Origin of the sequence: Pseudomonas lundensis, from assembly GCF_015377145.2 — a bacterium.
Taxonomy (GTDB): domain Bacteria; phylum Pseudomonadota; class Gammaproteobacteria; order Pseudomonadales; family Pseudomonadaceae; genus Aquipseudomonas; species Aquipseudomonas lundensis.
Genome location: NZ_CP062158.2, coordinates 2,064,848 through 2,118,846, shown reverse-complemented (window position 1 = coordinate 2,118,846; position 53,999 = coordinate 2,064,848). Strand labels below are relative to the sequence as shown.

Sequence of the window (53,999 nt, the reverse complement as noted above, 5' to 3'; positions counted from 1 at the left end):
GCAGCTTTTTAATGGTGTCATCCGGCATGCCCAAAAATTGCTGATCAAATGTTTCGGCATTCTCGGCGCGAACGGACAGTAGCCCCCACGCCTGTTTGCCATCGGGACTAAACACCACATTCAACTGATTGGCTGCACAATCGTGGGGTTTGCACATCTGGCCGACGGTCCAGGTTTTACCGTCCATGACCACTTTTTCAACAGGAGCCGCAGTGCCCTGACCGGTTTTGACCCAATCCGGGTAAGCCAGCATGGCCGCATACGCTTGTTTATAGGGTGCTTGAGTGGTCAGCTCAGGTAGCCGACTTTCGGCAGCCACTCCCGTTGCGACACCCGCCACGACCCACCCCATCAACGCACGCTTTAAAAATCCTGTCATCGAAACGCTCCTTCTCTTTCTCAAAACTAACGGTCTGACAACTGCCACAGGTTTAGCGCAGTTTCAGCTCAAGCGCACGGCCGTGCCGGTGGCGAATACCACCAGCATGCCACCGCGACCTGACGGCATGCTGATTTCAAAATTCAGCCCCACAATTGCATCGGCGCGCAGCACGCCCGCACGCTCTCGGATTTCATCCGTCACTTCTGCCCGCGCTTCTTTCAATGCGCGCTCCAGCGTCTGAGAACGCCCACCGAAAAAATCCCGCATGCCGGTGAAGAAATCCCGCACGACGTTGATACCGTGTACCGACTCTGCACTGACGACCCCCAGGTACTCCGTGATCTGGCGCCCTTCGATGCTGTTGGTTGTGGTGATGATCATTAACCCTTCCTTATGCGAGGTGAGGTCTTGCACCTTCCCTTATTCAGGCACAGGTTACCTCAGACAAAGCAGGCTCGACCGACTTGATCATCAACGTCTGCGGTGCGCTGGTCTTATGAGCAGGCGGTGTTACTGTAGAGGCCAGCCGCGAAACAGCCGGCATCAACAATGAACAGATATCCAGCGCCACGACAATCGGGACTTCTTGTGGCCTAGATACACTCGGCAGGTATGCATGTAAAACTGCGTCAGGCAATTTTTTGACCCGCTCAAGGAAGTTCTCAATGGTCCAAAGACACGTCATCAATGCTTCAGTCAGCCCCAAAGGCAGCCTGGAGACGTTATCGCAACGTGAAGTGCAGCAACTGAGCGAAGTGGGCTCAGGCACCAGTTACACCCTGTTCCGCCAATGTGTGCTGGCCATCCTCAACACCGGCGCCCATGTCGACAATGCCAAAACCATCCTTGAAGCGTACAAAGACTTCGAAGTGCGTATTCATCAGCAAGACCGGGGGGTTCGCCTTGAGCTGCTGAACGCTCCGGCTGATGCCTTTGTGGATGGCGAAATGATCGCCAGCACGCGTGAAATGCTGTTCAGCGCCCTGCGCGACATCGTGTACACCCAAAGCGGACTCGACAGCCCGCGCATGGACCTGAGCACCTCGGCCGGGATTACCGACTACGTGTTCCACCTGCTGCGCAACGCGCGCACTTTACGCCCAGGTGTTGAACCCAAAATCGTGGTGTGCTGGGGCGGTCATTCGATCAACACCGAAGAGTACAAATACACCAAGAAAGTCGGCCATGAATTGGGCCTGCGGCTGCTGGACATCTGCACTGGCTGTGGTCCCGGCGTCATGAAAGGCCCAATGAAAGGGGCCACGATTTCCCACGCCAAGCAACGCTTGTCGGGCGGACGCTATCTGGGGCTGACCGAACCTGGGATCATTGCGGCCGAAGCGCCCAACCCGATCGTCAATGAACTGGTGATCTTGCCTGACATCGAAAAGCGCCTTGAAGCTTTTGTACGCGTAGGCCACGGCATCATCATCTTCCCGGGCGGCGCAGGCACGGCAGAAGAGTTCCTGTATTTGCTCGGGATTTTGATGCATCCCGACAACAGCGATGTGCCGTTTCCGGTCATTCTGACCGGCCCTAAAGAAGCTGAACCCTACCTGCAACAGCTCCACGAGTTTGTGGGCGCGACCCTGGGCGACGCGGCGCAAAAGCACTACCAGATCATCATCGATAACCCGGCCGAAGTGGCGCGCCAGATGACAGCCGGGCTTAAAGAGGTCAAACAGTTCCGTCGCGAACGCAATGACGCGTTCCACTTCAACTGGCTTTTAAAGATTGATGAGGGTTTTCAGCGCCCGTTCGATCCGACCCATGCCAACATGGCCAGCCTGCAATTGCGCAAGGACGTGCCACCCCATGAATTGGCTATCAATTTGCGACAGGCTTTTTCAGGCATTGTGGCCGGTAACGTGAAAGAAAAAGGCATTCATCTGATTGAGCAACATGGTCCTTACGAGATCCATGGCGATGCGGCTGTGATGAAGCCGCTGGACAAATTGCTGCAGGCCTTCGTCGAGCAACACCGCATGAAACTCCCCGGTGGTGCAGCGTATGTGCCCTGCTATCGCGTGGTGAGCTAACCACGCAGCGTCATGGCTGGCCGGGCTACAGGTGCGCACTGGGCGCCCCCATGGCTTGGCTGGCCTTAACGTTTTATTTCAACGGTGTGAACGTTTTAACCTTCTCGATCCACGCAGGGTCCAATCGCGTTTGCTCAGTGTCGATGCCCAACGCTTCAAGCCGCGCCTTGTGCAGGTCGATCTCGCGCACCATCTGGCTCAACGCGCTGGAGTTAGCATCCAGCTGATACATCTGGGTGATGCCCAGGTGATAAAAACGCAACAGCTTGAGCGCGCTGACATCCCCGGCCATGACACCCGCCGTCACGTGATGCATGACATTTGTGACCCGCATCAGGCTGCGCTTGAGTTGCCACCCATACACCGCAGCCGCCATCCAGGGCTGGGACCAGAACACGTAGCGCACCAGACCGACCGTGACGATCAGTGCCACGATCACTCCGGCCAGATTCAACCGGAAGTTATCACCGCCCGGCACGCCTGCCAGCATCACTGCCAAGCCAGAAATCACCAGCGCCAGCAAGGCAAACAGCAAGGCGATGTAAAGCGTGCTGCGCCGGGTTTGTTGACGATAAGCCTCGGGACTCATCGACTTCAGTTCAAACATCACGGTTTAAATACCCCTGCGTGGCTGGAAAAAAACAGGCGCGCATTATGGCATCTAAACCGAGTGAGCTGAGGTTTCACTCCCATTAATAACGCCAGTCAACCAGCAGATGTCTGGCTCATCAGGTTGAGGGCTTGTTCATATAGCGCTACGCGCTGGGCATGGCCGTTAAGTCCTCCATTGATAGCCCGTGTCACACGCTCAAAATCATCGCCATCTGCCAACGCATTGAGGTTACGGGTACTCCAATACCAGCCTGCCGACTCGACTGCCCAGCGCCACTGTTCAAGCAATTGAGGCGTGGTCAATAAACGCTCATCCCCGAACAGGCCCAGGCTGCATTGTTGATAGTTACTCTTGCCCGTCATCTGAATCAGCCCCCTGCCACGGTAACGCCAACCGTCTCCTGACGCTTCATCACCGTTACCCAGACGATTGCTGTACACCCGATTGGCAATGGCCTCGGGTTGGCGATGCAACTTCTGCGCATCACTGTTGGGCACTCGTCGTGAACGCCCCCCCTCCATGACGGTTATGTAGGCGCCAGCCGCATTTTTTTCGGCAAACCGTGAACCCCACGTCGCGGCCAAACCACCCGCACTGTAATTAAGGTTCTCGACCAACACTGTAAAGCCGCCACACTCATGCCCCACTTGGGACAAAAACGCCGCTATCCGGCGCGGGGTAGTGATCTGTCGCTGCTGCGCCACATGCTGTAAGGAAGGCAAGTAATCGTTCATGAACTGTGAACTTTTGGGGAACAACCCCATCATCAACTCTCGTGTCAACATCGTGTGCTCTTACCATTAATAAAAATAAAAGCTAAGCACTCTCTTTGTATGCGCGCACCCGTTCAAGAAGCAAAAAGACACTTCCTACTTACAATTTAACTTTAACCGACATTATTCACCCGACTTCAACCCTTTTAACCCACTGCGGCTCCCCACCCGTAACGGCGTACAACAATGTAAGTATTTCCTTCTGTAAATCCTGCGCATTACTTATAAAACACACACCATACTTAGGCTTAACCACACAGATTAACGACCGAACCATCCTTACAGGAACTCATTGAATGACCAGCCATCCTGGCGACAACATGTATATCAATATGCGATTTATCAATAAAACGGGCTACCGACTGGATTTGCTTTCTGCACACCACACGGCGAGACAGGGCGCTTTCCCTCCGGAGCTATCGGACAACAATCTTGACGTGCGCGTCGACCAAATTCAGTTCGTGACCACACCCAAATTACGGGGTGACATTCTGATTGACTATGATGTTAAAAAATCCATCTTTGAATCTCGCGCTGCTTACACGCTCGACAAGACGATCATTACTTTTGAAAGTAGTTTCTTATATGCCTATGAGAAAAGACTTAATCATCGCGCGCCCAAGGTGACATTCTATTGGACACACCACTGTGCATGTGCCGAGTATCCGGACTTCCCCTGCCGCTCACAACTCACCCACCATAACCCCTCCAGGCCCTACAGCTACACGGTCGACTTTTTTATCGGGTAACGGTCGTTAAAGTCCAAGGGGCATCTTGCGAAGCGGTTTTACCGACTTGAATGAAAAACTTGAATAGATCTCCTTGACCGCAGGTAAAGCTTGCAGAACTTCACGCGCAAACTCACCAAAAGATTCAAGGTCTTTAGCCACCACTTCAAGCAAGAAATCATAACGACCCGAAATGTTATGACAGGCCACGATCTCAGGAATATCCAGTAAGCACTGCTCGAACTTTCTGGCTGTTTCCTGAGAATGCGAAGCCATCATGACACTGACAAAGGCCGTGACGCCGTACCCCAGTTGCTTGGGCGAGATGATCGCCTGATAACCCGTAATCAGGCCCTGTTGTTCAAGGATTTTGACCCGCCGCCAACAAGGCGAGGTGGTCAACGACACCTGCTCCGCGAGTTCAGCCACCGTTAATCGCGCATTGTTTTGCAATGCAGCCAGCAGGGCTTTATCGGTTCTATCCAGAGCGTTGAGCATACTGTGCCTCTTGATCTCGATGTGGAGGGTATTTATTCCAATAGCACTCGATTTAACCCTTGGAATTGGTATTTATCGCTTCGAATTTGAGCATAGCATTGTAGGAAATATCGGAGCGTCCAGCATGAACGACAAAAAAAATGAGTTCGGCTTTTCTACCCGCGCGATCCACCACGGCTACAACGCCCTAGAGAATCAGGGTGCCCTGATTCCTCCCATTTACCTGACGTCCACGTTTGCTTTTCCGACTGCTGAATACGGCGCAGCGTGTTTCGCCGGAGAAGAAGACGGGCATTTTTATACACGCATTTCCAATCCCACCCTCGCGCTGCTCGAAGCACGCATGGCGACACTGGAAAACGGCGAAGCCGGTATTGCCTTCAGTTCTGGCATGGGCGCTATTGCCACGACCTTCTGGACCCTACTGCGCCCGGGGGATGAACTGATCGTAAGCCGCACCCTGTATGGCTGCACCTTTGCCCTGCTGCATCACGGCATCGGGGAGTTCGGCATCAAGGTCAAACATGTCGACATGACCGACATGCAAGCACTTGAAGCCGCCATCTCCCCCGCCACGCGCATGATCTACTTTGAAACCCCAGCCAACCCCAACATGCAACTCGTCGATATTGCAGCTGTTGCGCGCGTTGCCCACGCCCATCCTGACATCACGGTGGTGATCGACAACACCTACTGCACCCCTTACTTGCAGCGACCATTGGAGTCAGGCGCCGATGTGGTCGTGCACTCGGCCACTAAATACCTGAGTGGGCACAGCGATATCACGGCGGGCATTGTTGTCACCTCACAAGCGCTGGCCTCGCGCATTCGCTTGCAGGGCTTGAAGGACCTCACGGGGGCCGTGCTGTCGCCCCACGATGCGTACCTGCTCATGCGCGGGCTCAAGACCCTGGCTTTACGTATGGATCGCCATTGCAGCAGTGCTCAGGTGATTGCCCAGTATTTGGAGAATCACCCGGCCGTGAAGTCCGTGTCTTATCCAGGACTACCCTCTTTCGCACACTTTGAGTTGGCTAAATCCCAAATGCGCCAACCTGGCGGGATGATTGCTTTCGAGCTAAAGGGAGGACTGGAGGCCGGCCGGCATTTCATGAACGCTCTGCAACTGATCAGCCGGGCTGTCAGCCTGGGCGGTGCAGAATCTTTGGCGCAACACCCTGCAAGCATGACCCATTCGGCTTACACGCGGGAGGAGCGTGCTCGACACGACATCAGTGAGGGGCTGGTGCGTTTGGCGATTGGCCTGGAAGACGTGGAAGATCTGCTGGCTGATCTTGAACAAGCCCTCACGCACAGCGCCTGAATACCCTTGCGCAAACAGAAAAGGCCGCTGATTTCGCAGCGGCCTTTAAATGTAAAAGGGATCAACCCGGCGGAATGGTGGCAAGGATGCCGATCCCAATGGTCAACAGCAGAAATCCGCCCAAAAACCAACCCATCTTAGCCATATCAGTTCCTACCGTAAGTGTGTCGAAAACCAGAACGTGAGCATCAACGGACGGCATCCCTGCACCGTTTAAGGTTCGATGCCTGCTTGAGCGATCTGACTGGCTGCAATTTTCTGCCGATTGTGAGCTGCAATACAGGCGCAGTTGATTCATAAAAATACGGATCAGATGATGAGCTGTACTAATCGAGGGCCTTGGGCAATACCAGATGGCCCGGAGCAACGGCACGTTGGTAGTCGGCCACCACCTCTTGCGCAAGGCTGACAACCGCTTCATTGAGTTCAAGGCCAGCCCCGACGCGCCAACTGGCATAGACCGAAAAGCCGGGCCCAGCACACATCGGCAATTCAACCAGACTGCCATTACTCAATTCGCGGCTGACCAGCACCGGCGGCAGGACGCCAATGCCAAACCCGTCAGCCACCAGCTTGATAATGGCCGCCACCGAATTGATGCAACTGATGCGTGGCGCGCTCACGCCTTGCTGATGCAGGTAATTGAGCACGTCCTGATGCGGCCGGGACAGCCGCGAAAAGGTCAGGATCCGCTCTTGGCAAAGCGCTGCAAGCCCTTCATACGGGCGATCAAGCGGGGTTCCACTGGCCACCACCCACCGCAACGGATAGCACGCCAGGTGTCTGTTACGCACACCGTCGGCCCGTAATAAATCTGTCTGGAAAATCAGGTCCAACTGCCCCTTGAGTAACTGCTCATTCAGGTTGAGGGCCGTATCGGCAGTCAGCTCGACTTCAACCTGCGGGTATTCCCGGCTCAGGGCATTAATCAGCTCGCTTAACCAGCTGTGAATCACGGTGTCCATGACCCCAATGCGCAAGCGGCCTGAAAACGTGTCGGCCTGGCCCAGTGACTGGAGCAAGCGCTGCTGGGTCGCCAGCATCTCTTGCGCATAGCTCAGCACGTTGTGCCCCTCACGGGTCAGGCTGACACCCCGCGAGTCACGTTGAAACAACTGCACGCCGAGCTCAGCTTCCAGCACCGAGATACGGCTGGAGATGGCCGCTTGTGTACTGGATAGCTTTTCGGCAGTCAGTCGAAAGCTGCCGAGCCGTGCCACCCACACAAAGGTCAAAAGGAATCGCATATTCATGCAGGGTTGCCCGTCCACACCAAACAAGGCTGCCACTGTAAACCCTTGCAACAATCCCAAGCCACCCCGACCAGGCAAGCCGTTGACCAAACTTTTTTGTTCGGCCGTGACAACTTTTTTTGACTGGACGCAGTGAATAAAGCGCCCAAAGATATCGCTCAATGACGCTCTATCATCGGGCGCCAACAATAAAAAAACACGCTGAGTCCGGCAGCGAATCAATGTTGCGAAAGTGAGCCCGACCGCTTTCGCCTTGCGCGCACCCCAGCCTGCCCTGGCGTTGCGGCATCCAGCCAAGGGATTCACTCCCCATGCAAACCGTCGTCAACCTATGGCCCTTATTGGGCGTATTCGTCATCGTCGTGGGCTTCGTGCTGCGCTTCAATCCTCTACTGGTCGTGAGTTTGGCCGCGATCGTGACCGGCCTTGCAGCCAGCTTCTCCCTGGAGCACATCATCACGTTGATGGGCGAAGGGTTTCTGCAAACCCGCGCCTTGCAACTGATCCTGCTGCTGCCCCTCGCAGTGATCGGTTTGCTGGAGCGCCATGGCTTGCGTTTGCACGCGCAGAACTGGATCGCCAAGTTTCAACGGGCCACGGTCGGTCGCCTGCTGATCATGTACCTGTTCGTGCGGGAGACCACCGCGGCGGTGGGCTTGACCAGCCTGGGTGGCCACCCGCAGATGGTGCGCCCTTTGTTGGCCCCCATGGCCGAGGGCGCGGCTGAAAACAAGTTCGGCAAGTTGCCCGAAGCACTGCGTCATAAGGTGCTGGCCATGTGCGCGGCCACCGACAATGTCGGTTTGTTCTTTGGCGAAGATGTGTTCGTGGCTTTTGGCGCAATCGCCTTGATGCATACCTTTTTACTGGGCTCGGGTCTCGATGTAGAACCTTTACACATCGCATTCTGGGGAATTCCCACGGCTATCTGCGCCTTTATCGTGCATGCCCTGCGCCTGTATCGCTTCGACTTGCAGCTGACGCGCCAACTGACCTCGCCGCAATCGTCCATCACGCCTGGCTCGCGGGAGGCTGCACAATGATCATCTCCATTGAGTACTTCTACTGGCTGGCAGGCGTGTTGTTAATGGTCACCGCCGCTATGATCGCCTGCGACAAGACCCATCCAAAACGCTGGAGCAGCAGCCTGTTCTGGGCACTGTTTGCCATCGTTTTTCTGGTAGGCGACCGCTTGCCGCCGTTCGCTGTAGGCGTAGGCGTACTGGTCATGGCAGTGATCGCAGGTTTGGGCGGCGTAGGCCGCGGAACGCATGCCGAATTACACGTCAAGGCAGCACGCGCCAGCGCCGGGCGACTGGGACACAAGCTGTTCATCCCGGCCCTGTCAATTCCTCTGGTCACGGTTATCGGCTCTATGCTGCTCAAACACACGCAAATTGCTGGCGTGCCGCTGCTGGACCCCAAAAACACCACGTTCGTGTCCTTGGGACTGGGCTGTATTGTGGCCTTGATTCTGGCCTGCCTGCTGACTCGCGATACGCCCCTGCAAAGCCTGCGCGAATCACGCCGTCTGACCGAGGCACTGGGCTGGACCATGGTGCTGCCGCAAATGCTGGCCATGCTCGGCCTGCTGTTTAACGATGCGGGAGTGGGTACAGCCGTGGCGCACGTCGCAACGTCTTACATCAACATGGACTACCGCCTGATCGCGGTGATGGTGTATGTGCTGGGCATGGCGTTGTTTACCGTGATCATGGGCAACGGGTTTGCGGCGTTCCCGGTGATGACCGGTGGCGTGGGTGTTCCGGTGCTGGTGGGCATTTACGATGCCAACCCGGCCGTCATGGCCGCCATTGGCATGTTCTCAGGGTACTGCGGAACACTGATGACGCCGATGGCGGCCAACTTCAATATCGTGCCGGTGGCCCTGTTGGAGATTCCGGACAAATACGCGGTGATCAAAGCGCAAATGCCAACGGCACTGATGATGCTGCTGGTCAATATTGTCCTGCTTTATCTGCTGATGTGAGGTGCCCATGCGTACTGTGTTGCTGACAGGTTTCGAACCGTTCGATCAAGACACGCTCAACCCCTCATGGGAAGCCGTGAAAGCGCTCGATCAACGCCTGATAAAGGAAGACACCCGGATTGTCTCGCGGCAGTTGCCGTGCGTGTTTTCCCAAGCCCCGGCCCGTTTGCGCGAGCTGTTGGAGACCGTGCGGCCAGACATGGTCATTGCCGTAGGACTAGGGCCAGGACGCACCGATATTGCCATCGAGCGCGTGGCAATCAATCTCAACGATGCGCGCATTCCCGACAACCTGGGCGACCAGCCCATCGACACCCCAGTGGTCATGGAAGGCCCGGCAGCCTACTTCAGTACATTGCCGATCAAGGCCATGGTGAGGGCGTTAAGGGCTGAGGGCATTCCGGCGTCAGTGTCCCAGACGGCCGGAACCTTCGTCTGCAATCAGGTGTTCTATTGCCTGCAACACGCCCTGGCAGGTACTGGCATACGCAGCGGATTCATCCACGTGCCGTTTCTCCCGCAGCAGGTAGCGCTGGCGCCTCAGCCAGTGGCTTCCATGACCCTTGAAACACAGGTCCAGGGGTTGCGTGTGGCAATCATTACAGCGCTTGACACCTGGGTAGACATCCTCGATTCAGGGGGGCAGGTGAGCTGACGGCTGCGCAGGCAAGCCCTCGCGCGGTGGCCCATTTCGAAACCGCTTGAAACCTCAATCGAATGCCCCATTAAGCACTTCATAAATCAGACCACTGGCGATCGAAACCAAGATCAAGTCAGCTCCGGCTTGTTGCCATTCATACCCCTCATAGTGGGGCAATTGAGTTAACAACCTGCCGTCCAGCTTTTTCGCAATCCCCGGAGGCAGCGGTTTTCCCCGCGCGAGGTTTTTTTGGATCCCGGGCGGAAGTGACGGGCCAGGCTGCCAGTCATTGCGATGGCCTGCCAGAATCCCTAAAACACTGTCCCTGTCGATATGAGGCGAACGGCCCCACTCCCCCTCCTGTTGGCCCTTGCCTTTATTACCCTGATTCCCTTTAGAGTCCTGATTTTTGTGGCCCTGATCCGCCTTATTACCCTGCCCTTTGCCTCCTTGTGCATGACCTTTATCAGGCCCTTTGCCGTTACCGGGATCGCTGGATACAGGCAACGAAGTCAAAGCCAGGGAGCAACACATGGCCGTAGCCGCCAACACACGTAATGTGAACATGACCGTCCTCTCAAATAAGGGAGCACCTCTGGGTATTGTTGAAAGTAGCTGGTTCCTGGCTCATACGCCGAAGCGTTTCTCGTTCACCCACGCCGCGTCGACTCTCTTCGGTCGAACGCGCCTGACGTTCAGTTGCCGCCGACCGTTCACTCATGAGCGTGTTTGCTATCGCTCGGTGCCTGGAGGCGATCCTCAAGACTATAGTCGCGAACCACGTGGGCAATGCGCAGGTGATAGTCATCGAAAACCTGCCTGCGCCCCGCCAATTGTGCCGCCCGGTGCAGCTCAAGACCGCGCCACCGTGTGATAGCGTCCTCGTCACGCCAAAAGGACAGTGAGAGCACCTTGCCGGGCTCACTCAGGCTTTGAAAACGCTCTACCGAGATAAAGCCATCCAGCTCTGCCAGCACGGGTTTGAGTTCAGCGGCAAGGTCAAGATACCGCTGGTATTGCACCTCATGAGGCCATGCTTCAAAAATAACAGCGATCATTAGCGGGTTTCCTCATCAGGATAAAACGTGGGAATGCGGCCATTGTGGGAGGGCAAATAGCTCCACCGCAGCAGACGGGCAAACGGGACAGGATGACTATGCAGCCAGACCAAAATCGCCTCGCAGGCGATCGTCAATGCAAGTGCCCGACCCGGACATTCATGCCTTGCCGCCCCAAAGCTGAAGGTGCGACGCTGCGTCCGTCTGAGCAAGAAGCTATCGGGGTCCGGATTGACGTCAGGATCCCTGTTGGCTGAAGCGAGCAGCACCAGCACGGTATCCCCCTCTTCCAGCACCCTGCCGCCGACAGTGCAACGCTTAGCCACGAATCGCCGAGTGTTTTGCACGGGCGAGTCGTAGCGCGCTACCTCGGCCACCAAGTCCGCAACAATCATCGGCGTAGGCTGCACGCCTTCAATCAGGTGAGGTTCACGCTGAAGCGCTATGAGGGTATTGCCGATCAAGCCAGCGGTGGCCTCGCAGGTCTGTGACAACAGGCCAATAAGGTTGGCGATCAACGCATCGTGATCTCCCCAGGCAGCGGCTTCGCACCGGCTCAAGATATCGCTCAAGAAGCGGCTTTTTAGCTCGCCACTGCCAAGCAGCGTGGTGAATATTTCGCTTAGCCGGATCGCCCCCCGGTGGGCTGCACCGAGTTGAACTTCGTCACTTAGCGGCGACAGACAGCCAACAAAATCCCGAGTCCGCTTCGCGACTTCCTTTAGCTGGCTAAATGGAACGCCTGTCACGGCAGCCATAACGCAAACCGGTAGCGTAAACATCAACTCATCAAGGTTGTCGACCGGGTAATCGAGGGTCCCGACCACGCGCGCCACGATCTCTGCGATGTTTCTTGTCTCGATAGCGGCCAAGGCAGGCTCGATAGCCCTTCTGGGGCACAGGTGCCCAGCGCCCTCGTTCATACGCATCAAACGCCCGAACATCATACCTGCCGCCCCTTGCGCAATCGCGGCAGGCACCGGCTCACTTATTGGACGTACCCGACAGTCAGGATGTCCCAAAATGGCTTCGACAAATTGGGCATCACTTGCAATCCATAAACGAAGATCTGCATCAAAAAACAGCCCGCTTTGCCGCCTGAGGCCCGCGTAGTAAGGGTAAGGGTCGGCATGGGTGACGGCTTCAAAAGGTGTCATTGCGCGCGTCCTGTTGATTAAGACCGGCTACTATCGAACACCCTTCATGCCGATGATTCGCTCAGGAACGAAATATGGATGCTCATCACACTGACAGCGCGTTATCCCGAGTTGCTGGCGCTATTGCCGAACCTGCGCGCACGAAAATGCTGTGTTCGCTGATGGACGGCCACGCCCGCACCAGTACCGAAATGGCCGTCATCGCGGACGTGAGTGCATCCACTGCGAGCGCGCATTTGGCAAGATTGAAAGAGGACGGGCTGGTCAGGTTGCACACGCAGGGCAGGCATCGTTACTACAGCTTGGCGGATACCCACGTGGCCCACGCTATCGAGGCCCTCATGGTCATCGGCCAGAACGCAGACACACACTATGTTTCCACGACCCCAACCCGATTGCAGTTCGCGCGTACCTGTTATGACCACATGGCAGGAACACTGGCGGTCCATCTGCACGACCATTTCATGGCGGCCGGGTGGTTAACCGCACTGGTCTCTGGGCAGAGCCTCTATCAGCTTACGAACAGCGGCGAAAAAGCAATGATCGGCCTCGGTATCGAGCTCGAAAAAGTAAAGGCCCAACGACGTCGTTTCGCGTGCGCATGCCTGGACTGGAGCATGCGGCGTCCTCACCTTGCCGGGGCCCTCGGAGCAGCGTTTCTTCAGACGCTCTTAAACCGCAAATGGGTGACCCAAGACCTTGATAGTCGGGCACTCGCGTTAACGCCCAAGGGGCAAAAGGAGCTGTCTGGCCGATTCGGGATCAAGCTGGAACACAAAGAAGTGGAACGATCAGTCATACGGAATGTGGCACGACCTGGCGAGCCAGCACTACCGGCTCACGAATAACGAATCTCTTGACCTGGGGATCTATCAAAAAACGGGCAGTGCTTCGCAAACTATTATTCAGTTACCGTGCGAACCAGGAAAAAACTACTTTGACGATTTATCATGTGGACTTGATTTAGGCAGGGAGAGATTTTTAACTTAGTCAAGTTTCGTCCGCCTAACAAGCCAACAAATTCATAGGAGTCAGGCCATGGAAAAGCGTATTTCTGAATATACGGAAGCCGAATTTATCAGTTTCTTGCAGGAAATATTCACTGCTAACAAAAATGCTCCGGATGAGGTGCTCGATCCTATGCTTGACACGCTTGAGCAACTAACAGCCCATCCAGCGGGCTCTGATCTCATTTATTATCCTGAAGAAGGAGCTGATCACTCACCTGAAGGCATCACCCAAACGGTTAAAGAATGGCGTGCAGCCAATGGTTTGCCGGGGTTCGAAGAAGTATCGTCATAAATTATTGAAGTCTCGACTTGATCTCACACATACCGCATGTCTTACCATTCAACTTTCATATTGAACGTTGAACGTTGAACGTTGAACGTTGAACGTTGAACGGAGGAATTACCATCAGTACGCAGTGAAAAATTAGCCTCTCACAAACTGTTCAATCTCATCGGACATGCTAGTTCGGCCTGCCTTCCCTCTTTCAGTACATCATGCAGCACTGCCAATATAATCTCTTTATCAATAACTCCATGCATTCGCGCAACATGCCCTAGGCATATAATCGCCCCCCCTTGGCATTGGAACTCCTGCTTACACCAATCAACCACCGACATTTTTTTCTGAATCCATTCCGGATCATTCATATTGAATGTGGCACACATCAGGTTATCGAGATACCGTTTACTCATCGTCCGAGCCAAGCTTGCACTGTACTTATTTTTATCTGCAACGTTCGCAACTTTAATCTTTTAATACTCCCTGCTACTTTTAATTTTTGGTATTTACAAGCACACGTTAAAATCTCCGTGACAACCATACCAGCACCGCTTACAACCATGAAACACTTGATCGGGTTGGTCAGGCCTTTCTGTTGTGCCCATTCGGAGCGTTGCTCTTTGACTTTTCCCCACGCTTTGTACTGCGCGCTCCAGGCGATTTGGCCGGTGTGGTCGGTCAGTTCTTGTGGCGTGCCGAGTTGGTCGCACTGGTACCACGCCAGTACGTCAATCGGCAGCGCTTGCGGGGTGTGGGTCCACAGCGGGTCTTCATCAATGTCATAACCACCTTCGTAACTCGGTTGGTGGCGCAATGCTTGGGCTACGGGGACGAAAGTGCCGGGTTCGTAGAGGTAGTGGACGGTTTTGCCACTGGCGCCGTCGGCCTGCGCGGGGCTGCTTTCCCAAGCCAGGGTGTCGCCGTCCCAGCCGAACAAGGTGAAGCCGCACCCCAGTTCCCGTTGTTTGCGGGCCTGTTCGTTACGGTTCCACTGCGAGCCGGCTTCGCTTCGGTTTAGGTGGTGGGCGTTGGAGTGTTTGTACAGACGACGGCCCAGCGGGTCGTAGGCGTAGTCGACGCGCAGTTGGCTGTTTTCAAAGCGCACCAGGCGGTCGAACAGGTCCCAGTGCAGGCGGCTTTGCTGGCCGTTGTGCCAGCGGCGAATCTGGTTGCCGCGTTCGTCGTAGTCGTAGTGGCTGCCGGCGTATTCGCGCAGCAGGTTGTCCATCAGGGTGTTGCGCTTGGGGTCGTGGTCCAGTGGGCGTTGGACCTGTTGGTTTTTTTCATCCAGCAGGTTGCTGGCCGGGTCGAAGGCGAAGGTTTCGACGCCCAGGCGGCTGGTGGCGTTGAGCAGTCGGCCGACCGGGTCGTAGCGGTAAGACAGCGGCCCACGGCGGCTGTCGTGGATGTCGGTCAGTTGGCTGGCTGCGTCGTAGGTGTAGGTGCGTTTGAGCAGGGTGGTTTTGTCGTCGCTGCGGCCCAGCAGTTGTTCTTGCAGGCGCCCGGCCGGGTCCCATTGTTGGGTCTGCAGCAGGTAGTTGCCCTGGTGGCGGGCGACTTACACGCTACAAAAAAAATTATTTTCCTGTTCGGATTTCTGCCAATGCCTTTTCTAATATTTTCATGTCAGGTGGATTTTTTTTGGATGCTTTTGAATCCAACCATGCAGATTCTTTGCGTTTAATTAAGGCAATACCTTCATCCGCAAACTCACTTCTAAAATATTGGCGATCTATCAATTTGCCATCAGCGTCAAAAGGTTTAACTTTCAATAGCTCATTATCGGCAAAGAACCTTATAAGAGCTGTAAGCATCCGCCTCACAATAACTTGCGACTCAACATCAGGAACTATATTTCCGTTCTCATCCATTATTTTATAAGCCGCCACTATGGACTCTACAGTCCCCCACACTGAATAATTGTGGTTCATTTCAAGGTATCCTCACGATTTCAGAAACGCCATTCACTGGAATTAAATCTCGAGTTGTTCTATCACGTATAAATACCCCTCCCTCTGTGTGAATATTGATTTCCTTCTCTATTTGTTTCGTTTTATCGGCGGTCGGACTGGTCACCTCAAAGGTCTGCGCCTTACCATCCTCGATAACGACTGTATCAACACGACACCTTTCTTCTGAAATAGGATCCTTAACAGACTTCCCAGATGCGTCACGTAGATAACACTCACATTGGATTGTCGCGTCAGGGTACTTCTCCCTTATCCTTGCATTAAATTCTTGATGGCGACGATCCCCCTCAACTGCGTTTTTGATTCGCGCCAACCCCAGCGGATCAATCCACCCCGTTGGATTCGGCGCATACGCATAAAGGTTCAACCCACCCGCATAGCGGATCGGGTCTTTGCTGACAAATCGTCCGACCCGTGGATCATAGTACCTATACCGATTGTAGTGCAGCCCTGTTTCGTGATCGTGGTATTGCCCCTGAAACCTGATCGGGTTGGTCAGGCCTTGGCGTTGTGCCCATTCCGAGCGTTGTTCTTTGACTTCGCCCCACGCTTTGTACTGTGCGCTCCAGGCGATTTGGCCGGTGTGGTCGGTCAGTTCTTGTGGCGTGCCCAAGTGGTCGCACTGGTACCAGGCCAACACGTCAATCGGCAGCGCTTGCGGGGTGTGGGTCCATAGCGGGTCTTGGTCGATGTCGTAGGCGCCGGTGTAACTCGGTTGGGCCAACAGGCGCATCGGTTGGTGGCGCAGGGCCTGGGCCACGGGGACGAAGGTGCCGGGTTGGTAGAGGTAGTGGACGGTTTTGCCACTCGCGCCGTCGGCCTGCGCGGGGCTGCTTTCCCAGGCGAGGGTCTCGCCGTCCCAGCCGAATAACGTGAAGCCGCACCCCAGTTCGCGCTGTTTGCGCGCCTGTTCGTTGCGGTTCCACTGCGAACCGGCTTCGCTTCGGTTTAGGTGGTGGGCGTTGGAGTGTTTGTACAGACGACGGCCCAGCGGGTCGTAGGCGTAGTCGACGCGCAGTTGGCTGTTTTCAAAGCGCACCAGACGGTCGAACAGGTCCCAGTGCAGTCGGATGTGCTGGCCGTTGTGCCAGCGGCGGATCTGGTTGCCGCGTTCGTCGTAGTCGGAGTGGCTGCCGGCGTATTCGCGCAGCAGGTTGTCCATCAGGGTGTTGCGTTTGGGGTCGTGGTCCAGTGGGCGTTGGACCTGTTGGTTTTTTTCATCCAGCAGGTTGCTGGCCGGGTCGAAAGCGAAGGTTTCGACGCCCAGACGGCTGGTGGCGTTGAGCAGTCGGCCGACCGGGTCGTAGCGGTAGGACAGCGTCCCACGACGGCTGTCGTGGATGTCGGTCAGTTGGCTGGCTGCGTCGTACTGATAGGTGCGTTTGAGCAGGGTGGTTTTGTCGTCGCTGCGGCCTAAAAACTGTTCTTGCAGGCGCCCGGCCGGGTCCCATTGTTGGGTCTGGAGCAGGTGGTTGCCCTGGTGGCGGGCGACTTCGCGGTGCAGGTCGTCTGCGCTCGTAGCAATAGTTTATTGTTTCGGGATAAATCCTGGCGTCTTGTTAGATTCCTTACGAACTCCGCGACCTATAAATAATCGCCAATTTTTGCCGCTGCTAACTGCTTTTTCGGTCCAGTAGTAGTTATCTAAAATCTTGTAAGTGGTACCGTCGCTTGCTATGACTCCTTTCCGAGCGTACTTCTTAAATAATTTATTCAACTCTCGATTGACTATTTTTTCAACACTAGAACTGTCGGCGCTGTAGCGTGTTGCCCCAATAGCATACTCATCCTCCCCTCCGTAAGATACAGTAACGAAGCCCTTTCTTTGCTCACGCCTGAATGTTTCTCTTGTATGCAAAGCGATTACCCCCTCATCCTTTCTTTCACCAAAAAACCAATCACAAAAAGAAAAATCACTTTCGTTAAAGTCCTTTAGATTAAGATTATCTAAGCGCGCGAATTTTTTCTCTATCTTATGCCAAAAATACAAGCAAAACCCTGTATTTGCCATGAGCTCCGAATTAATGCTTACAAACTCTTCAAACATCAAAAAAATGATTTTATCCATTAACTATTTCCTTTGGCAGGTGCAATTATATGGCCGGAATTGCACGTCATCAGGAGCAAATTCTCCCTTGATTTTTGTTCTTAGATCATCAAGTGCCTGTTTCTCTCGAACAATCGGATTTGTTTGGTCTGCACGATTTTTACCGACATTGCCGTAGATGAGTTTTCCCTCTACATCCTCGTAAATTATATCTGGGCGACGACCTCCTTTATTACCTCCTGGCGTGAGGACTAACTGCTCTTTCTTGACCCCGCCCCCAGCAATGACTCTCCCCCCAGAAGCTTCAACCTCTTGGCCCCAAGCTTGAATAACTTGATTATGTGGACCCTCTCCATTGGTTTTAGGGCCTCGCTTAGCAAGCCCCAGCGGATCAATCCACTCCACCGGATTCGGCGCATACGCATACAGGTTCAGCCCGCCCGCATAGCTGATCGGGTCTTTGCTGATAAAGCGTCCGACCTGGGGATCATAGTACCGATGGCGGTTGTAGTGCAGCCCTGTTTCGTGATCGTGGTACTGCCCCTGAAACCTGATCGGGTTGGTCAGGCCTTGGCGTTGTGCCCATTCCGAGCGTTGTTCAGTGACTTCTCCCCAGGCTTTGTACTGAGCGCTCCAGGCGATTTGGCCGGTGTGGTCGGTGAGTTCTTGTGGCGTGCCGAGGTGGTCGCACTGGTACCAGGCCAGCACGTCAATCGGCAGCGCTTGCGGAGTGTGGGTCCACAGCGGGTCTTGGTCGATGTCATAGGCGCCGGTGTAGCTTGGTTGGGCCAGGCGGATCAGTTGTTGATGCAGCGCTTGAGCAAAGAGCGCGAAGCTGCCTGGTTCAAAGATTTAATGCACCGCGTACCCGACGGCGCCTTGGGTCTAGCCGGGCTGTTTCCACAGGCCAAGGTGTCACCGTTCAAGCCATGAAGGGTAAACCGCAGCCCCTTGAAAAGGATTACTGGGCTCAGCCATATAAATTATTTTCGTAAATACGCAGAAACCTTATCTACATTAACGGTCAATGCTTTAAATGACGCCTCTGAATCTCCTGATATTTTAACTGTAAAGTAACTATCTTCCACAAAAAACCCTATCGTTAAATCACACTTATTTCCCGACCCAAACTTAGTCAGAACTACATCACTTAAAGGAAAGGCTGAAAGCTCAACTTGTACAGCATTCAATCCTTCCCACTTCCCAGGCGGGACCAAAGGAAAATCCTTCATGCTAAATCGCAACTTAGCAATTGGGCCATTCCACCCAAAATTTACTTCCTGCAAGTCTACACCATCGAAACTCAAATCTTCGCCATAGAGCTCATTAATAAACTTACTACCACTCAGATAATTTTTAGCCAATTTCATCACTGCTCTCGCTAAAATGGATAATGTGCCGCTGTAACGGGTACCGATCCGGTTCGTGTATTCTCTGCTGGCCTCACATTTAAATGAGATTTCTGATCGCCAATACCACCTTCGCCAAATTTATGTCCTGCACTATGTTCTTGAATCACTACCTAACTTTCGTCTTCCCGGGTGAAAGTATATTCTCTTGTTTCCACACGCTTCCCATCGCATATTAATGGACAGCCTCCTCGTGTAGTCATTGGTACTTTAACAATACTATCTGATTGCTGAGATACAGAAACTCCTCCATCACGCTTTGCTCGCTTAAACGCGCCTTGTCGACCTGAAAGCACAAACGGGTCTACTCAGACCACCGGTTTCGGCGCATACGCATAAAGGTTCAACCCACCCGCATAGCTGATGGGGTCTTAGCTGATAAACCGTTCGCCCCGTGGATCATAGTGCCTATACCGATTATAGTGCAGCCATATTTCGTGATAATGCATGGCTATTTTATAATCGTTGCAGCATCTTATATGAGTCAAATGACTATGTAAGTGATGCAAGCGGACTTAAAAACTCCACAAGCCACAAAATCATATCTGCACATCTATATGCTAGATATTGACGCGAACATTTTTAATCTCTCCTTCAACTCATAAATAGACGCCTCTATCATAGAGCAATACTGAGAAATACTGAGTTCCTCAGTAAAGCATGTAGTGCTTGCCCAAGGTTTTATGACAATAAAACTTTGCTTATGCACATCAACGAATACCGCCTCATCACCATCAAAAGCCTCAACACCTAACGGCAAGCAAGAATTTCTTATATCTTCTCGAATAGCATTAGACAGGACGTTTTCCAAATTATCCATGGCGCACTCTATTGGCTCAAAATCATTCATTCTGACCACTAAATCCTCTAACGCCAACAAAAGACTCTTTGCAAGCATAAGCTGCTCGTAATCTCCAACATTTACTGAACCAAAAACAAATTCACAGCGCGAAAAAACGTATTGCCTGTCAGTTGAGAGCTCTACCTCCAATTTAATTATTGGTTCTTTCATTTCCCTGCCCCCTTACATTTACAAGTAATCGTCCTTGCTGCAAACCGTTTAGCAACTTCAGGTGGCACTGGAATCCCGCAATTCTGTATAGAGTCTCCATTCCAATGCACTTTTCCATCATTGCTATAGCCAAAACGATGAACTACGCCATGTTCATCTCGCGTATACCAATGCTTACCCTCTGCATCAGGTATCGCTTTTTTTGTACAAGTCATCTGCATTTTTGGGAAAAATTGAAGTTTTTGTTCCTCCGCCTCTAAAGGTTCCAGATGAAGGATCATGGTGCCCTGGATTTTCATATTTTGGTTTTGGGCCGTGGTATCGACCCTCTTTAGGGAGCTTGGCTAACCCATTTGTATCAACCCACCCCACCGGATTCGGCGCATACGCATAAAGATTCAGCCCACCCGCATAACTAATCGGATCCTTACTGACAAACCGTCCGACCCGTGGATCATAGTGCCTATACCGATTGTAGTGCAGCCCTGTTTCGTGATCGTGGTATTGCCCCTGAAACCTGATCGGGTTGGTCAGGCCTTGGCGTTGTGCCCAGTCCGAGCGTTGTTCTTTGACTTCTCCCCACGCGCTGTACTGCGCGCTCCAACGGGCCGTGCAAAATCACCGAGATGCCATCCCCACGAATTCTTTAATGGAAGTTAGTTTTTAAAGAACAATTCTTCACTTCAACTATTTGCGACCTTTTAATCAGGCCGCTGGCAATCAATGCGGTAATACAAATAGTCTCCGTCTCACGTAATTCGACCGAGTATCCATCGATAGATGGAAACCCCTTGCACAATGCACTACTGACGTCTTGACCCACCCATGTAATCTGCCTCCCCTAAAGATTGGCCCGGGAAAAGTTTAAGAACCACGCTGCCATCGATGATTGGGGCTTCAAGGCTGACGATGTACTCCATTAGTCGCATGATTTAATTTCGTATACTAAGTCACTACATTAGTGTAATTCACTGACTAATGAGGCGATTGACAATGATTCAGTGATTCTTGAATGGTCAATTGCTTTATGTTGTAAGCATGCATCTTCGTAAGCAATTTTCTCGCCATCCGAAATGGATGAAAGATAGTTATCGACCTCTAAAAAATCACAGCCCGCAGGAATATCAACAGAAAAAAGCGAGATTCCTTCTGTTTCTGAGCATATGCATCCTAGTATTTCAAGTTGTTTTATTATCTGTTTCTTAATGACGCCGTTTTCAGCAAAAACTCTGAGCGTGGAATGGCCTCCTTGGCGAACTATTTTTATGGCTACTTTGGCTCCATTTTTTTCAGTGGTCAAAATGCAGTCACCCTTACTGACACCGTAAATATAATAGGGTGCGTTGTCAATTTCGTATACACATGGTTCTTTTGATATGCCCCACAGTGATTCTGCTGAGACTGGTGGATAGTTGTCTTCATCTTGCTTTAGTTCGAAGATAATTTTTTGATAATGATTAGACATAATCTAACTTCTCATAGAAGTGGATAAAGTAGCCTATTTAAAAGCTTGTAGTTTGGTTTCAAAGAGTCGGACAAATCTCTGTTGCATCTACGACATAGAATTTGGGTGTTTTTTTTCATTATTATCGCCGCCTAAAGAGGCTGGGTGAATATGATCAAATTGCCGCTCGCTTAATGGAGGAGTTATACCCCGTTGACTTTTTTTGCCAGGTACCACGGAGGTGAGACATTTTTCACAAGTTTCAACTCCGAATACCTCTTGATTTTCCATGGCAACTTTTGTTTTGACTGATTTAGGAATTCTCGCCAACCCCAGCGGATCAACCCACCCCACCGGATTCGGCGCATACGCATAAAGATTCAGCCCACCCGCATAACTAATCGGATCCTTACTGACAAATCGTCCGACCCGTGGATCATAGTACCTATACCGATTGTAGTGCAGCCCTGTTTCGTGATCGTGGTATTGCCCCTGAAACCTGATCGGGTTGGTCAGGCCTTGGCGTTGTGCCCAGTCCGAGCGTTGTTCTTTGACTTCTCCCCACGCTTTGTACTGCGCGCTCCAGGCGATTTGGCCGGTGTGGTAGGTGAGTTCTTGTGGCGTGCCGAGGTGGTCGCACTGGTACCACGCCAGTACGTCAATCGGTAGCGCTTGCGGGGTGTGGGTCCACAGCGGGTCTTGGTCGATGTCGTAGGCACCGGTGTAACTCGGTTGGGCCAACAGGCGCATCGGTTGGTGGCGCATTGTCTGGGCAGGGCTACTTTCCCAGGCGAGGGTGTTGCCGTAGAGGGTCATAACTCAACGCTATTAACTTACGAAAAACTTTATGACTCTATCTCGAATTCATCGTCTCTAATTTTAAGTGCAATTTCCAAAGGCCCCAAATAAAAAAAACCCCATTCTACATCATCAAACTCACCTACGGACTTCAGTACAAAACCATTAGAACTCGCCACACGACAAATAAAGCTCAAATCACTTACAACCTCCCCAGACCACCCTCCTTTTAATAATCTATCAACATCACACCCTTTTGGAAAACATGCAAAATATGAACAGCGCTCATTCAAAATAATATTTATCACAGAGCTTGCTGAAGACAAAGTCAAAGCAGCTGCTCCGTAAAACTTTATACCACTTCCCCCCTCAACCACAAACTCTTTAAAGTCATTACCACACAACACCTCTAACCCTCTCAGCTTCAGCGCACCCCACAACCTCCTATAACGAGTTATACGAGTATCAGGCTGCCAAGCACTGGTACCTACCAATAACCAAACATCATAATCGGGCAATCTTTCTTGAAGCATCTTGTAGAGCCCCTTAAAAACTTGCAAGAGGGCGCTCTCCTCACGCACTTTTACCAACCAACTTATTACGGTTAGCTTACATTCACCTTCCTCGACCGACCGACCCAGATGGATTACATCATTATCTGAAAAAGCGTCTTTAGCAATTGTCACTGCAACCTTAGTAGTCATAGTGGAAACCTGATTCATCATTAAAGTGAGCACCTCTATTCTGTGGGTTTCCTGTGCCAAAATCGTGTCCGCCTGAATCATCTCTAACTCTTACTTTTTTAATCCCCCCGCCTGGCGCAGCGACTTCAAATTCATAAATTTTTCCTGGCTGTCGATTTCCACGTTTATCCACGTTATGAATTACCCTACTTGGCTGCTGACTTGTCGGAATTCCTGACTGGCGCTTAGCTTCATTAAACGCTCCCCGACGACCAGCCCCTTCAGGCGTCATATTCTTAGGAGCTGAATTTTTTACTTCACTATCACAAATACAACGCGCCAACCCCAGCGGATCAACCCACCCCATTGGATTCGGCGCATACGCATACAGGTTCAACCCACCCGCATAGCTGATCGGGTCTTTGCTGACAAATCGTCCGACTCGTGGATCATAGTACCTATACCGATTGTAGTGCAGCCCTGTTTCATGATCGTGGTATTGCCCCTGAAACCTGATCGGGTTGGTCAAGCCTTTCTGCCGCGCCCATTCCGAGCGTTGTTCTTTGACTTCTCCCCACGCTTTGTACTGCGCGCTCCAGGCGATTTGGCCGGTGGGGTCGGTCAGTTCTTGTGGCGTGCCGAGGTGGTCGCACTGGTACCAGGCCAACACGTCAATCGGCAGCGCTTGCGGGGTGTGGGTCCATAGCGGGTCCTGGTCGATGTCGTAGGCGCCGGTGTAACTCGGTTGGGCCAGTAGGCGCATCGGCTGGTGGCGCAGGGCCTGGGCCACGGGGACGAAGGTGCCGGGTTCGTAGAGGTAATGGACGGTTTTGCCGCTCGCGCCGTCGGCCTGCGCGGGGCTGCTTTCCCAGGCGAGGGTGTCGCCGTCCCAGCCGAATAACGTGAAGCCGCACCCCAGTTCCCGCTGTTTGCGGGCCTGTTCGTTACGGTTCCACTGCGAGCCGGCTTCGGTTCGGTTTAGGTGGTGGGCGTTGGAGTGTTTGTACAGACGACGGCCCAGCGGGTCGTAGGCGTAGTCGACGCGCAGTTGGCTGTTTTCAAAGCGCACCAGGCGGTCGAACAGGTCCCAGTGCAGGCGGCTTTGCTGGCCGTTGTGCCAGCGGCGGATCTGGTTGCCGCGTTCGTCGTAGTCGTAGTGGCTGCCGGCGTATTCGCGCAGCAGGTTGTCCATCAGGGTGTTGCGTTTGGGGTCGTGGTCCAGTGGGCGTTGGGCCTGTTGGTTTTTTTCATCCAGCAGGTTGCTGGCCGGGTCGAAAGCGAAGGTTTCGACGCCCAGACGGCTGGTGGCGTTGAGCAGTCGGCCGACCGGGTCGTAGCGGTAGGACAGCGTCCCACGACGGCTGTCGTGGATGTCGGTCAGTTGGCTGGCTGCGTCGTACTGATAGGTGCGTTTGAGCAGGGTGGTTTTGTCGTCGCTGCGGCCTAAAAACTGTTCTTGCAGGCGCCCGGCCGGGTCCCATTGTTGGGTCTGGAGCAGGTGGTTGCCCTGGTGGCGGGCGACTTCGCGGTGCAGGTCGTCTGCGCTCGTAGCAATAGTTTATTGTTTCGGGATAAATCCTGGCGTCTTGTTAGATTCCTTACGAACTCCGCGACCTATAAATAATCGCCAATTTTTGCCGCTGCTAACTGCTTTTTCGGTCCAGTAGTAGTTATCTAAAATCTTGTAAGTGGTACCGTCGCTTGCTATGACTCCTTTCCGAGCGTACTTCTTAAATAATTTATTCAACTCTCGATTGACTATTTTTTCAACACTAGAACTGTCGGCGCTGTAGCGTGTTGCCCCAATAGCATACTCATCCTCCCCTCCGTAAGATACAGTAACGAAGCCCTTTCTTTGCTCACGCCTGAATGTTTCTCTTGTATGCAAAGCGATTACCCCCTCATCCTTTCTTTCACCAAAAAACCAATCACAAAAAGAAAAATCACTTTCGTTAAAGTCCTTTAGATTAAGATTATCTAAGCGCGCGAATTTTTTCTCTATCTTATGCCAAAAATACAAGCAAAACCCTGTATTTGCCATGAGCTCCGAATTAATGCTTACAAACTCTTCAAACATCAAAAAAATGATTTTATCCATTAACTATTTCCTTTGGCAGGTGCAATTATATGGCCGGAATTGCACGTCATCAGGAGCAAATTCTCCCTTGATTTTTGTTCTTAGATCATCAAGTGCCTGTTTCTCTCGAACAATCGGATTTGTTTGGTCTGCACGATTTTTACCGACATTGCCGTAGATGAGTTTTCCCTCTACATCCTCGTAAATTATATCTGGGCGACGACCTCCTTTATTACCTCCTGGCGTGAGGACTAACTGCTCTTTCTTGACCCCGCCCCCAGCAATGACTCTCCCCCCAGAAGCTTCAACCTCTTGGCCCCAAGCTTGAATAACTTGATTATGTGGACCCTCTCCATTGGTTTTAGGGCCTCGCTTAGCAAGCCCCAGCGGATCAATCCACTCCACCGGATTCGGCGCATACGCATACAGGTTCAGCCCGCCCGCATAGCTGATCGGGTCTTTGCTGATAAAGCGTCCGACCTGGGGATCATAGTACCGATGGCGGTTGTAGTGCAGCCCTGTTTCGTGATCGTGGTACTGCCCCTGAAACCTGATCGGGTTGGTCAGGCCTTGGCGTTGTGCCCATTCCGAGCGTTGTTCAGTGACTTCTCCCCAGGCTTTGTACTGAGCGCTCCAGGCGATTTGGCCGGTGTGGTCGGTGAGTTCTTGTGGCGTGCCGAGGTGGTCGCACTGGTACCAGGCCAGCACGTCAATCGGCAGCGCTTGCGGAGTGTGGGTCCACAGCGGGTCTTGGTCGATGTCATAGGCGCCGGTGTAGCTTGGTTGGGCCAGGCGGATCAGTTGTTGATGCAGCGCTTGAGCAAAGAGCGCGAAGCTGCCTGGTTCAAAGATTTAATGCACCGCGTACCCGACGGCGCCTTGGGTCTAGCCGGGCTGTTTCCACAGGCCAAGGTGTCACCGTTCAAGCCATGAAGGGTAAACCGCAGCCCCTTGAAAAGGATTACTGGGCTCAGCCATATAAATTATTTTCGTAAATACGCAGAAACCTTATCTACATTAACGGTCAATGCTTTAAATGACGCCTCTGAATCTCCTGATATTTTAACTGTAAAGTAACTATCTTCCACAAAAAACCCTATCGTTAAATCACACTTATTTCCCGACCCAAACTTAGTCAGAACTACATCACTTAAAGGAAAGGCTGAAAGCTCAACTTGTACAGCATTCAATCCTTCCCACTTCCCAGGCGGGACCAAAGGAAAATCCTTCATGCTAAATCGCAACTTAGCAATTGGGCCATTCCACCCAAAATTTACTTCCTGCAAGTCTACACCATCGAAACTCAAATCTTCGCCATAGAGCTCATTAATAAACTTACTACCACTCAGATAATTTTTAGCCAATTTCATCACTGCTCTCGCTAAAATGGATAATGTGCCGCTGTAACGGGTACCGATCCGGTTCGTGTATTCTCTGCTGGCCTCACATTTAAATGAGATTTCTGATCGCCAATACCACCTTCGCCAAATTTATGTCCTGCACTATGTTCTTGAATCACTACCTAACTTTCGTCTTCCCGGGTGAAAGTATATTCTCTTGTTTCCACACGCTTCCCATCGCATATTAATGGACAGCCTCCTCGTGTAGTCATTGGTACTTTAACAATACTATCTGATTGCTGAGATACAGAAACTCCTCCATCACGCTTTGCTCGCTTAAACGCGCCTTGTCGACCTGAAAGCACAAACGGGTCTACTCAGACCACCGGTTTCGGCGCATACGCATAAAGGTTCAACCCACCCGCATAGCTGATGGGGTCTTAGCTGATAAACCGTTCGCCCCGTGGATCATAGTGCCTATACCGATTATAGTGCAGCCATATTTCGTGATAATGCATGGCTATTTTATAATCGTTGCAGCATCTTATATGAGTCAAATGACTATGTAAGTGATGCAAGCGGACTTAAAAACTCCACAAGCCACAAAATCATATCTGCACATCTATATGCTAGATATTGACGCGAACATTTTTAATCTCTCCTTCAACTCATAAATAGACGCCTCTATCATAGAGCAATACTGAGAAATACTGAGTTCCTCAGTAAAGCATGTAGTGCTTGCCCAAGGTTTTATGACAATAAAACTTTGCTTATGCACATCAACGAATACCGCCTCATCACCATCAAAAGCCTCAACACCTAACGGCAAGCAAGAATTTCTTATATCTTCTCGAATAGCATTAGACAGGACGTTTTCCAAATTATCCATGGCGCACTCTATTGGCTCAAAATCATTCATTCTGACCACTAAATCCTCTAACGCCAACAAAAGACTCTTTGCAAGCATAAGCTGCTCGTAATCTCCAACATTTACTGAACCAAAAACAAATTCACAGCGCGAAAAAACGTATTGCCTGTCAGTTGAGAGCTCTACCTCCAATTTAATTATTGGTTCTTTCATTTCCCTGCCCCCTTACATTTACAAGTAATCGTCCTTGCTGCAAACCGTTTAGCAACTTCAGGTGGCACTGGAATCCCGCAATTCTGTATAGAGTCTCCATTCCAATGCACTTTTCCATCATTGCTATAGCCAAAACGATGAACTACGCCATGTTCATCTCGCGTATACCAATGCTTACCCTCTGCATCAGGTATCGCTTTTTTTGTACAAGTCATCTGCATTTTTGGGAAAAATTGAAGTTTTTGTTCCTCCGCCTCTAAAGGTTCCAGATGAAGGATCATGGTGCCCTGGATTTTCATATTTTGGTTTTGGGCCGTGGTATCGACCCTCTTTAGGGAGCTTGGCTAACCCATTTGTATCAACCCACCCCACCGGATTCGGCGCATACGCATAAAGATTCAGCCCACCCGCATAACTAATCGGATCCTTACTGACAAACCGTCCGACCCGTGGATCATAGTGCCTATACCGATTGTAGTGCAGCCCTGTTTCGTGATCGTGGTATTGCCCCTGAAACCTGATCGGGTTGGTCAGGCCTTGGCGTTGTGCCCAGTCCGAGCGTTGTTCTTTGACTTCTCCCCACGCGCTGTACTGCGCGCTCCAACGGGCCGTGCAAAATCACCGAGATGCCATCCCCACGAATTCTTTAATGGAAGTTAGTTTTTAAAGAACAATTCTTCACTTCAACTATTTGCGACCTTTTAATCAGGCCGCTGGCAATCAATGCGGTAATACAAATAGTCTCCGTCTCACGTAATTCGACCGAGTATCCATCGATAGATGGAAACCCCTTGCACAATGCACTACTGACGTCTTGACCCACCCATGTAATCTGCCTCCCCTAAAGATTGGCCCGGGAAAAGTTTAAGAACCACGCTGCCATCGATGATTGGGGCTTCAAGGCTGACGATGTACTCCATTAGTCGCATGATTTAATTTCGTATACTAAGTCACTACATTAGTGTAATTCACTGACTAATGAGGCGATTGACAATGATTCAGTGATTCTTGAATGGTCAATTGCTTTATGTTGTAAGCATGCATCTTCGTAAGCAATTTTCTCGCCATCCGAAATGGATGAAAGATAGTTATCGACCTCTAAAAAATCACAGCCCGCAGGAATATCAACAGAAAAAAGCGAGATTCCTTCTGTTTCTGAGCATATGCATCCTAGTATTTCAAGTTGTTTTATTATCTGTTTCTTAATGACGCCGTTTTCAGCAAAAACTCTGAGCGTGGAATGGCCTCCTTGGCGAACTATTTTTATGGCTACTTTGGCTCCATTTTTTTCAGTGGTCAAAATGCAGTCACCCTTACTGACACCGTAAATATAATAGGGTGCGTTGTCAATTTCGTATACACATGGTTCTTTTGATATGCCCCACAGTGATTCTGCTGAGACTGGTGGATAGTTGTCTTCATCTTGCTTTAGTTCGAAGATAATTTTTTGATAATGATTAGACATAATCTAACTTCTCATAGAAGTGGATAAAGTAGCCTATTTAAAAGCTTGTAGTTTGGTTTCAAAGAGTCGGACAAATCTCTGTTGCATCTACGACATAGAATTTGGGTGTTTTTTTTCATTATTATCGCCGCCTAAAGAGGCTGGGTGAATATGATCAAATTGCCGCTCGCTTAATGGAGGAGTTATACCCCGTTGACTTTTTTTGCCAGGTACCACGGAGGTGAGACATTTTTCACAAGTTTCAACTCCGAATACCTCTTGATTTTCCATGGCAACTTTTGTTTTGACTGATTTAGGAATTCTCGCCAACCCCAGCGGATCAACCCACCCCACCGGATTCGGCGCATACGCATAAAGATTCAGCCCACCCGCATAACTAATCGGATCCTTACTGACAAATCGTCCGACCCGTGGATCATAGTACCTATACCGATTGTAGTGCAGCCCTGTTTCGTGATCGTGGTATTGCCCCTGAAACCTGATCGGGTTGGTCAGGCCTTGGCGTTGTGCCCAGTCCGAGCGTTGTTCTTTGACTTCTCCCCACGCTTTGTACTGCGCGCTCCAGGCGATTTGGCCGGTGTGGTAGGTGAGTTCTTGTGGCGTGCCGAGGTGGTCGCACTGGTACCACGCCAGTACGTCAATCGGTAGCGCTTGCGGGGTGTGGGTCCACAGCGGGTCTTGGTCGATGTCGTAGGCACCGGTGTAACTCGGTTGGGCCAACAGGCGCATCGGTTGGTGGCGCATTGTCTGGGCAGGGCTACTTTCCCAGGCGAGGGTGTTGCCGTAGAGGGTCATAACTCAACGCTATTAACTTACGAAAAACTTTATGACTCTATCTCGAATTCATCGTCTCTAATTTTAAGTGCAATTTCCAAAGGCCCCAAATAAAAAAAACCCCATTCTACATCATCAAACTCACCTACGGACTTCAGTACAAAACCATTAGAACTCGCCACACGACAAATAAAGCTCAAATCACTTACAACCTCCCCAGACCACCCTCCTTTTAATAATCTATCAACATCACACCCTTTTGGAAAACATGCAAAATATGAACAGCGCTCATTCAAAATAATATTTATCACAGAGCTTGCTGAAGACAAAGTCAAAGCAGCTGCTCCGTAAAACTTTATACCACTTCCCCCCTCAACCACAAACTCTTTAAAGTCATTACCACACAACACCTCTAACCCTCTCAGCTTCAGCGCACCCCACAACCTCCTATAACGAGTTATACGAGTATCAGGCTGCCAAGCACTGGTACCTACCAATAACCAAACATCATAATCGGGCAATCTTTCTTGAAGCATCTTGTAGAGCCCCTTAAAAACTTGCAAGAGGGCGCTCTCCTCACGCACTTTTACCAACCAACTTATTACGGTTAGCTTACATTCACCTTCCTCGACCGACCGACCCAGATGGATTACATCATTATCTGAAAAAGCGTCTTTAGCAATTGTCACTGCAACCTTAGTAGTCATAGTGGAAACCTGATTCATCATTAAAGTGAGCACCTCTATTCTGTGGGTTTCCTGTGCCAAAATCGTGTCCGCCTGAATCATCTCTAACTCTTACTTTTTTAATCCCCCCGCCTGGCGCAGCGACTTCAAATTCATAAATTTTTCCTGGCTGTCGATTTCCACGTTTATCCACGTTATGAATTACCCTACTTGGCTGCTGACTTGTCGGAATTCCTGACTGGCGCTTAGCTTCATTAAACGCTCCCCGACGACCAGCCCCTTCAGGCGTCATATTCTTAGGAGCTGAATTTTTTACTTCACTATCACAAATACAACGCGCCAACCCCAGCGGATCAACCCACCCCATTGGATTCGGCGCATACGCATACAGGTTCAACCCACCCGCATAGCTGATCGGGTCTTTGCTGACAAATCGTCCGACTCGTGGATCATAGTACCTATACCGATTGTAGTGCAGCCCTGTTTCATGATCGTGGTATTGCCCCTGAAACCTGATCGGGTTGGTCAAGCCTTTCTGCCGCGCCCATTCCGAGCGTTGTTCTTTGACTTCTCCCCACGCTTTGTACTGCGCGCTCCAGGCGATTTGGCCGGTGGGGTCGGTCAGTTCTTGTGGCGTGCCGAGGTGGTCGCACTGGTACCAGGCCAACACGTCAATCGGCAGCGCTTGCGGGGTGTGGGTCCATAGCGGGTCCTGGTCGATGTCGTAGGCGCCGGTGTAACTCGGTTGGGCCAGTAGGCGCATCGGCTGGTGGCGCAGGGCCTGGGCCACGGGGACGAAGGTGCCGGGTTCGTAGAGGTAATGGACGGTTTTGCCGCTCGCGCCGTCGGCCTGCGCGGGGCTGCTTTCCCAGGCGAGGGTGTCGCCGTCCCAGCCGAATAACGTGAAGCCGCACCCCAGTTCCCGCTGTTTGCGGGCCTGTTCGTTACGGTTCCACTGCGAGCCGGCTTCGGTTCGGTTTAGGTGGTGGGCGTTGGAGTGTTTGTACAGACGACGGCCCAGCGGGTCGTAGGCGTAGTCGACGCGCAGTTGGCTGTTTTCAAAGCGCACCAGGCGGTCGAACAGGTCCCAGTGCAGGCGGCTTTGCTGGCCGTTGTGCCAGCGGCGGATCTGGTTGCCGCGTTCGTCGTAGTCGTAGTGGCTGCCGGCGTATTCGCGCAGCAGGTTGTCCATCAGGGTGTTGCGTTTGGGGTCGTGGTCCAGTGGGCGTTGGGCCTGTTGGTTTTTTTCATCCAGCAGGTTGCTGGCCGGGTCGAAGGCGAAGGTTTCGACGCCCAGGCGGCTGGTGGCGTTGAGCAGTCGGCCGACCGGGTCGTAGCGGTAGGACAGCGGCCCACGGCGGCTGTCGTGGATGTCGGTCAGTTGGCTGGCTGCGTCGTACTGATAGGCGCGCTTGAGCAGGGTAGTTTTGTCGTCGCTGCGGCCTAAAAGCTGTTCTTGCAGGCGCCCGGCCGGGTCCCATTGTTGGGTCTGCAGCAGATGGTTACCTTGGTGGCGGGCGACTTCTCGGTGCAGGTCGTCGCGTTCGTAGCCGATCAGTTCGTGTTCGTCGAGGCGCAGGCCCAGCAGATGGCCGCTGCCGTAGGTCAGCCAGCTGACTGTGTGGCCGTCCGGGCGGGTGGTGGCGATGCGTTGGTTGAGCACGTCGTATTCGTGCTGCCACACGGCGACCACCGGGGTTTGCAGGCTCAGGTAGTGCTGGTGTTCGCGCAGCAGGTTGCCCGCCGGGTCGTGGAACCATTGCAGGCGGCTGTCGGCGTTGCTGGCCATGACCAAATTGCCGTTGCCGTCGTAGGCGAAGGTTTCGGTTTGGGTGGTGCCGCCCAGGCGTGCGGTGCGCTCGATGAGGCGGCCGGTGGGGTCGAACTCGACCTGGGTGGTGCGCTGGCCGTCGACGGTGCTGGCCAGGCGCCCGGTTGATTCGTCGTACGCGTACAGGGTGCTGCGTCCGTCAAAACCGGTCTCTTTGAGCAGGCGGCCGACCGGGTCGTAATGAAAAGTCGCCTGTTGCCGGTTTTCGTTTTCCAGCGCGAGCAGTTGCCCGAGGCGGTCCCAGCGGTAGCGCAGGGTCTGTTCGGCGGCGTCGATACGTTCGTCGATCAAACCGGCGGCGGTGTAGCGCCAGGTGGTGCAGCGGTTGAGGCCATCGGTGTGGGCCAGCAGTCGGCCTTCGGCGTCGCGGCTGAAGCGCTCTTCGGTGTTATCGGGGTGCTTGATATGGATCAGTTGCCCGGACTTGTATTCGTACTCGGTTTTGTTGCCCGCGGCATCGGTGAAGCAGACCATCTGGCCGAGGTCGTTGTACTCCCAAACGCTGGTTTTGCCGGAGCAGTCGGTGTACTCGATAAGTTGCCCGGCATCGTTGTAAGCGAGGGCTTTTTCGTTGCCGTTGGCGTCTTTGATGGCGCTCGGCAAGCCCGCTGCGGTGTAGGCGTATTCGGTGGTGTTGCCCAACGGGTCGACGGCTTCGATCAGGTTGCCCTGATCGTCGTAATCACGCAGCCACAGGCCACCTTCGGCGTCGCTGATTTTGATCAGTTGGTCGTGATCGTCGTAGGCGTAGTGCATGACGCTGTGGTCGGCGCGGGTATGTTCGAGCAGGTTGCTGCGATCGTCGTAGGCGTAGCGGTCGGTGCTGCCGTCGGGATGCACGTGGCGCACGATGTTTTTCGCGTCGTCACGGAACAGCCATTCCGAGCGCCCGTCGGCATGGCGGATGCGGTAGGTGTAGCCGAGGATGTCGTAGTAGTGCCAGGTCTCGTGGCCGTGGGCATCGGTGACGTAGGTCAGGCGGATGTTTTCGTCCCACTCCAGGCGCGTGTCGAAACTGCCGTCGTCGGCCCATTCACGGACTGCTTTGGCGTCGGGGCCGGTGCCTTGCCATTGCAGGTTCATGCCGCGATTCGTGCGGTCGGTGTAGCGGGTGATCAGGTGGTGCTGGTATTCGTACGTCCAGGCTGCGCCGTTTTCGTCCTGGGCGTTGATCAGGTCGCCGTGGGCATCGTAGTAATAAGCCGCCAGTTGGCGCACCGGCACGCTGTCGCGGATTTCCCACAGGCCTGTGAGGCGCCCGTGTTCGTCCATCATCGTACCCAGATGTAAATGGACGTTGTCGAGGTCGCCCTGGTAGGTGATGAGGTCGGACAACACCGGCTGGTCAGCGTGGCGGTATTCGTGGTGCAGCATGACGCCTGCGCCGTTGCGCAGTTCGATTTGCGCGAGCAGGAAGCAATCGCCGTGACGAACGTAGGTTTCCCTGCGTTCGAAGCCTCGGCAGAGGAGTAAGGAGTTTTCAGTGACGCGGACCAGCGTCAGGTTTTCAATGGCGTCGTAGTGCGCCTGGCCGACGGGTTTGAGTGCGTATTTATGCTCACGGCCGTCAGAATCGTGGAACACCAGCCCCTTGTCGTGCAGGTCAAAGCGGGTGGTGAATTCGGTGATCCAGCGCGCGCCCAGGGCGCCTTGGTCGTAGGCACTCAGGCGCGAGTAGTAGGTGCGTGTCCAGTCAATCGGGAACGGGCCGGGCAAGCTGAAATCCGTGTGGCCGAGCGACTCAGTGCCCATAGCAAAGTTGATGCTGTTACACGTGCCAACACACGGTCCATTTTTCACCGGGTTAGCCGTATTTTGGGCAGGCACCTCTTTTTTCCGGACTTCCAGCTCACCTTTTCCCTGTGTGTAGCGGGCTTTGCTCGTCGTCCCCGTTTTGATGCTACTGCTCAGTGCGTGCGGGTTGCGCAAACGCCATAACTGAACAGCTTTGTTGAGCACGAGCAAAAGCGATCCGATGGATCCCTTAAGGGCTGGATCGCTAAGTTTTCTGAGCTGGACGCGCAGCTCGGGCGCCATCGCTATCAAATGCTCAGTCTGCTCGTACACCCGCTTTTTGGCCTGAGCGGGCATCAGAAGTTTGGCCGCCGAGTTGGCCACGCTGGTGCCCGCAGCGACCTGAACATCCCGCAAAGCGCCATAGACATTCGTGAAGATATGAAACGGGTTGCGCTTGAGCTGCTCAGTGTTGATGGACGTGATGTGTTGCTGCGCGCTGGCAAGACGCCCCTTCACGTCCATGTCACCGTCTACCAGCGCCCTCATTCCTTTGGCGAGGTCCAACACAAGCTCTTCGCCCAACCCCCCTGCCTGCTCCAGCAAATCCGGTAGCTGGCTTTGGGCAATGGTCAGAAAGTGTTCAAACCGGCCCACAATCGTTGCATTCAGGTGCCCAACCATGACTTCAATCAATGCATCGCCGAGCACTATCTTGCCGGTATGGGCAAGCTCACTACGGGCCAAAGACAGGATTGAGCGCAAGCTCACGCGCGCAGCGGTGGTGCCTGGAAAAGGGGCAACACACACCAGATTGATGCCCAGACTGACCCAGTCGAGCGGGTCGCTGCCACCGTTTTTAATCAGACTCACAATGTCGCCAATGGCATCAGCAAGCGCCATGACATTGCCAACGACCGGAACCAAGCCTGCAACGTGTTGCAGTCGTTCAAGGGTAACCGCCCCGCCGCTGATGTCTTGCAGCCAGGCATCAATGGCGGAAACGTCGCGCCCGACATCTTCGATCTGAACTTCATTGAGCGGAACGATGGCAACTTGGGGCGCACGGGTGTGAGCAACGGCATTTCCAGGGGTCATGAAAGCCTCTCACCCGTCAGCAGGCTGACCAGCTCCAGATCAAAAACAAACGGCCGGTTCAAGGCCTCGCGGCCCTTGAAAGCCACGACCTGAACGTCCGCACCCGCAAGGGTGAGCGTGAAATGGGGCTGATCCGCCGGTGAAAACATCCTGACTCCTCATGCAGTGCTGCAGGCGTGCGTCGCCAAAAAAGAGGCGACGAAAACACATCATTCCGGGGTTGAACCTGCGCACCGACCCTCAAGGCGCCCGTGCGCAGAAACACTCAGCCAGCCTTAGCCAGCCACCGGCGAGCGCCAGTCATCGGAACCGGAAGTGCCCGACACTTCGTGGGTCCAGGTGATTTTTCGGTAGGTGAATTCCACGTCTTCCAGGTGCGTGAAGTGCGAATTCGACGGGTCCTGGCAGTTGTGCATGTAGTCCTTGATGTCGACGATGATGGCGTCTTCAAGTTTGGTGGTGAAGTAATGCTCTTGCGTGCCGGCAGCCGAGGTGCGGAACCACTGGATTTCGATTTCGGTCAGGCGCTCGCCCGAGGTCAGTGCGGCCAGCAGCAGCGGCGAGGACTTGTCGAACACCTTGGTGATCTTCACCGGCTTGTGAACACGCTGGCCGGTCGGTTGGCCCGATTGCGGATCGCGAGGGATGATCACTTCGTGGCTGAAACCCTGCACCATGACCTGATCTTCATGACCTTCCTGATACGTGTTGCCCACCGAATCCGCGGTGAATGCACCGGCTGTAATCAGACCCTGTTTGGTGCCGGTAATGGACATGTAAGCTGGCGTCGCCATTGATGCTCTCCTTGCTCAAAAATGAGGACTTGAAAGGCCCAAATGCCACTCAAGTGCTGAATGGAGTAACCAAAGTTCGTGCCAGCTTTTATCAAGTCATTTGAAAACAAGGAGTTGCGCAAAGTAAGGAATTTTGCTGGTTATTTTTTAAACAAAAACCGCTCAAAAGTGCGCAAGAAGTTGCGCAGTACTGTGCAACTTCTTGCGCACTCGTCTACAGCTCACGGTTTATATGGATCGTGGCCATGTATCCACACAGTTATCCACATTTGAGTGCGCAACTTCTTGCGCAGTTGGTGTTTTTTAGAGACGTTGCACGTCATGAGATTTCGAGTGTCAGTCGAGGACTCTATCTGCACCTCTGAAAGGTTTTATCCACACAAATCCCGACTGACGCAGTCCTGACTTAAGACGCAAAAACACGAACAGAAAACAACCCAAGAACAGTGGATTTCTACCTTGCCCACGTCATGGAAAACCACTTCAAACAAGCGTGGGTTTGACCAACGCGTATGAGCTTATTCCGACTGAAAAGCACCCAGTCGCTCAATTTACCCAGCGTGACTCGCAGCAAGGGCTGACTTTGCGGTAGTGTAATGTGATCCGGACATGATTAGTCGAAATACTCGCGGAGAAATCTCATGCGTAAAGTGCAAAGCTTCGTCGCAAAAGGAAAGCCCTTGTTTCCAGGTGGGGCAGCCATTTCATCAATATGCCTGGATGTATCACACCCTACACCCAGTAATTAAAGGTAGCTACCATGTCTATCACTGACTCAAAAACGATTGATATGTGGGGCATTCCGAAATCTTCACCTAACAAGGTGATCCTAGGTATCGCCGACCATTTAAGTTGGAGCAAAAACAAGGAAGGTGAGCACCTGTTGAAGCTTCAAGAAAAATTGAACACTTATATCTCTTTCATTGAGAGTGGTGAGATTTATAGCGCCATACCCTCGTCTAAAGGTGCGTCGCCAACGATACGACTTATTGGCAACTTCCCATTATCAACTCAGGGCGAGATGTTCATCGAGAGAGCCACCGCTATTTTGCAAGAAAGCGGAATTGAATTTGAATACACTTACAAGCTAATGGAGGAGTGAATAAAGTTATGCGCAATAGGGGCGTTCTTACAATTGAGCCATTAAAAAATGCACTGCCTGAATACACTGAAGATGAATTTCTGGCCATTCTAAAAGATATCTGTACCGCTCAGGGGACCGAAGCCTATCAGGACGACCTGCTTGAAAACTTTATCGAAGTAACTGGCCACCCGGAAGGTTCAGACCTTATTTACTATCCTGCAAACGGTGCTGATGACAGCCCTGAAGGCATTTTGGAAACAGTGAAGACCTGGCGCCAAGCCAATGGGCTACCAGGATTCAAAGCTTCATAACACCTCAGGTATGCAAGGCGATGATGACTGTTGCTCGTCTTGTGATAAGACCTATTGCGAGCTATCAATAAACGTCTTTCCCGCAGAATCGAAAATAGCTGATCTCGACCCACACACAGTTCAAGTTGAGACTGGCAATGCAGCAATTCATGCAACTTGCGAGGACTCAAACGCGGCTGGACTGCCCCAGCTTCCGTTCTGCTCATCCGGTGCGGGTGTATGTTGCGCAATGTAGTTCCGAATGTACTCCAGTACGCGATTCGCACCCTCGACCGATTCAGCGAGCTCAATCGGTCGCTTGCCATCCAGATAAGAATTGGGCTGTTCCATCCACTTGAACGCTGCCGCCTTGCTCCCACGCAACGGAATAGCTAAATCCAGCTTCCAATGCGCGAACTTCACAAGTTCTGTGTTCGGCGGGCGTGTGTGATCAGTGGTTGGCACAACCACGCCGATCAGCACACTGGTATGCGCTAGGTCAGAGTTTTTTTCGCACAGAGCTGGCCTTGTTTTCTATATTCAAGTTGCTATTACGGGCGGGCAAGCGAGGCGGCAGAGGGGGAGCCTCTGAGTCCACAAATGCTGGGTTATCGTGACCACTATTGGAGTTACGGGATGACAACCTCTTGGTGGGTAAGTTACGCGCAGGTGTAGGCGGAGCAAGAGGTGCTCGGTGTTGTGGAAGCACCGTAATTCCGTGTTCGCGTAAAGTCGCAACGGCTTTTCGCTCGAGAGGGAAGGTGAAATCCAGGTAAATGTCTGGGTTGTCAGTCGGAATAGCGATTCTGTTCCCGTGAAGATAGTCAGTACCCCTCGGCAGCCCCTCCAGGTCACTAGGGGTTTTCATCAGGCCCTCCATTGCTCTGCTTTGGCGTGTCACTAGAGGAATACGACGTGGTAACGGTGGCGCGGAGGTAAATGCTTCTGTTATCCATCGCGCGGCAAATGGCATGTGTCCATCAATATCTACTAGATTGACCGGATCGCCTTTGCAATACGCATAGGCATTAATACCGCCCTTGCCAAAAGGGCTCCAACTGTCGGGGCTGTTAAAACGCATCAAGGCAGGATTAAACGCTCGATAACCGTTCCCTAGCATATAGTGCCCTGTGACTGGGTCAGGCCTCTCGCCATTGAAACCTATCACGTTGAGTACGTCTCCATCTCTGGATCGATGCCCATAAGCGGTGTAAGCATAAGGTTGCCGCATACCTGAGGTGACAGCATGGAGTACAGAGCGTTCTAAATCAGTCGCCAGTAACTTTACGCCCTCGCCGTGTTGCAACTCAGCGAGCACCAAGCCCTGGTGTTCGAAAAAACTGTTTTTTTCACTGCCTTGAATCTCGGTAGCTATACGGGTGCCGTTGTAAAAACGTTGAGTGGAGTGAGCGTTCACCAAACGATCCAAGGGGTCGTACAGATAGAGGTTGGCGATAAATTTGCGTGGCGCGTTCATATACTTGGCTCAAGGGGAATAGTTGTCGACACATAAGAATCTGTTCGTTAGCCAGATATGTATAGCTAGCAGATCTATTAGGTACTGGGTGCCCGAGCAACTCTCCGAGTCCACCAAACCAACGTTGTTCAGGGAAATCCGAGTGAAACGAAGAGTAAGATAATTCTGACAGGGCTGGTACTGGTGGCCTTGAGTGCTACGGTTATGCCATCTTCTTTGTACATCCAGATCCCTCCATCTCACGTTACTGCCACAAAATCTATGTGTTCGAGCCCTATAGGGGGCAGTCCATTTTCTCGGCCTGAGCGGGCGTTAGCCCGCCATTGAATGTATGAGGCCGTATCCAGTTGTAGCGATGCATAAGATACTGGCTGATGTCCTTTTGCGCCTGCTGAACCGACATGTAACCCACCGAAGGTATCCACTCGGTTTTCAAACTCCGAAATACACGTTCCATCGGCGAATTGTCGTAGCAATTACCCCGGCGACTCATGCTCTGGCTGATGCGGTACCGCCACAGACGCTGACGGAAGTGGCGACTTCCATATTGCGACCCCTGATCCGAATGGAACAGCAATCCTTGAGGCTTCCCGCGTTGCTCATAGGCCATATCCAGCGCTTTGGTGACCAAGTCAGCATCCGGGTTTCCTGACAACGCCCAGCCCACTATCCGGCGAGCATAGAGATCCATAACCACAGCCAGGTAATGCCATTTACCTTGCGCCCAGATGTAGGTGATATCACCGCACCAAACCTTGTTTGGCTCGGGAACATCAAACTCACGATTCAGTGTGTTTGGAATATCAGGCCGCTCGACCGTTGCTTTTTTGTAGGCATGAGAGCCCGGTTGCTTGCTGATTAACCCTAGCTCCCGCATCAACCCACGCACCTTGAAGCGACCAATTTGCTCGCCATCTTCCTGCATCATCGACATGATACTGCGGCTGCCAGCAGCGCTTCGACTTTGGGTGAACAGTTCGTTAACGCGACTGCGTAAACGAATGCGCTCAACGCTCGGGGTCAACCTTCTGAGGCGATGAGCGTAGTAAGTCGAACGGGTGACTTCGAACACCTCGCACAAGCTTTCAACGGGTTCGTGGGCGCTTAGCTGATGAATCAGCGCGTACGCTCGAGATCTTCCGACATCAAGAGCGCGGTAGCCTTTTTTAGTATCGATTTCTCTCGTTCGAGACGAGCGATTCGAGCTTCCAGCTCCTGGATTTTTTGCTGCTCTGGGGTCAACGCTTTGCTCTGCGGGGTGACGCCTGTGCGTTCCTGCTGAAGCTGGCCAACCCAACGGCGCAGAGCCGACTCGCCAATGCCGAGTGAGCGACTGGCTTCGATGAAGCTGTAATTTTGCTTGAGTACGAGGTCAGCAGCCTCGCGTTTGAATTCAGCAGAAAAGATACGGAGTAGTTTGGTCATCTGACACCTCGATATGGCGAGCATTCTCGCTTAAATGGGTGTCCGGTTTCATTAGACCACTACACCCCCAACCTATACCCCAATGGCAAATACTGGCGGTACCGCAACCCCATCACCGGCCTGATGACCAGCATCAACCGCCCCCTTGAAGACGCGATCAAGCTGGCCAGGGCTGCAAACGCAAAGCTGGCTCCTGTAATGGCAGGTGACGGTGAACTGCTCATGATCCTGACAGGCGATCGCCCGCCCACAATACGCAACCTGGTGGAGCGCTTTGAGGCTGAATGGCTGAAAGATCGCGGCTATGCAGCTCGCACTTTGGCAGAGATCCAATTCAACCTGGAGCGTTACCGGCAGGACTTGGGGGATCAGCTGATAGGTCAGCTCGATGTGCTTACCGTCGCGGAGTACCTGGACGGGTTTAGCAATAACGCCTACACCAAGCACCGCAGTTTGTTGATCCAGATTTTTGCCTTCGCCGTGGCCAAGGTTTGGCTGAGCGCAATGTGGCCGAGCTGACGCTGATCAAAAAGAAAGCAGAGAAGAAGCGCCAACGTCACACACTGGCGGGCCTGATGACGATTGTGGACGCGGGCACCACGCCAATCTGGTTGAAGCGCGCTATCCGCCTGGCCCTGGCCAGCCTCCAGCGGCGTGACGATATCGTTTCGTGGCTCAAGTCTTTGGCGGACCTTGAGAACAACACGACCAAGGTTTCGCCCTGCAAGACCCAGAGCTATGACAACCCCATACACCTGCAGATCAAAATGGGCAAAGCCCTGCGAGAGGTTGTGAGCGAATGTTTGCGCTCCCCCGTGGCTTCGGCCTACCTGATCCATTACCGGCCCAAGGCGAGAAAGCGCGAGCAGATAGCGGCCAAGGATCACTGGACCTCGGTCACTCCCAACTATCTGAGCAACAAGTTCAGCAAGGCCCGGGACGCGGCACATGCGTATGACCATATTCCGGCCACCGAACGACCCACCTTTCACGAGATCCGCACTTTGGGCGCATGGCTATATGAGCAGCAGAACTTCCCGCAGGAATACATCCAGGCGCTGATGGGTCACGCGCACGCGAAGATGACCAAACACTATCAGGAGGGGCACACAGCGAAAGGTATCGAATACCTGGAGGTGCGGGCTGATTTGGCGTTCTGAGGTGGGGGTTTTGCAATAGTCTTGCAAATCCCAGACAACAAAAAAGGGCCCACCTTTCGGTGAGCCCTTCTAGACCGCCCAGCAGAGCGGATTTTGTTTGGTAGGCGCGATTGGACTCGAACCAACGACCCCCACCATGTCAAGGTGGTGCTCTAACCAACTGAGCTACGTGCCTGCTGTGGGGTCGCATTCTATAGATTTACGGAGGTGTGTCAACACCTTTTTTGCAGGTAACTCTATGAATTGTCGAATTTTTTATTTGAAGCGCAAAAATACGCGCCTCCGGGTAGCTGGCGGGGGGATTTCAACTCAGGTAGCATCGACTGCACTCGTAAAAAATATAAAACAGAGGTTGCAGAATGGCGAACACTCCTTATCCCCAGTCGTATTACGCGGCGTCGGCCAACCCGGCACCTGAACGCCCTGCCCTGCAAGGCGAGGTCGAAACGGATGTTTGTGTGATTGGTGCCGGGTATACCGGGTTATCGAGTGCGCTGTTTTTGCTGGAGAACGGTTTCAAGGTCACGGTGCTGGAGGCAGCCAAAGTGGGGTTTGGCGCTTCCGGTCGTAATGGCGGGCAAATCGTTAACAGTTATAGCCGCGATATTGATGTGATTGAGCGCTCAGTCGGCGCCAAGCAAGCCCAGTTGTTAGGTCAGATGGCATTTGAAGGCGGCAAAATTATTCGTGATCGCGTCGCCACGTATCAGATTCAATGCGACCTCAAAGACGGCGGGGTCTTCGCTGCGATTACCCGTAAGCAAATGGGTCATCTAGAAGCCCAGAAGAAACTCTGGGAGCGCTATGGCAATAATCAGCTGGAACTCCTGGATCAGCGCCGGATACGCGAAGTCGTCGCGTGCGATCAATATCAGGGCGGCTTACTCGACATGAGCGGTGGTCATATCCACCCGCTCAATCTGGCACTGGGTGAAGCAGCAGCGGTTGAATCACTGGGCGGCATTGTCTATGAGCAATCGCCTGCCGTGCGCATTGAGCGCGGCGCCAACCCGGTGGTGCATACCCCGCAAGGCAAAGTCAGGGCCAAGTTCATCATCGTTGCCGGTAATGCCTACCTGGGCAATCTGGTGCCAGAACTGGCTGCCAAGTCGATGCCGTGCGGCACTCAAGTCATTACCACAGAACCCCTTGCAGACGATGTGGCCAAGACGCTGTTGCCTCAGGATTACTGCGTCGAAGATTGCAATTATTTGCTGGACTACTATCGCTTGTCCGGTGACAAGCGCCTGATCTTCGGCGGCGGCGTGGTGTATGGGGCACGTGACCCGGCGAATATTGAAGCGATCATCCGGCCAAAAATGCTCAAGGCATTCCCGCAATTAAAAGACGTCAAGATTGACTACGCCTGGACCGGTAACTTCCTGCTGACGCTGTCCCGCCTCCCGCAGGTAGGACGCATCGGTGACAACATTTATTACTCGCAGGGCTGCAGCGGTCATGGCGTGACCTACACCCACCTTGCGGGAAAAGTGCTGGCCGAAGCCTTGCGCGGTCAGGCCGAGCGCTTCGATGCGTTCGCCGATCTGCCCCACTACCCGTTCCCGGGCGGTCAATTGCTACGCACTCCGCTGACAGCGCTAGGTGCCTGGTACTACAGCCTGCGCGACAAATTGGGCTTCTGATCGGACGCTTCATCGAAAACGGCGCTCTCGGCGCCGTTTTTTTATTCCTGACTACTGTTGCGCTTCCAGTGTTTGAATCGCTTTGGCGCTTGCCTGCTCTTGTCCGGCACGTGCCAGCGCCTCGGCAGCCTTTAGCCAACGCGCTTTGTCGACCTGGGCAGGCAACTGACCAGGTGAAAGTATCAGCACCGCCCAGCTCCCCTCCTCCTTCCAGGCCGACTCAAAGGCGTTGAAGCTCATCGGGCGCCGCCTTTCCATGCCGGCACGCAACAGTACAGTCTGTTTGTGACGGTCATACCCCACCACCATGGCGTAGCGAGGCGTGGACCAGACAACCCCATCGGCGATGCGGACCATGACCGGATAGCCCGCCGCCACCTGCGTCAGCACCGCTGACAGCGAGGGGACCAGCGGATATACCATCAACCCGTACTGCTCGGCCAATGCTTGCATATTGCCTTGCAAGGCCTGCTCTGCTTGCGGCAACTTCAGAGGCTTGGTCAACAGGCCAGGCGTGGTGCCGATCCGCTGTTCATTGAACATGCTGGCCAAGACGTGCGGCCCGCTTTGATGCGCATTGCCGCGGAAAAATGGCACGCCGTTGAGTTCAACCCGCTCTGGCAGCTGGCGAACCTCAGGTCGCTGAACGCTGGCACAACTCGCCACAGACAAGACCATAACCGCCGCCCAGACAATTCGCGCCACTCTCATACCCTTCATTCCCTGCATGCACCCTCGCCTTGAATGGTTCCAGACTGTCAGCCCGGCATGGGTACCGATCTTAAGGCGCGCGCGAGATCAGGTATAGCCTTAGTACCCAGTAGACCGCGTGATTTAGAGCCAATCAGTTGAACATCCACGACCTTTGGTCAATAGCTTGAAACACTCCAGCGGCTAGACTGTCACTTGTCATGTGTGTATGCCCCATTGAGGCAAAGGAGGCACTGATGAGCCCGGCATTAACTCTTTTTCTACTGTTCAGTGGCTGGTTGGCGGTCGCCGCCGCCATGCTGTGGGGTGTGATGCGTATCAGCCGTCGTCACCATCATCCGCAACCCCGCGTTGAGCCCAAAAAAGTACTGGGCGCCAAGCCCGCCATCAAAGCAGCAAGCGTCCATTAACAAAAAACCGCTCACCCTGTGAAAGTGAACGGTTTTTTTGCGCATCGTCAGCGATTACTTCTGCAACGCCACCTGGCGTTTTTCCCGGACTCTTCGAGCCAGTATGTTGAGTGTTTCGACCGTAGCCGAGAACGCCATAGCTGCATACACGTAGCCTTTAGGCACATGGGCGCCAAAGCCTTCTGCAATCAGCGTCATACCAATCATGATCAAGAAGGCCAGCGCCAGCATGACCACGGTCGGATTTTCGTTGATGAACTTGGCCAAAGGCTCCGATGCCAGCAACATCACCAACACCGCCACCACGACGGCAATGACCATGATCGGCAAATGCTCGGTCATCCCCACGGCGGTAATGATGCTGTCAATCGAGAACACCAGGTCCAGCATTAAAATCTGCCCGATCGCGGCAGCGAACCCCAATGACACGCCCGATGGCGTGCTCTGGGTCTCACCTTCGGCGTGCGGGCTCATGCTGTGATGGATCTCACTGGTGGCTTTCCACACCAGGAACAGGCCGCCCGCAATCAGGATCATGTCCTTCCACGAGAAGGCCTTGCCTAAAACCTCGAACACCGGCGCGGTCAGTTGCACGATGTAAGCAATGGTGCCCAGCAAGCCCAGGCGCAGGATCAACGCCATGCCGATACCGATTCGGCGGGCCTTGGTGCGGTATTGCTCAGGCAATTTGTTGGTGAGGATCGAGATGAAGATCAAATTATCGATCCCCAGCACGATCTCCATCACGATCAGCGTGGCCAGTGCGATCCAGGCAGTTGGGCTGGCAGCCAGTTGTAAAAGGTAATCCATAGGTGCGTTCGGACTCAGATGTAGGGCGAATTAAATGGCTTGCGAGGAATCTTTATTGTCTTTGGGTGCTGCGTCCGGCTCGGCGGGCTTATACCCGGTCGCCTCATTGAGCGCCTGTTCTGCGGCTTTATGCGTATCGTCGATGGCCTGCTTGGCGCTCTCGGCCGTTTTACTGAGCATCTGCTGCGCGGCTTTCTCGGCCTGATCGCAACCGCTCATCAATAAAACCGCTGTCGCAAGCAGTGTAGCAACGCCCCGTTTTCTCATCGTCATCTTGCCTTTCCTCTCTCAATCATTGGTCACGGCCAGCGCACGCGAATAACGCGAGAGTCTAGACAGACCAACAGTTCAGTAAAATTCGTTTTTTTAAGGCGTATACTTCGCTTTTTACGAAGTGTTACTGGGCTAATGCTGAATTATCGACAGCTGCACTACTTTTGGGTGGTTGCTAAAACCGGCAGCATTGTGCGCGCCTGCGAGCAACTCAACCTCACCCCCCAGACCATCAGCGGCCAAATCAGCCTGCTTGAGCAAACTTATGGCCTGCCTTTGTTTAGGCGGGTCGGCCGACAACTGGAATTGACCGAAACCGGCCGACAGGTACTGCCCTATGCTGAACAGATGTTTCAGCTGGGCAGTGAGTTGGAATGCATGCTGCGCATGTCACCCAAGGAGCAACAGATTTTGTTCCGCGTGGGGGTGGCGGATGTCGTGCCCAAATCGATTGTGTACCGGCTGATTGCGCCAACCATGGCGCTGGAGGCGCCGATCCGCATCACGTGTCGCGAAGACAAACTGGATCGTTTGCTCGCGGACCTGGCGATTCAGCGGCTGGATCTGGTGATTTCCGACAGCCCCATGCCTTCACACCTCGACATTAAAGGCTTGAGTCAGAAGCTGGGTGAATGTGGCATCAGTTTTTTTGCCACAGCCCTGCTGGCCAAAGACTATTCGCACAATTTCCCCCACTGCCTGCAGGGCGCCCCGCTGCTGATTCCGGGCCCCGAAACCGTGTTGCGCAGCCGGCTGTTGCGCTGGCTGGCTGAACAACACATTCAGCCGCGCATCGTCGGCGAATTTGACGACAGCGCCCTGATGCAAGCCTTCGGACAATCGGGTACGGGCGTGTTTATCGCCCCCAGCGTGATCGCGGATGAAGTGATCCGCCAGTTTGACGTGGAACTGATCGGCCAGACGCACGCCGTGACCGAATCGTTTTACGCCATCACCGTGGAACGCAAGATCAAGCACCCCGGTATCGTGGCGATTACCGAAGGTGCGCGACGCGAGCTGTTCACCGATCTTGGCGATTAGGGTCCGTACGCACTGTTTTCAACGCTGAATCAGCGATGCGCACATCCATTTCATACAGCGCCTAGGCGCAAATCTCGCGCTTTTTAGAGGTCATGAGCATCAAAGCGAGCAGGATCGACACCACAATAAAGCCCGCGGCCGCGAAACCAAGGCTGCCCAGGCCGTAGTGGTCGATAACCCGGCCGCCAACCATGGCGCCCAGCCCGATGCCCAGGTTCGCCCCTGCGATGTTCAGCGAAGCCGCAAAGGCCGGAGCGTGGGGCGCCACTTTCATCAGGCGCACATGGCTGACCAGAAACAGCGCAGCTTGCGTCACGCCCCAGACACCCATGGCCGCCGCCAGCCCCAGCGTGGAATGAATGCTCGGCACCAGCGCCACCATGCCGCCAATCATGAAGGCACAGAACACCATCGAGGCGATCAGCGGATGACGATCCACCATGCGACCACCCAACGAATTGCCAATCAGCCCGACCGCACCGAACCCCATGAGACACCAGCCCACCAACGTGCCATCAAAGCCTGCCAGGCGCTCGAGAATATCCGCCAGATAGGTGTAGGCGGTGAACATGCCGCTGAACACCAGGACCGACAAGACAACGTGACCGATCATCAATGGGCTGCGCAGCATGGCGAATTGAGAGCGCAACGTGACGGCGGCTTTAACCACCCGCGTTGAAGGCAGGTAAATCCACAACAGCAAAGCCTTGGCCAGCGCCACCACCGCAAGGATGCCGAACGCACTGCGCCATCCCCACGCATCCGATATCAACGTGCCTACCGGAATGCCGAACACCGTCGCGCACACAATACCGAAACCGATTTTAGCGATCGCACGCCCCGCATAGTCAGGGCCCACGATGTCTACCGCCGTTTCACTGGCCAGCGCCCAAAACACCGGCAAACCCAAGGCAGGCAACAGACGCGCAAATGCCATCACCCAAATAGTCGGCGCCAATGCGGCCACCGTGTTGGCAAAGGCGAACATCAACAAAATGCCTATAAACAGACGTTTACGCTCGAACCTGGCGAAATAGGCGGTCAAAAAAGGGCCGAGCGCCGCCACCGTAAAGGCGAACAACGTCACCAGCAGCCCGGCCTGGGGCACGCTGACATCAAGGTCCCGCGCAATAGAGGGCAGCAAGCCGACGATGATGAACTCGGTCGTGAGCACGGTAAAACCGGCCGCAGACAGCAGCAGGATGGGCAACAACATGGATAACTCCAGAGACGGCAAGGCCAGCGAAAGCCAAGTGGCCCGCTGATTTGAATAAGAGTGGATGGCGCAATGGTAACAGAATGATTCGCAACACGCGTCGGCCGAATCCACGGCCCTGACACGGGTTCAGCTGTGACAGATTGCCCTTGAGCAGGAAAGTTCCCGCAGCCCTATGATAAAGTCCGCGCCCCGCCATGGTTTTAGTCACACAGACGTATCCAATAGACACGGCTATTATCTGCTGCGCACTTTTCGCCCCCTGAGATCTGTGGGAAACATCTGACATTTTTGTTCGCACACGATCATTGATTGCGGCACCCACAACAACTAGAGAGTCCCCTATGACTGACGCTTCACCTTCCCTGCTGCACCGGCTCAAACGCACCAGCCTGGTGACCCAGATCGTGATCGGCCTGATTGCCGGGATTCTGCTGGCCTGGCTCGCCCCGTCGGCGGCGCTGACCGTAGGCTTTATCGGCAAGATTTTTGTCAGCGCCTTGAAAGCGGTAGCCCCCATTCTGGTATTTGTGCTGGTCATGGCTTCGATCGCCAACCACAAGCATGGTCAGGAAACCCACATCCGCCCCATTCTGGTGCTGTATCTGTTTGGCACGTTTGCAGCCGCGGTCGTCGCTGTGGTCGCCAGCATGCTGTTCCCGTCCAATCTGGTGCTGTCCACCCACGACGTGGCGATTTCTGCACCTGGCGGCATCAACGAAGTCTTGCAAAGCTTGTTGTTGAGTGTCGTAGACAACCCGGTCAGTGCCCTGATGAACGCCAACTTCATCGGTATCCTGGCGTGGGCCATTGGCATGGGGATTGCGATTCGTCATGCCGGCGAAACCACCCGCACCGTGCTCAATGACCTGTCCAACGGTGTCACCCTGATCGTGCGCGTGGTGATCCGTTTCGCACCGCTGGGCATCTTCGGGCTGGTGGCCTCAACCCTGGCTTCTTCGGGGTTTAATGCCCTGCTGGGCTATTTGCACCTGCTCGTCGTGCTGATCGGCTGCATGCTGTTTGTGGCGTTGGTGGTCAATCCGCTGATCGTGTTCTGGAAGCTGCGCCGCAACCCGTTCCCACTGGTGTTTCTGTGCCTGCGTGAAAGCGGTATCACTGCCTTTTTCACCCGCAGTTCGGCCGCCAATATCCCGGTCAACATGGCCTTGAGCGAGAAACTGGGCCTGCACGAAGACACCTATTCCGTGTCGATCCCGCTGGGCGCCACCATCAACATGGCCGGTGCGGCCATCACCATTACCGTGTTGAGCCTGGCCGCCGTGCACACACTGGGCATCCAAGTCGACCTGCCTACAGCCATATTGCTGAGTGTGGTAGCGGCTGTTTGCGCCTGTGGCGCATCGGGCGTAGCAGGCGGTTCGTTGTTGCTGATCCCGCTGGCGTGCAGCCTGTTTGGCATTCCCAGTGAAATTGCCATGCAGGTCGTCGCCGTGGGCTTCATCATCGGCATCCTGCAGGATTCGGCCGAAACCGCCCTCAACTCGTCCACCGATGTGCTGTTTACCGCCGCCGCCTGCATGGCGAAAGAAGACAAGGCCGTCTGACGCCACGCCTTTGCACACTCGTCAAGCGCTGCCCGCAGGCGGCGCTTGAACACTGTCGCTGCACATTTTAGTGCGCATTCATCGCTGAATCAGAACGCACCCATGTAATCGCGCTTGCCGATTTCAACGCCGTTATGGCGCAAAATCGCGTAGGTGGTGGTGACGTGGAAGAAAAACTGCGGCAAACCGTAAGTGAGCAAATAGGCCTGGCCGGTGAAACGCTTCTCTTTGGGCGTTCCCGGGCGGGTCACGATTTCAATCCCTTCCTTGCCATCCACCTGCTCCGGCTTGAGGGTGTCCACAAATGCCAGCACCTTGCTGATCAGCGCTTGCAGTTCGGCAAAGGTGGCTTCGTTGTCGTCATATTTGGGCAGTTCAACTTCGGCCAGACGTCCCGAAACGCCTTTGGCAAAATCCACTGCAATTTGCACCTGACGCACCAACGGGAACATGTCCGGCGCCAGACGCGCTTGCAGGAACACACTGGGGTCAATGTTCTTGGCCGTGGCGTGCGCTTCTGCTTTGGTCAGCACACCACTCATGGCGTTGAGCATTTGTTTGAACACGGGAATGGACGCTGCGTAGAGAGAGATAGTCATGAGGGTCTCGACAGTCGGTGGGCACAATGAATGAGCGCCGATTATAGACACGTCGCTGCGCTAAAGCGGCTTGTCTTTCCACAGCCATTGGTTTTAGGGGCTGTTCCCGTTGCATCGCCGCTGCTACGCGGCTTGCAATGGAACGGGGACAGCCCCTAGGCTAGCCGCCTTCCAACGCACAGGGAAAACGTGATGAACAGCGAACACGAGACCGACGTCGAAGCCCGTCTCAACAGCACGGAAATTCGCATCCTCGGCGCCTTGATCGAAAAACAGGCCACCCACCCCGACACGTACCCGCTGACGCTGAATGCGCTGGTGTTGGCTTGCAATCAAAAGACCAGCCGCGAGCCGGTAATGAACCTCAGCCCCGGCCAGGTCGGGCACAGCCTGCGGGCACTTGAGGGGCGAGGCTTTACGCGCTTGGTCATGGGCAGTCGCGCAGATCGCTGGGAGCACCGGGTCGATAAAGTGCTGGAGCTGGTGCCGGCGCAGGTGGTGTTGATGGGGTTGTTGTTCCTGCGTGGCCCGCAAACCCTCAATGAGCTGCTGACCCGCAGCGCGCGCATGCACGACTTTGAAGACACCGATCAAGTGCAGCATCTATTGGAACGCCTGATCGCCCGTGATCTGGCATTGTTGCTGCCCCGTCAGAGCGGTCAGCGTGAAGACCGCTACATGCATGCGCTGGGTGACCCGGACGACATGGACGCCATCCTGGCTGCGCGCCAGCAGCCATCTGAGCGAGGCAGCGCTTCAGGCCTGTCCGTGGAACGCTTTGAAGCACTGGAAGCTCGGGTTGCAGCACTGGAAGCGCGGCTGGCCGCACTCGAATAACCTGATCGCCGGGCACCATCAATCGCCCGGCTTTGCACTCAACCCCGAGCAAACGCCACGGCGGCCCGGAACTGCTCGGGGGTCGGGCGTACGCCGGTGTAGAGCACGAATTGCTCAAGGGCCTGGATGGCGATGACCTCAAGCCCGGTAATGACCTGCTTGCCCAAGGCGCGACCGCGAACAATCAGCGGCGTCTCTGACGGGATTGCCACCACATCGAAAATGACCGCTGCCTGATTGATCGCATCCTCTTCAAACGCCAGATCATCGGCTTCTGCCCCGCCGCTCATGCCGATGGGGGTGACATTGATCAGCATTTGAGGCCGGGCGGGCCCCAACTGCGCTTGCCATTCATAGCCACAATGCCGGGCCAAAGCCGAGCCGGACGCTTGATTGCGGGCCACGATCACACCGTGTTTGTAGCCACCGTCCCGCAGGGCAGATGCCACGGCTTTGGCCATGCCGCCACTGCCATGCAAGGCGAATGTTGTGTCTTGGCTGATGTTATGGCGCTCCAGCAACTGCGCGATAGCAATGTAGTCCGTGTTATAGGCCTTCAAATGGCCGTCGGTGTTGACCAGGGTGTTGATCGAGTCAATGGCCTTGGCCGATGCGTCCATCTCATCCACCAACGCAATGCACGCCTCTTTGAATGGCATTGAAACGCCACATCCGCGTATGCCCAATGCCCGTATGCCGGTCACCGCGCCCGGCAGATCCTGTGTAGTGAAGGCTTTGTAGTAGAAGTTAAGCCCCAATTGCTCATAGAGATGATTATGAAACCGCAGTCCAAAATTGCCGGGGCGGCCCGACAGTGAAATGCACAACCGGGTGTCTTTGTTCGGGTTCATCTGCATGTTCATCTCCTGAGAAAAGCGTTCAGATAGACGGCTGCGGCCGCTTCAAGGGGGATTGATCGTGTCCGGGCCGGCCACGCTGAAACGAGTCAGCCGCCGACGACCTTACACAACATTTACCAAGAGGCGCCGCAGTTTTTTTGAAAAACGCGGTCTGAGTGTTATCCCCGCACCCTTTTTGTGGCCTGTGTCAGGCTGAACTGCCGGGGCTGCTATTCGAGGAACGTCATGATGCGCAACATCCCTAAAGTCGCGTTGCTGATTAGTGCACTGGCCGTCGCGGGCCAGGCATCTGCCCACGGTGGCTGGGGCGCGGGACCGGCCGTGTTCGGTGCGGTGGTGGGTGGGGCGATCATCGGTTCAGTGATCGCCCATCACGATCGGAGCCCGGTCTATGTGCAACAACCGCTCTATGCTCAGCCGCAACCGGTCTATGTGCAGGCCCCGCCCGTGTACTATCAGCCGCAACCGGTCTACATGCCGGCGCCCCAGCCGGTTTACTACCAAGGCTATTACGGTCGACCACACCCTGTGCAATACGGACCGCCCCGGGGGTATTACGGGCCACCACGCTGGTAAAGGCTGGTCTGAATAGATGATGTGAATGTCGCAGGTGAAACACAAAATGTAACGTGTTTGCGGCATGATTGGACACGGATGCGCCCGGCAGCCTGTCAGGACTCGCCGGGCGCAGCGCGTTTCAATTGCCGCACACCTATAAAAACAAGGACGACCTTCATGCCGACTCAACACCCTCATCGCCGGGCTGACCTCTGCACCTCCAGCAAGGTTTACGAAGCCCTCACAGAACTCAAGCAGCTTGAAGGGCACCGCTCTGCCAAGCTGGTTTCACTGCTGGCCCAGCACCTGGTCGACAAAGGCATGCTCAATGAGCAAGAGGTCATGCATATGCTGGACCTGGTGGTGGATTAACCTGGCGCACGCACTAACCTAATCCCTGTCGATGGCGACTATCACGCGCAATGATTTTTTGTGCTGCGGCGCACGCCGTAAGGTGGCTTCATTGATTGAAGGAGGTGTGTATGTCCAAGGTTCATGTCATGTCGATGGTGGGCAGCGCAGTGCCTGCTCCACTGCGCGCTGACGGCTTGTTGGCCTGCTGGTATGTGGTGATCGACGGGGTGCCGGTCAGCGGCCCGTTTACTTCTCGGGCCGCCGCTCAAGTCAAAGCCACCAGCGAAACAGATAAAACAACGCCACACTGGACACGACACTGAGCAACACGTTGCGACTCCAGACCATCAGCCCGATCGCACACAACCCGGCCAGCAGGTACGGGTTGTCGAGGCTGAGATTCAGCGCTCGGTCCTTGACGAAAATAATCGGCCCGCAAATGGCCGTCAGCATCCCCGGCACAGCGAAGCCCAAAAACTCCTTCACACCTCTATTCAGACGGATAGGCAGCCGCGGCTCCAGAAACAGATAGCGGTTGAAAAACAAAATCAGCGCCATCCCGACAATAATCACCCACATCATTCGAAAAACACCCCTGCTCGCTTGCTCAAGTAACCGGCCGCCATCCCGGCCAGCCCCGCCAGCACGATCGCCGACTCCCACTGCCAATAACTGAACAGCACCACGCTCACCAGTGAAACGGCCACGCAAATGATCGTCGGGACATTGCGCACCACGGGCGTAATCAGGGCAATGAACGTCGCGGCAATCGAGAACTCCAGCCCCAACTGGTCCAGGCCCGGAATGCTTTTGCCGAGGACCACGCCCATCAGGGTGAACAGGTTCCAGCCGATGTACATGCACAGCCCGACACCCAACGCATACCAGCGGTTAAACGTCTGGCGATCCTGACTGCTGACCAATGCAAAAAACTCATCGGTGAGTAAAAAGCCCAGACCGAACCGCCATCTGGCGGGCAGCGGTGAAACCACGGGGCGCAAATGCATGGCGTACAGCAGGTGTTGAGACGTCAGCAATAAAGTCGTCAGCAGGATCGACAACACGCTGGCACCGCCCTTGATCATGCCAATGGCCACCAGTTGCGCGGCGCCGGCGAACACCAGCACCGACAGCCCCTGGCTTTGGGCGGGGGTCAGTTGGGCATCGATGGCGGTTGACCCCGCCAGCAGCCCCCACGGCGCACAGGCAAGCGTCAATGGCAGACAAGCAATCACACCGCGTATGAAGGCGGCTCTTGGAAGCGAATGGGGCATTTAAAACATCCTGATGGTCAGCAGCGGCAAAGGGTCGCAACAACGCCACGCAAAGTCTTGAACAATCTTGCTCAATGCGCGCCCGGACCGCTCAAACGACGTAGCGGTACGGCCACGACAGTTTGACGAAAGGTCAATCCTGGTCTTTAGTCAGCCGGAATCGTTATCCGTTATCTCCCGCCCACAGCTTCCACGAGGAACCATCATGAAAGACCTGAAATCCGCCAAGGAAACCAGAAAGGCCGATCTGCGGACACCTTCGGCGCTGAGCGATGAAGCTTGCATCAACATTGCAGCCGAAGTGAACGCGCTGCTGGCCGATACCTTCGCCATTTACATGAAAACCAAGAATTTCCATTGGCACATGTCGGGTCCGCACTTCCGCGATTTCCACCTGCTGCTGGATGAGCAATCCGATCAG

The 53,999-nt window shown here is 53.9% G+C and carries 63 protein-coding genes, 1 tRNA gene and 7 pseudogenes (2 of these 71 running past the window's edge); 23 read left to right on the top strand and 48 right to left on the bottom strand.

What is annotated here, in order from left to right; all coding sequences use genetic code 11:
• A protein-coding gene (locus tag IF654_RS10095; protein ID WP_053069987.1) for an Ivy family c-type lysozyme inhibitor crosses the window boundary here: on the bottom strand, positions 1-379 show its 5' portion. 38 nt of this gene lie to the left of the window's left edge; the window shows 379 of its 417 coding nt (coding positions 1-379); its start codon is at positions 377-379; the stop codon falls past the left edge of the window.
• A 63-nt stretch (positions 380-442) separates the two neighbouring features.
• Positions 443-763, bottom strand: coding sequence for a YbjQ family protein (locus IF654_RS10090; protein ID WP_047274926.1), 321 nt, complete (start codon positions 761-763; stop codon positions 443-445).
• Positions 764-1,047: 284 nt separating this feature from the next.
• Here IF654_RS10090 and ppnN point away from each other — a divergent pair, with 284 nt between their 5' ends.
• Positions 1,048-2,421 carry a nucleotide 5'-monophosphate nucleosidase PpnN gene (gene ppnN / locus IF654_RS10085; RefSeq protein WP_047274928.1) on the top strand — a complete coding sequence of 458 codons (1,374 nt, stop codon included), beginning with the start codon at positions 1,048-1,050 and terminating at the stop codon, positions 2,419-2,421.
• Positions 2,422-2,494: 73 nt separating this feature from the next.
• Here the strand turns inward: ppnN and IF654_RS10080 are convergent, their stop codons facing one another.
• Positions 2,495-3,028, bottom strand: coding sequence for a DUF3087 family protein (locus IF654_RS10080; protein ID WP_047280346.1), 534 nt, complete (start codon positions 3,026-3,028; stop codon positions 2,495-2,497).
• Positions 3,029-3,126: 98 nt separating this feature from the next.
• A complete protein-coding gene (locus IF654_RS10075) occupies positions 3,127-3,819 on the bottom strand; it encodes a glycoside hydrolase family 19 protein (RefSeq protein WP_047280347.1) in 693 nt (230 codons plus the stop codon).
• Positions 3,820-4,103: 284 nt separating this feature from the next.
• Here IF654_RS10075 and IF654_RS10070 point away from each other — a divergent pair, with 284 nt between their 5' ends.
• Positions 4,104-4,556: a hypothetical protein gene (locus tag IF654_RS10070; RefSeq protein ID WP_052892169.1), complete on the top strand. Its 453-nt coding sequence runs from the start codon at positions 4,104-4,106 to the stop codon at positions 4,554-4,556.
• A 6-nt stretch (positions 4,557-4,562) separates the two neighbouring features.
• On the opposite strand, the gene IF654_RS10065 is transcribed toward IF654_RS10070, so the two are convergent.
• Complete coding sequence (locus IF654_RS10065; RefSeq protein ID WP_047274935.1) at positions 4,563-5,033, bottom strand: Lrp/AsnC family transcriptional regulator; 471 nt, start codon at positions 5,031-5,033, stop codon at positions 4,563-4,565.
• 124 nt (positions 5,034-5,157) lie between these two features.
• Between IF654_RS10065 and IF654_RS10060 the strand changes: the two genes are divergently transcribed.
• On the top strand, positions 5,158-6,357 hold the full coding sequence (locus IF654_RS10060) for a methionine gamma-lyase (protein WP_094988147.1): 1,200 nt from the start codon (positions 5,158-5,160) through the stop codon (positions 6,355-6,357).
• Between the two features lie 326 nt (positions 6,358-6,683).
• Here IF654_RS10060 and IF654_RS10055 read toward each other — a convergent pair whose 3' ends face one another.
• Positions 6,684-7,610: a LysR family transcriptional regulator gene (locus tag IF654_RS10055; RefSeq protein ID WP_047274985.1), complete on the bottom strand. Its 927-nt coding sequence runs from the start codon at positions 7,608-7,610 to the stop codon at positions 6,684-6,686.
• A gap of 311 nt (positions 7,611-7,921) precedes the next feature.
• On the opposite strand from IF654_RS10055, the gene IF654_RS10050 reads away from it, so the two are divergent.
• The 3 genes from IF654_RS10050 to pcp are packed head-to-tail and all read left to right on the top strand — an operon-like array spanning position 7,922 to position 10,255.
• On the top strand, positions 7,922-8,653 hold the full coding sequence (locus IF654_RS10050) for a DUF969 domain-containing protein (protein ID WP_047274939.1): 732 nt from the start codon (positions 7,922-7,924) through the stop codon (positions 8,651-8,653).
• Entirely contained in the window at positions 8,650-9,600 is a 951-nt protein-coding gene (locus IF654_RS10045) for a DUF979 domain-containing protein (RefSeq protein WP_047280351.1), read from the top strand. The genes IF654_RS10050 and IF654_RS10045 overlap by 4 nt, the downstream gene beginning before the upstream one ends.
• 7 nt (positions 9,601-9,607) lie before the next feature.
• A complete protein-coding gene (pcp, locus tag IF654_RS10040) occupies positions 9,608-10,255 on the top strand; it encodes a pyroglutamyl-peptidase I (RefSeq protein WP_094988148.1) in 648 nt (215 codons plus the stop codon).
• A 54-nt stretch (positions 10,256-10,309) separates the two neighbouring features.
• Here the strand turns inward: pcp and IF654_RS10035 are convergent, their stop codons facing one another.
• The 3 genes from IF654_RS10035 to IF654_RS10025 form a co-directional block, all read right to left on the bottom strand.
• The gene (locus IF654_RS10035) at positions 10,310-10,807 is read right to left on the bottom strand and encodes an anti-virulence regulator CigR family protein (protein ID WP_047277267.1); all 498 of its coding nucleotides are present in this window, start codon (positions 10,805-10,807) and stop codon (positions 10,310-10,312) included.
• A 146-nt stretch (positions 10,808-10,953) separates the two neighbouring features.
• Entirely contained in the window at positions 10,954-11,298 is a 345-nt protein-coding gene (locus IF654_RS10030) for an antibiotic biosynthesis monooxygenase family protein (RefSeq protein WP_047274948.1), read from the bottom strand.
• Positions 11,298-12,455 carry a cytochrome P450 gene (locus tag IF654_RS10025; protein WP_141229996.1) on the bottom strand — a complete coding sequence of 386 codons (1,158 nt, stop codon included), beginning with the start codon at positions 12,453-12,455 and terminating at the stop codon, positions 11,298-11,300. The genes IF654_RS10030 and IF654_RS10025 overlap by 1 nt, the downstream gene beginning before the upstream one ends.
• Before the next feature lie 74 nt (positions 12,456-12,529).
• Here IF654_RS10025 and IF654_RS10020 point away from each other — a divergent pair, with 74 nt between their 5' ends.
• Positions 12,530-13,303 carry an ArsR/SmtB family transcription factor gene (locus IF654_RS10020; RefSeq protein WP_194862504.1) on the top strand — a complete coding sequence of 258 codons (774 nt, stop codon included), beginning with the start codon at positions 12,530-12,532 and terminating at the stop codon, positions 13,301-13,303.
• Positions 13,304-13,493: 190 nt separating this feature from the next.
• Positions 13,494-13,757, top strand: a complete 264-nt coding sequence (locus tag IF654_RS10015) for a bacteriocin immunity protein (protein ID WP_194862505.1) — start codon at positions 13,494-13,496, stop codon at positions 13,755-13,757.
• A 556-nt stretch (positions 13,758-14,313) separates the two neighbouring features.
• Here the strand turns inward: IF654_RS10015 and IF654_RS10010 are convergent.
• From IF654_RS10010 to IF654_RS23280, 5 genes and pseudogenes are all read right to left on the bottom strand, one after another.
• A pseudogene (locus IF654_RS10010) lies at positions 14,314-15,303 on the bottom strand (RHS domain-containing protein); the annotation flags it as partial.
• A gap of 19 nt (positions 15,304-15,322) precedes the next feature.
• Positions 15,323-15,676: a hypothetical protein gene (locus IF654_RS10005; protein ID WP_194862506.1), complete on the bottom strand. Its 354-nt coding sequence runs from the start codon at positions 15,674-15,676 to the stop codon at positions 15,323-15,325.
• Positions 15,677-16,022: 346 nt separating this feature from the next.
• Positions 16,023-17,240: pseudogene (locus IF654_RS10000) on the bottom strand (RHS repeat-associated core domain-containing protein); the annotation flags it as partial.
• Between the two features lie 3 nt (positions 17,241-17,243).
• A complete protein-coding gene (locus tag IF654_RS09995) occupies positions 17,244-17,783 on the bottom strand; it encodes a hypothetical protein (RefSeq protein ID WP_169880959.1) in 540 nt (179 codons plus the stop codon).
• A gap of 3 nt (positions 17,784-17,786) precedes the next feature.
• On the bottom strand, positions 17,787-18,470 hold the full coding sequence (locus IF654_RS23280; RefSeq protein WP_418889553.1) for an RHS repeat domain-containing protein: 684 nt from the start codon (positions 18,468-18,470) through the stop codon (positions 17,787-17,789).
• 42 nt (positions 18,471-18,512) lie between these two features.
• Between IF654_RS23280 and IF654_RS23275 the strand changes: the two genes are divergently transcribed.
• Positions 18,513-18,695, top strand: a complete 183-nt coding sequence (locus IF654_RS23275) for a hypothetical protein (protein WP_230683778.1) — start codon at positions 18,513-18,515, stop codon at positions 18,693-18,695.
• A gap of 50 nt (positions 18,696-18,745) precedes the next feature.
• Here the strand turns inward: IF654_RS23275 and IF654_RS09985 are convergent, their stop codons facing one another.
• From IF654_RS09985 to IF654_RS23265, 11 genes and pseudogenes are all read right to left on the bottom strand, one after another.
• Positions 18,746-19,132: an Imm50 family immunity protein gene (locus IF654_RS09985; RefSeq protein WP_194862507.1), complete on the bottom strand. Its 387-nt coding sequence runs from the start codon at positions 19,130-19,132 to the stop codon at positions 18,746-18,748.
• 11 nt (positions 19,133-19,143) lie between these two features.
• Positions 19,144-19,281 carry an HNH/endonuclease VII fold putative polymorphic toxin gene (locus tag IF654_RS23270; RefSeq protein WP_218830285.1) on the bottom strand — a complete coding sequence of 46 codons (138 nt, stop codon included), beginning with the start codon at positions 19,279-19,281 and terminating at the stop codon, positions 19,144-19,146.
• A 443-nt stretch (positions 19,282-19,724) separates the two neighbouring features.
• Positions 19,725-20,183 (bottom strand): hypothetical protein, encoded by a 459-nt coding sequence (locus tag IF654_RS09975; protein ID WP_047274092.1) that lies wholly within the window; start codon positions 20,181-20,183, stop codon positions 19,725-19,727.
• Positions 20,180-20,464, bottom strand: a complete 285-nt coding sequence (locus IF654_RS09970) for a hypothetical protein (protein WP_143518662.1) — start codon at positions 20,462-20,464, stop codon at positions 20,180-20,182. The genes IF654_RS09975 and IF654_RS09970 overlap by 4 nt, the downstream gene beginning before the upstream one ends.
• A 57-nt stretch (positions 20,465-20,521) precedes the next feature.
• Positions 20,522-20,786: pseudogene (locus IF654_RS22905) on the bottom strand (RHS repeat-associated core domain-containing protein); the annotation flags it as partial.
• A 355-nt stretch (positions 20,787-21,141) separates the two neighbouring features.
• Complete coding sequence (locus tag IF654_RS09960) at positions 21,142-21,648, bottom strand: DUF4265 domain-containing protein (RefSeq protein WP_194862508.1); 507 nt, start codon at positions 21,646-21,648, stop codon at positions 21,142-21,144.
• A 294-nt stretch (positions 21,649-21,942) separates the two neighbouring features.
• Positions 21,943-22,275 (bottom strand): annotated as a pseudogene (locus IF654_RS09955) (RHS repeat-associated core domain-containing protein); the annotation flags it as partial.
• A gap of 197 nt (positions 22,276-22,472) precedes the next feature.
• Positions 22,473-23,129 (bottom strand): hypothetical protein, encoded by a 657-nt coding sequence (locus IF654_RS09950; protein ID WP_194862510.1) that lies wholly within the window; start codon positions 23,127-23,129, stop codon positions 22,473-22,475.
• Positions 23,119-24,663, bottom strand: a pseudogene (locus IF654_RS09945) (RHS repeat-associated core domain-containing protein); the annotation flags it as partial. The pseudogene IF654_RS09945 and the gene IF654_RS09950, both read right to left, overlap by 11 nt.
• Positions 24,664-24,666: 3 nt before the next feature.
• Positions 24,667-25,206 carry a hypothetical protein gene (locus IF654_RS09940; RefSeq protein ID WP_169880959.1) on the bottom strand — a complete coding sequence of 180 codons (540 nt, stop codon included), beginning with the start codon at positions 25,204-25,206 and terminating at the stop codon, positions 24,667-24,669.
• A 3-nt stretch (positions 25,207-25,209) separates the two neighbouring features.
• Complete coding sequence (locus tag IF654_RS23265) at positions 25,210-25,893, bottom strand: RHS repeat domain-containing protein (RefSeq protein WP_418889553.1); 684 nt, start codon at positions 25,891-25,893, stop codon at positions 25,210-25,212.
• Positions 25,894-25,935: 42 nt separating this feature from the next.
• Between IF654_RS23265 and IF654_RS22895 the strand changes: the two genes are divergently transcribed.
• Positions 25,936-26,118 carry a hypothetical protein gene (locus IF654_RS22895; protein WP_230683778.1) on the top strand — a complete coding sequence of 61 codons (183 nt, stop codon included), beginning with the start codon at positions 25,936-25,938 and terminating at the stop codon, positions 26,116-26,118.
• 50 nt (positions 26,119-26,168) lie between these two features.
• On the opposite strand, the gene IF654_RS09930 is transcribed toward IF654_RS22895, so the two are convergent.
• From IF654_RS09930 to IF654_RS09880, 11 genes and pseudogenes are all read right to left on the bottom strand, one after another.
• Positions 26,169-26,555, bottom strand: a complete 387-nt coding sequence (locus IF654_RS09930) for an Imm50 family immunity protein (RefSeq protein ID WP_194862507.1) — start codon at positions 26,553-26,555, stop codon at positions 26,169-26,171.
• Positions 26,556-26,566: 11 nt separating this feature from the next.
• Complete coding sequence (locus IF654_RS23260) at positions 26,567-26,704, bottom strand: HNH/endonuclease VII fold putative polymorphic toxin (protein ID WP_218830285.1); 138 nt, start codon at positions 26,702-26,704, stop codon at positions 26,567-26,569.
• A gap of 443 nt (positions 26,705-27,147) precedes the next feature.
• A complete protein-coding gene (locus IF654_RS09920; RefSeq protein ID WP_047274092.1) occupies positions 27,148-27,606 on the bottom strand; it encodes a hypothetical protein in 459 nt (152 codons plus the stop codon).
• A complete protein-coding gene (locus IF654_RS09915; protein ID WP_143518662.1) occupies positions 27,603-27,887 on the bottom strand; it encodes a hypothetical protein in 285 nt (94 codons plus the stop codon). The genes IF654_RS09920 and IF654_RS09915 overlap by 4 nt, the downstream gene beginning before the upstream one ends.
• Before the next feature lie 57 nt (positions 27,888-27,944).
• Positions 27,945-28,209, bottom strand: a pseudogene (locus IF654_RS22890) (RHS repeat-associated core domain-containing protein); the annotation flags it as partial.
• 355 nt (positions 28,210-28,564) lie between these two features.
• The gene (locus tag IF654_RS09905) at positions 28,565-29,071 is read right to left on the bottom strand and encodes a DUF4265 domain-containing protein (RefSeq protein WP_194862508.1); all 507 of its coding nucleotides are present in this window, start codon (positions 29,069-29,071) and stop codon (positions 28,565-28,567) included.
• 294 nt (positions 29,072-29,365) lie between these two features.
• A pseudogene (locus IF654_RS09900) lies at positions 29,366-29,698 on the bottom strand (RHS repeat-associated core domain-containing protein); the annotation flags it as partial.
• A 197-nt stretch (positions 29,699-29,895) separates the two neighbouring features.
• Entirely contained in the window at positions 29,896-30,552 is a 657-nt protein-coding gene (locus tag IF654_RS09895) for a hypothetical protein (protein ID WP_194862510.1), read from the bottom strand.
• Positions 30,542-35,194, bottom strand: a complete 4,653-nt coding sequence (locus tag IF654_RS09890) for an RHS repeat-associated core domain-containing protein (protein ID WP_194862511.1) — start codon at positions 35,192-35,194, stop codon at positions 30,542-30,544. Before IF654_RS09890 ends, IF654_RS09895 begins: the two co-directional genes overlap by 11 nt.
• The gene (locus IF654_RS09885) at positions 35,191-35,343 is read right to left on the bottom strand and encodes a hypothetical protein (RefSeq protein WP_170320287.1); all 153 of its coding nucleotides are present in this window, start codon (positions 35,341-35,343) and stop codon (positions 35,191-35,193) included. The genes IF654_RS09890 and IF654_RS09885 overlap by 4 nt, the downstream gene beginning before the upstream one ends.
• 126 nt (positions 35,344-35,469) lie before the next feature.
• Positions 35,470-35,988, bottom strand: a complete 519-nt coding sequence (locus IF654_RS09880; RefSeq protein WP_047274249.1) for an Hcp family type VI secretion system effector — start codon at positions 35,986-35,988, stop codon at positions 35,470-35,472.
• Between the two features lie 760 nt (positions 35,989-36,748).
• On the opposite strand from IF654_RS09880, the gene IF654_RS09875 reads away from it, so the two are divergent.
• A complete protein-coding gene (locus tag IF654_RS09875; RefSeq protein ID WP_194862512.1) occupies positions 36,749-37,090 on the top strand; it encodes a DUF6572 domain-containing protein in 342 nt (113 codons plus the stop codon).
• Positions 37,087-37,383: a bacteriocin immunity protein gene (locus IF654_RS09870; RefSeq protein ID WP_418889552.1), complete on the top strand. Its 297-nt coding sequence runs from the start codon at positions 37,087-37,089 to the stop codon at positions 37,381-37,383. Before IF654_RS09875 ends, IF654_RS09870 begins: the two co-directional genes overlap by 4 nt.
• 147 nt (positions 37,384-37,530) lie before the next feature.
• Here the strand turns inward: IF654_RS09870 and IF654_RS09865 are convergent, their stop codons facing one another.
• The 3 genes from IF654_RS09865 to IF654_RS09855 form a co-directional block, all read right to left on the bottom strand.
• Positions 37,531-37,785 carry an MbcA/ParS/Xre antitoxin family protein gene (locus IF654_RS09865; RefSeq protein ID WP_269468888.1) on the bottom strand — a complete coding sequence of 85 codons (255 nt, stop codon included), beginning with the start codon at positions 37,783-37,785 and terminating at the stop codon, positions 37,531-37,533.
• A gap of 76 nt (positions 37,786-37,861) precedes the next feature.
• A complete protein-coding gene (locus IF654_RS09860) occupies positions 37,862-38,839 on the bottom strand; it encodes an RHS repeat-associated core domain-containing protein (RefSeq protein WP_169836689.1) in 978 nt (325 codons plus the stop codon).
• 274 nt (positions 38,840-39,113) lie between these two features.
• A protein-coding gene (locus IF654_RS09855) for an IS3 family transposase (RefSeq protein ID WP_194862513.1) occupies positions 39,114-40,264 on the bottom strand; the annotation gives its coding sequence in 2 pieces (ribosomal slippage) (positions 39,114-40,009 and positions 40,009-40,264; 1,152 coding nt in all).
• Between the two features lie 123 nt (positions 40,265-40,387).
• Here IF654_RS09855 and IF654_RS22880 point away from each other — a divergent pair.
• Positions 40,388-40,783 (top strand): hypothetical protein, encoded by a 396-nt coding sequence (locus IF654_RS22880; protein ID WP_230683776.1) that lies wholly within the window; start codon positions 40,388-40,390, stop codon positions 40,781-40,783.
• Complete coding sequence (locus IF654_RS22875) at positions 40,756-41,424, top strand: tyrosine-type recombinase/integrase (protein ID WP_230683775.1); 669 nt, start codon at positions 40,756-40,758, stop codon at positions 41,422-41,424. The genes IF654_RS22880 and IF654_RS22875 overlap by 28 nt, the downstream gene beginning before the upstream one ends.
• Before the next feature lie 98 nt (positions 41,425-41,522).
• Here the strand turns inward: IF654_RS22875 and IF654_RS09845 are convergent.
• Positions 41,523-41,599, bottom strand: a tRNA-Val gene (locus IF654_RS09845).
• A gap of 184 nt (positions 41,600-41,783) precedes the next feature.
• On the opposite strand from IF654_RS09845, the gene IF654_RS09840 reads away from it, so the two are divergent.
• On the top strand, positions 41,784-43,067 hold the full coding sequence (locus IF654_RS09840; protein ID WP_094988436.1) for an NAD(P)/FAD-dependent oxidoreductase: 1,284 nt from the start codon (positions 41,784-41,786) through the stop codon (positions 43,065-43,067).
• A 51-nt stretch (positions 43,068-43,118) separates the two neighbouring features.
• Here IF654_RS09840 and IF654_RS09835 read toward each other — a convergent pair whose 3' ends face one another.
• Positions 43,119-43,796 (bottom strand): hypothetical protein, encoded by a 678-nt coding sequence (locus IF654_RS09835; RefSeq protein ID WP_083333860.1) that lies wholly within the window; start codon positions 43,794-43,796, stop codon positions 43,119-43,121.
• Positions 43,797-44,014: 218 nt separating this feature from the next.
• Here IF654_RS09835 and IF654_RS09830 point away from each other — a divergent pair, with 218 nt between their 5' ends.
• Entirely contained in the window at positions 44,015-44,188 is a 174-nt protein-coding gene (locus IF654_RS09830) for a hypothetical protein (protein WP_162841629.1), read from the top strand.
• A 54-nt stretch (positions 44,189-44,242) separates the two neighbouring features.
• Here the strand turns inward: IF654_RS09830 and IF654_RS09825 are convergent, their stop codons facing one another.
• Both IF654_RS09825 and IF654_RS09820 read right to left on the bottom strand, forming a co-directional pair.
• The gene (locus IF654_RS09825) at positions 44,243-44,998 is read right to left on the bottom strand and encodes a TerC family protein (RefSeq protein ID WP_169895552.1); all 756 of its coding nucleotides are present in this window, start codon (positions 44,996-44,998) and stop codon (positions 44,243-44,245) included.
• Positions 44,999-45,028: 30 nt separating this feature from the next.
• Entirely contained in the window at positions 45,029-45,271 is a 243-nt protein-coding gene (locus IF654_RS09820) for a hypothetical protein (protein ID WP_047275004.1), read from the bottom strand.
• Positions 45,272-45,406: 135 nt separating this feature from the next.
• On the opposite strand from IF654_RS09820, the gene nhaR reads away from it, so the two are divergent.
• The gene (nhaR, locus tag IF654_RS09815; RefSeq protein WP_047275006.1) at positions 45,407-46,312 is read left to right on the top strand and encodes a transcriptional activator NhaR; all 906 of its coding nucleotides are present in this window, start codon (positions 45,407-45,409) and stop codon (positions 46,310-46,312) included.
• 61 nt (positions 46,313-46,373) lie between these two features.
• On the opposite strand, the gene IF654_RS09810 is transcribed toward nhaR, so the two are convergent.
• Positions 46,374-47,528, bottom strand: coding sequence for an MFS transporter (locus tag IF654_RS09810; RefSeq protein ID WP_194862514.1), 1,155 nt, complete (start codon positions 47,526-47,528; stop codon positions 46,374-46,376).
• 344 nt (positions 47,529-47,872) lie between these two features.
• Between IF654_RS09810 and sstT the strand changes: the two genes are divergently transcribed.
• A complete protein-coding gene (gene sstT / locus IF654_RS09805; RefSeq protein ID WP_047277448.1) occupies positions 47,873-49,096 on the top strand; it encodes a serine/threonine transporter SstT in 1,224 nt (407 codons plus the stop codon).
• Positions 49,097-49,185: 89 nt separating this feature from the next.
• Here the strand turns inward: sstT and IF654_RS09800 are convergent, their stop codons facing one another.
• Positions 49,186-49,695, bottom strand: a complete 510-nt coding sequence (locus tag IF654_RS09800; RefSeq protein ID WP_047275013.1) for a DUF1993 domain-containing protein — start codon at positions 49,693-49,695, stop codon at positions 49,186-49,188.
• A gap of 192 nt (positions 49,696-49,887) precedes the next feature.
• Here IF654_RS09800 and IF654_RS09795 point away from each other — a divergent pair, with 192 nt between their 5' ends.
• Positions 49,888-50,532 carry a YceH family protein gene (locus tag IF654_RS09795; protein ID WP_094989883.1) on the top strand — a complete coding sequence of 215 codons (645 nt, stop codon included), beginning with the start codon at positions 49,888-49,890 and terminating at the stop codon, positions 50,530-50,532.
• Positions 50,533-50,570: 38 nt separating this feature from the next.
• Here IF654_RS09795 and IF654_RS09790 read toward each other — a convergent pair whose 3' ends face one another.
• The gene (locus tag IF654_RS09790; protein WP_070412346.1) at positions 50,571-51,389 is read right to left on the bottom strand and encodes a shikimate 5-dehydrogenase; all 819 of its coding nucleotides are present in this window, start codon (positions 51,387-51,389) and stop codon (positions 50,571-50,573) included.
• 228 nt (positions 51,390-51,617) lie between these two features.
• Between IF654_RS09790 and IF654_RS09785 the strand changes: the two genes are divergently transcribed.
• From IF654_RS09785 to IF654_RS09775, 3 genes are all read left to right on the top strand, one after another.
• Positions 51,618-51,968, top strand: a complete 351-nt coding sequence (locus IF654_RS09785) for a hypothetical protein (protein WP_047275019.1) — start codon at positions 51,618-51,620, stop codon at positions 51,966-51,968.
• A gap of 159 nt (positions 51,969-52,127) precedes the next feature.
• Positions 52,128-52,322 carry a hypothetical protein gene (locus IF654_RS09780; protein ID WP_047275021.1) on the top strand — a complete coding sequence of 65 codons (195 nt, stop codon included), beginning with the start codon at positions 52,128-52,130 and terminating at the stop codon, positions 52,320-52,322.
• 110 nt (positions 52,323-52,432) lie between these two features.
• Positions 52,433-52,627: a hypothetical protein gene (locus tag IF654_RS09775; protein WP_080960211.1), complete on the top strand. Its 195-nt coding sequence runs from the start codon at positions 52,433-52,435 to the stop codon at positions 52,625-52,627.
• Here the strand turns inward: IF654_RS09775 and IF654_RS09770 are convergent.
• Entirely contained in the window at positions 52,575-52,886 is a 312-nt protein-coding gene (locus IF654_RS09770) for an AzlD domain-containing protein (RefSeq protein WP_047275023.1), read from the bottom strand. The genes IF654_RS09775 and IF654_RS09770 overlap by 53 nt on opposite strands.
• Positions 52,883-53,578, bottom strand: coding sequence for an AzlC family ABC transporter permease (locus IF654_RS09765; RefSeq protein ID WP_047275025.1), 696 nt, complete (start codon positions 53,576-53,578; stop codon positions 52,883-52,885). The genes IF654_RS09770 and IF654_RS09765 overlap by 4 nt, the downstream gene beginning before the upstream one ends.
• 205 nt (positions 53,579-53,783) lie before the next feature.
• Here IF654_RS09765 and IF654_RS09760 point away from each other — a divergent pair, with 205 nt between their 5' ends.
• Positions 53,784-53,999: the 5' end (the start) of a Dps family protein gene (locus tag IF654_RS09760; RefSeq protein ID WP_047275027.1), read on the top strand. Its footprint extends 303 nt past the window's final position; only the first 216 of its 519 coding nucleotides appear in the window; its start codon is at positions 53,784-53,786; its stop codon lies off the right edge, out of view.

Coding starts and splice junctions, on each gene's coding strand:
- IF654_RS10090 (WP_047274926.1), bottom strand. CDS start 763: ATGATCATCACCACAACCAACAGCATCGAAGGGCGCCAGATCACGGAG.
- ppnN (WP_047274928.1), top strand. CDS start 1,048: ATGGTCCAAAGACACGTCATCAATGCTTCAGTCAGCCCCAAAGGCAGC.
- IF654_RS10080 (WP_047280346.1), bottom strand. CDS start 3,028: ATGTTTGAACTGAAGTCGATGAGTCCCGAGGCTTATCGTCAACAAACC.
- IF654_RS10075 (WP_047280347.1), bottom strand. CDS start 3,819: ATGTTGACACGAGAGTTGATGATGGGGTTGTTCCCCAAAAGTTCACAG.
- IF654_RS10070 (WP_052892169.1), top strand. CDS start 4,104: ATGACCAGCCATCCTGGCGACAACATGTATATCAATATGCGATTTATC.
- IF654_RS10065 (WP_047274935.1), bottom strand. CDS start 5,033: ATGCTCAACGCTCTGGATAGAACCGATAAAGCCCTGCTGGCTGCATTG.
- IF654_RS10060 (WP_094988147.1), top strand. CDS start 5,158: ATGAACGACAAAAAAAATGAGTTCGGCTTTTCTACCCGCGCGATCCAC.
- IF654_RS10055 (WP_047274985.1), bottom strand. CDS start 7,610: ATGAATATGCGATTCCTTTTGACCTTTGTGTGGGTGGCACGGCTCGGC.
- IF654_RS10050 (WP_047274939.1), top strand. CDS start 7,922: ATGCAAACCGTCGTCAACCTATGGCCCTTATTGGGCGTATTCGTCATC.
- IF654_RS10045 (WP_047280351.1), top strand. CDS start 8,650: ATGATCATCTCCATTGAGTACTTCTACTGGCTGGCAGGCGTGTTGTTA.
- pcp (WP_094988148.1), top strand. CDS start 9,608: ATGCGTACTGTGTTGCTGACAGGTTTCGAACCGTTCGATCAAGACACG.
- IF654_RS10035 (WP_047277267.1), bottom strand. CDS start 10,807: ATGTTCACATTACGTGTGTTGGCGGCTACGGCCATGTGTTGCTCCCTG.
- IF654_RS10030 (WP_047274948.1), bottom strand. CDS start 11,298: ATGATCGCTGTTATTTTTGAAGCATGGCCTCATGAGGTGCAATACCAG.
- IF654_RS10025 (WP_141229996.1), bottom strand. CDS start 12,455: ATGACACCTTTTGAAGCCGTCACCCATGCCGACCCTTACCCTTACTAC.
- IF654_RS10020 (WP_194862504.1), top strand. CDS start 12,530: ATGGATGCTCATCACACTGACAGCGCGTTATCCCGAGTTGCTGGCGCT.
- IF654_RS10015 (WP_194862505.1), top strand. CDS start 13,494: ATGGAAAAGCGTATTTCTGAATATACGGAAGCCGAATTTATCAGTTTC.
- IF654_RS10005 (WP_194862506.1), bottom strand. CDS start 15,676: ATGAACCACAATTATTCAGTGTGGGGGACTGTAGAGTCCATAGTGGCG.
- IF654_RS09995 (WP_169880959.1), bottom strand. CDS start 17,783: ATGGATAAAATCATTTTTTTGATGTTTGAAGAGTTTGTAAGCATTAAT.
- IF654_RS09985 (WP_194862507.1), bottom strand. CDS start 19,132: ATGAAATTGGCTAAAAATTATCTGAGTGGTAGTAAGTTTATTAATGAG.
- IF654_RS09975 (WP_047274092.1), bottom strand. CDS start 20,183: ATGAAAGAACCAATAATTAAATTGGAGGTAGAGCTCTCAACTGACAGG.
- IF654_RS09970 (WP_143518662.1), bottom strand. CDS start 20,464: ATGATCCTTCATCTGGAACCTTTAGAGGCGGAGGAACAAAAACTTCAA.
- IF654_RS09960 (WP_194862508.1), bottom strand. CDS start 21,648: ATGTCTAATCATTATCAAAAAATTATCTTCGAACTAAAGCAAGATGAA.
- IF654_RS09950 (WP_194862510.1), bottom strand. CDS start 23,129: ATGACTACTAAGGTTGCAGTGACAATTGCTAAAGACGCTTTTTCAGAT.
- IF654_RS09940 (WP_169880959.1), bottom strand. CDS start 25,206: ATGGATAAAATCATTTTTTTGATGTTTGAAGAGTTTGTAAGCATTAAT.
- IF654_RS09930 (WP_194862507.1), bottom strand. CDS start 26,555: ATGAAATTGGCTAAAAATTATCTGAGTGGTAGTAAGTTTATTAATGAG.
- IF654_RS09920 (WP_047274092.1), bottom strand. CDS start 27,606: ATGAAAGAACCAATAATTAAATTGGAGGTAGAGCTCTCAACTGACAGG.
- IF654_RS09915 (WP_143518662.1), bottom strand. CDS start 27,887: ATGATCCTTCATCTGGAACCTTTAGAGGCGGAGGAACAAAAACTTCAA.
- IF654_RS09905 (WP_194862508.1), bottom strand. CDS start 29,071: ATGTCTAATCATTATCAAAAAATTATCTTCGAACTAAAGCAAGATGAA.
- IF654_RS09895 (WP_194862510.1), bottom strand. CDS start 30,552: ATGACTACTAAGGTTGCAGTGACAATTGCTAAAGACGCTTTTTCAGAT.
- IF654_RS09890 (WP_194862511.1), bottom strand. CDS start 35,194: ATGACCCCTGGAAATGCCGTTGCTCACACCCGTGCGCCCCAAGTTGCC.
- IF654_RS09885 (WP_170320287.1), bottom strand. CDS start 35,343: ATGTTTTCACCGGCGGATCAGCCCCATTTCACGCTCACCCTTGCGGGT.
- IF654_RS09880 (WP_047274249.1), bottom strand. CDS start 35,988: ATGGCGACGCCAGCTTACATGTCCATTACCGGCACCAAACAGGGTCTG.
- IF654_RS09875 (WP_194862512.1), top strand. CDS start 36,749: ATGTCTATCACTGACTCAAAAACGATTGATATGTGGGGCATTCCGAAA.
- IF654_RS09860 (WP_169836689.1), bottom strand. CDS start 38,839: ATGAACGCGCCACGCAAATTTATCGCCAACCTCTATCTGTACGACCCC.
- IF654_RS22880 (WP_230683776.1), top strand. CDS start 40,388: ATGACCAGCATCAACCGCCCCCTTGAAGACGCGATCAAGCTGGCCAGG.
- IF654_RS09840 (WP_094988436.1), top strand. CDS start 41,784: ATGGCGAACACTCCTTATCCCCAGTCGTATTACGCGGCGTCGGCCAAC.
- IF654_RS09835 (WP_083333860.1), bottom strand. CDS start 43,796: ATGCAGGGAATGAAGGGTATGAGAGTGGCGCGAATTGTCTGGGCGGCG.
- IF654_RS09830 (WP_162841629.1), top strand. CDS start 44,015: ATGAGCCCGGCATTAACTCTTTTTCTACTGTTCAGTGGCTGGTTGGCG.
- IF654_RS09825 (WP_169895552.1), bottom strand. CDS start 44,998: ATGGATTACCTTTTACAACTGGCTGCCAGCCCAACTGCCTGGATCGCA.
- IF654_RS09820 (WP_047275004.1), bottom strand. CDS start 45,271: ATGACGATGAGAAAACGGGGCGTTGCTACACTGCTTGCGACAGCGGTT.
- nhaR (WP_047275006.1), top strand. CDS start 45,407: ATGCTGAATTATCGACAGCTGCACTACTTTTGGGTGGTTGCTAAAACC.
- IF654_RS09810 (WP_194862514.1), bottom strand. CDS start 47,528: ATGTTGTTGCCCATCCTGCTGCTGTCTGCGGCCGGTTTTACCGTGCTC.
- sstT (WP_047277448.1), top strand. CDS start 47,873: ATGACTGACGCTTCACCTTCCCTGCTGCACCGGCTCAAACGCACCAGC.
- IF654_RS09800 (WP_047275013.1), bottom strand. CDS start 49,695: ATGACTATCTCTCTCTACGCAGCGTCCATTCCCGTGTTCAAACAAATG.
- IF654_RS09795 (WP_094989883.1), top strand. CDS start 49,888: ATGAACAGCGAACACGAGACCGACGTCGAAGCCCGTCTCAACAGCACG.
- IF654_RS09790 (WP_070412346.1), bottom strand. CDS start 51,389: ATGCAGATGAACCCGAACAAAGACACCCGGTTGTGCATTTCACTGTCG.
- IF654_RS09785 (WP_047275019.1), top strand. CDS start 51,618: ATGATGCGCAACATCCCTAAAGTCGCGTTGCTGATTAGTGCACTGGCC.
- IF654_RS09780 (WP_047275021.1), top strand. CDS start 52,128: ATGCCGACTCAACACCCTCATCGCCGGGCTGACCTCTGCACCTCCAGC.
- IF654_RS09775 (WP_080960211.1), top strand. CDS start 52,433: ATGTCCAAGGTTCATGTCATGTCGATGGTGGGCAGCGCAGTGCCTGCT.
- IF654_RS09770 (WP_047275023.1), bottom strand. CDS start 52,886: ATGATGTGGGTGATTATTGTCGGGATGGCGCTGATTTTGTTTTTCAAC.
- IF654_RS09765 (WP_047275025.1), bottom strand. CDS start 53,578: ATGCCCCATTCGCTTCCAAGAGCCGCCTTCATACGCGGTGTGATTGCT.